This is a genomic window from Inquilinus sp. KBS0705 (assembly GCA_005938025.2).
In the GTDB taxonomy this organism is placed as follows: domain Bacteria; phylum Bacteroidota; class Bacteroidia; order Sphingobacteriales; family Sphingobacteriaceae; genus Mucilaginibacter.
In genome coordinates this window covers 343,907-401,577 of the sequence record VCCI02000002.1, presented here as the reverse complement: position 1 = coordinate 401,577, position 57,671 = coordinate 343,907, and the positions used below count along the sequence as shown (strand labels likewise).

The 57,671-nt window shown below is 43.0% G+C and carries 51 protein-coding genes and 1 pseudogene (2 of these 52 running past the window's edge); 20 read left to right on the top strand and 32 right to left on the bottom strand.

From position 1 onward, the window contains the following. Together FFF34_013205 and FFF34_013200 are read right to left on the bottom strand one after the other, a co-directional pair. On the bottom strand, positions 1-172 hold the start of the coding sequence (locus tag FFF34_013205; GenBank protein TSD64851.1) for an alkaline phosphatase family protein. It extends 1,490 nt beyond the left edge of the window; only the first 172 of its 1,662 coding nucleotides appear in the window; the start codon lies at positions 170-172; the stop codon falls past the left edge of the window. Positions 173-244: 72 nt separating this feature from the next. Beyond that, positions 245-2,644 carry a TonB-dependent receptor gene (locus FFF34_013200; GenBank protein TSD65070.1) on the bottom strand — a complete coding sequence of 800 codons (2,400 nt, stop codon included), beginning with the start codon at positions 2,642-2,644 and terminating at the stop codon, positions 245-247. Between the two features lie 463 nt (positions 2,645-3,107). On the opposite strand from FFF34_013200, the gene aspS reads away from it, so the two are divergent. Together aspS and FFF34_013190 are read left to right on the top strand one after the other, a co-directional pair. Further along, entirely contained in the window at positions 3,108-4,856 is a 1,749-nt protein-coding gene (gene aspS, locus FFF34_013195; GenBank protein ID TSD64850.1) for an aspartate--tRNA ligase, read from the top strand. Continuing rightward, a complete protein-coding gene (locus tag FFF34_013190; GenBank protein ID TSD64849.1) occupies positions 4,856-5,374 on the top strand; it encodes a peptidylprolyl isomerase in 519 nt (172 codons plus the stop codon). The genes aspS and FFF34_013190 overlap by 1 nt, the downstream gene beginning before the upstream one ends. Positions 5,375-5,421: 47 nt before the next feature. On the opposite strand, the gene FFF34_013185 is transcribed toward FFF34_013190, so the two are convergent. Genes FFF34_013185 through FFF34_013175 form a run of 3 tightly spaced genes read right to left on the bottom strand, consistent with a single transcriptional unit; the run spans position 5,422 to position 9,091 of the window. Next, positions 5,422-6,111, bottom strand: a complete 690-nt coding sequence (locus FFF34_013185; protein ID TSD64848.1) for a response regulator transcription factor — start codon at positions 6,109-6,111, stop codon at positions 5,422-5,424. Next, positions 6,111-7,604: a TlpA family protein disulfide reductase gene (locus FFF34_013180; protein TSD64847.1), complete on the bottom strand. Its 1,494-nt coding sequence runs from the start codon at positions 7,602-7,604 to the stop codon at positions 6,111-6,113. Before FFF34_013180 ends, FFF34_013185 begins: the two co-directional genes overlap by 1 nt. After that, positions 7,601-9,091 carry a histidine kinase gene (locus tag FFF34_013175; GenBank protein ID TSD64846.1) on the bottom strand — a complete coding sequence of 497 codons (1,491 nt, stop codon included), beginning with the start codon at positions 9,089-9,091 and terminating at the stop codon, positions 7,601-7,603. Before FFF34_013175 ends, FFF34_013180 begins: the two co-directional genes overlap by 4 nt. 126 nt (positions 9,092-9,217) lie before the next feature. Between FFF34_013175 and FFF34_013170 the strand changes: the two genes are divergently transcribed. Together FFF34_013170 and FFF34_013165 are read left to right on the top strand one after the other, a co-directional pair. Continuing rightward, the gene (locus tag FFF34_013170) at positions 9,218-10,522 is read left to right on the top strand and encodes an amidohydrolase (GenBank protein TSD64845.1); all 1,305 of its coding nucleotides are present in this window, start codon (positions 9,218-9,220) and stop codon (positions 10,520-10,522) included. Then, positions 10,522-10,836: a protein tyrosine phosphatase gene (locus tag FFF34_013165; protein ID TSD64844.1), complete on the top strand. Its 315-nt coding sequence runs from the start codon at positions 10,522-10,524 to the stop codon at positions 10,834-10,836. Before FFF34_013170 ends, FFF34_013165 begins: the two co-directional genes overlap by 1 nt. A gap of 657 nt (positions 10,837-11,493) precedes the next feature. Here the strand turns inward: FFF34_013165 and FFF34_013160 are convergent. After that, the gene (locus tag FFF34_013160) at positions 11,494-13,026 is read right to left on the bottom strand and encodes a serine hydrolase (GenBank protein TSD64843.1); all 1,533 of its coding nucleotides are present in this window, start codon (positions 13,024-13,026) and stop codon (positions 11,494-11,496) included. 91 nt (positions 13,027-13,117) lie between these two features. Here FFF34_013160 and FFF34_013155 point away from each other — a divergent pair, with 91 nt between their 5' ends. Then, complete coding sequence (locus FFF34_013155) at positions 13,118-15,298, top strand: S9 family peptidase (protein ID TSD64842.1); 2,181 nt, start codon at positions 13,118-13,120, stop codon at positions 15,296-15,298. Between the two features lie 282 nt (positions 15,299-15,580). On the opposite strand, the pseudogene FFF34_013150 reads toward FFF34_013155, so the two are convergent. Both FFF34_013150 and mutY read right to left on the bottom strand, forming a co-directional pair. After that, a pseudogene (locus FFF34_013150) lies at positions 15,581-15,919 on the bottom strand (single-stranded DNA-binding protein). 23 nt (positions 15,920-15,942) lie between these two features. After that, positions 15,943-16,986: an A/G-specific adenine glycosylase gene (gene mutY / locus FFF34_013145; protein TSD64841.1), complete on the bottom strand. Its 1,044-nt coding sequence runs from the start codon at positions 16,984-16,986 to the stop codon at positions 15,943-15,945. A gap of 173 nt (positions 16,987-17,159) precedes the next feature. Here mutY and FFF34_013140 point away from each other — a divergent pair, with 173 nt between their 5' ends. The 3 genes from FFF34_013140 to FFF34_013130 all read left to right on the top strand — a co-directional run bounded on the left by FFF34_013140 (position 17,160) and on the right by FFF34_013130 (position 20,086). Further along, entirely contained in the window at positions 17,160-17,462 is a 303-nt protein-coding gene (locus tag FFF34_013140) for an integration host factor subunit beta (GenBank protein ID TSD64840.1), read from the top strand. A 5-nt stretch (positions 17,463-17,467) separates the two neighbouring features. Then, a complete protein-coding gene (locus tag FFF34_013135) occupies positions 17,468-18,313 on the top strand; it encodes a tetratricopeptide repeat protein (protein TSD64839.1) in 846 nt (281 codons plus the stop codon). A 222-nt stretch (positions 18,314-18,535) separates the two neighbouring features. After that, the gene (locus FFF34_013130; GenBank protein ID TSD64838.1) at positions 18,536-20,086 is read left to right on the top strand and encodes an Rne/Rng family ribonuclease; all 1,551 of its coding nucleotides are present in this window, start codon (positions 18,536-18,538) and stop codon (positions 20,084-20,086) included. A 66-nt stretch (positions 20,087-20,152) separates the two neighbouring features. On the opposite strand, the gene FFF34_013125 is transcribed toward FFF34_013130, so the two are convergent. Beyond that, positions 20,153-21,250, bottom strand: coding sequence for a hypothetical protein (locus FFF34_013125; protein ID TSD64837.1), 1,098 nt, complete (start codon positions 21,248-21,250; stop codon positions 20,153-20,155). A 123-nt stretch (positions 21,251-21,373) separates the two neighbouring features. Between FFF34_013125 and radA the strand changes: the two genes are divergently transcribed. Further along, positions 21,374-22,807: a DNA repair protein RadA gene (radA, locus tag FFF34_013120; GenBank protein ID TSD64836.1), complete on the top strand. Its 1,434-nt coding sequence runs from the start codon at positions 21,374-21,376 to the stop codon at positions 22,805-22,807. Between the two features lie 13 nt (positions 22,808-22,820). Here the strand turns inward: radA and FFF34_013115 are convergent, their stop codons facing one another. From FFF34_013115 to FFF34_013090, 6 genes are all read right to left on the bottom strand, one after another. Further along, positions 22,821-24,059 (bottom strand): serine/threonine-protein phosphatase, encoded by a 1,239-nt coding sequence (locus FFF34_013115; protein ID TSD64835.1) that lies wholly within the window; start codon positions 24,057-24,059, stop codon positions 22,821-22,823. Positions 24,060-24,142: 83 nt separating this feature from the next. Beyond that, a complete protein-coding gene (locus tag FFF34_013110) occupies positions 24,143-25,273 on the bottom strand; it encodes a glycosyltransferase (protein TSD64834.1) in 1,131 nt (376 codons plus the stop codon). After that, on the bottom strand, positions 25,257-26,228 hold the full coding sequence (locus tag FFF34_013105) for a hypothetical protein (GenBank protein TSD64833.1): 972 nt from the start codon (positions 26,226-26,228) through the stop codon (positions 25,257-25,259). The genes FFF34_013110 and FFF34_013105 overlap by 17 nt, the downstream gene beginning before the upstream one ends. Positions 26,229-26,292: 64 nt before the next feature. Beyond that, entirely contained in the window at positions 26,293-29,187 is a 2,895-nt protein-coding gene (locus tag FFF34_013100; GenBank protein ID TSD64832.1) for a DEAD/DEAH box helicase, read from the bottom strand. Between the two features lie 138 nt (positions 29,188-29,325). Continuing rightward, entirely contained in the window at positions 29,326-29,898 is a 573-nt protein-coding gene (locus tag FFF34_013095; GenBank protein TSD64831.1) for a hypothetical protein, read from the bottom strand. 3 nt (positions 29,899-29,901) lie between these two features. Beyond that, on the bottom strand, positions 29,902-30,702 hold the full coding sequence (locus FFF34_013090; GenBank protein ID TSD64830.1) for a diaminopimelate epimerase: 801 nt from the start codon (positions 30,700-30,702) through the stop codon (positions 29,902-29,904). A gap of 168 nt (positions 30,703-30,870) precedes the next feature. Between FFF34_013090 and FFF34_013085 the strand changes: the two genes are divergently transcribed. From FFF34_013085 to FFF34_013065, 5 genes are all read left to right on the top strand, one after another. After that, entirely contained in the window at positions 30,871-32,412 is a 1,542-nt protein-coding gene (locus tag FFF34_013085) for a Do family serine endopeptidase (protein ID TSD64829.1), read from the top strand. A 90-nt stretch (positions 32,413-32,502) separates the two neighbouring features. Further along, complete coding sequence (pdeM, locus tag FFF34_013080; GenBank protein TSD64828.1) at positions 32,503-33,162, top strand: ligase-associated DNA damage response endonuclease PdeM; 660 nt, start codon at positions 32,503-32,505, stop codon at positions 33,160-33,162. A gap of 202 nt (positions 33,163-33,364) precedes the next feature. After that, positions 33,365-34,144 carry a succinate dehydrogenase cytochrome b subunit gene (locus FFF34_013075; protein TSD64827.1) on the top strand — a complete coding sequence of 260 codons (780 nt, stop codon included), beginning with the start codon at positions 33,365-33,367 and terminating at the stop codon, positions 34,142-34,144. A 24-nt stretch (positions 34,145-34,168) separates the two neighbouring features. Next, complete coding sequence (locus tag FFF34_013070; GenBank protein TSD64826.1) at positions 34,169-36,103, top strand: fumarate reductase/succinate dehydrogenase flavoprotein subunit; 1,935 nt, start codon at positions 34,169-34,171, stop codon at positions 36,101-36,103. A gap of 69 nt (positions 36,104-36,172) precedes the next feature. Further along, positions 36,173-36,964, top strand: a complete 792-nt coding sequence (locus tag FFF34_013065; GenBank protein ID TSD64825.1) for a succinate dehydrogenase/fumarate reductase iron-sulfur subunit — start codon at positions 36,173-36,175, stop codon at positions 36,962-36,964. A 402-nt stretch (positions 36,965-37,366) separates the two neighbouring features. On the opposite strand, the gene FFF34_013060 is transcribed toward FFF34_013065, so the two are convergent. The 3 genes from FFF34_013060 to FFF34_013050 form a co-directional block, all read right to left on the bottom strand. Then, the gene (locus FFF34_013060; GenBank protein TSD64824.1) at positions 37,367-37,870 is read right to left on the bottom strand and encodes a thioredoxin family protein; all 504 of its coding nucleotides are present in this window, start codon (positions 37,868-37,870) and stop codon (positions 37,367-37,369) included. Between the two features lie 11 nt (positions 37,871-37,881). Beyond that, positions 37,882-38,898: an oxidoreductase gene (locus FFF34_013055; GenBank protein ID TSD64823.1), complete on the bottom strand. Its 1,017-nt coding sequence runs from the start codon at positions 38,896-38,898 to the stop codon at positions 37,882-37,884. 103 nt (positions 38,899-39,001) lie between these two features. Further along, positions 39,002-39,583, bottom strand: coding sequence for a DUF4142 domain-containing protein (locus FFF34_013050; protein TSD64822.1), 582 nt, complete (start codon positions 39,581-39,583; stop codon positions 39,002-39,004). 141 nt (positions 39,584-39,724) lie between these two features. On the opposite strand from FFF34_013050, the gene gcvH reads away from it, so the two are divergent. The 5 genes from gcvH (at position 39,725) to FFF34_013025 (ending at position 43,824) form a co-directional block, all read left to right on the top strand. Beyond that, the gene (gcvH, locus tag FFF34_013045; GenBank protein TSD64821.1) at positions 39,725-40,105 is read left to right on the top strand and encodes a glycine cleavage system protein GcvH; all 381 of its coding nucleotides are present in this window, start codon (positions 39,725-39,727) and stop codon (positions 40,103-40,105) included. Between the two features lie 3 nt (positions 40,106-40,108). Further along, the gene (locus tag FFF34_013040) at positions 40,109-40,501 is read left to right on the top strand and encodes a glycine cleavage system protein H (protein TSD64820.1); all 393 of its coding nucleotides are present in this window, start codon (positions 40,109-40,111) and stop codon (positions 40,499-40,501) included. Positions 40,502-40,775: 274 nt separating this feature from the next. Further along, on the top strand, positions 40,776-40,997 hold the full coding sequence (locus FFF34_013035) for a ferrous iron transport protein A (protein ID TSD64819.1): 222 nt from the start codon (positions 40,776-40,778) through the stop codon (positions 40,995-40,997). A gap of 11 nt (positions 40,998-41,008) precedes the next feature. Then, on the top strand, positions 41,009-43,123 hold the full coding sequence (feoB, locus tag FFF34_013030) for a ferrous iron transport protein B (protein TSD64818.1): 2,115 nt from the start codon (positions 41,009-41,011) through the stop codon (positions 43,121-43,123). A gap of 89 nt (positions 43,124-43,212) precedes the next feature. Next, positions 43,213-43,824, top strand: coding sequence for a SprT family zinc-dependent metalloprotease (locus tag FFF34_013025; protein ID TSD64817.1), 612 nt, complete (start codon positions 43,213-43,215; stop codon positions 43,822-43,824). On the opposite strand, the gene FFF34_013020 is transcribed toward FFF34_013025, so the two are convergent. Next, positions 43,821-45,797 carry a dehydrogenase gene (locus tag FFF34_013020; GenBank protein TSD64816.1) on the bottom strand — a complete coding sequence of 659 codons (1,977 nt, stop codon included), beginning with the start codon at positions 45,795-45,797 and terminating at the stop codon, positions 43,821-43,823. The genes FFF34_013025 and FFF34_013020 overlap by 4 nt on opposite strands. Before the next feature lie 58 nt (positions 45,798-45,855). On the opposite strand from FFF34_013020, the gene FFF34_013015 reads away from it, so the two are divergent. Further along, on the top strand, positions 45,856-46,707 hold the full coding sequence (locus FFF34_013015) for a DUF4198 domain-containing protein (GenBank protein ID TSD64815.1): 852 nt from the start codon (positions 45,856-45,858) through the stop codon (positions 46,705-46,707). Between the two features lie 4 nt (positions 46,708-46,711). Here the strand turns inward: FFF34_013015 and FFF34_013010 are convergent, their stop codons facing one another. The 13 genes from FFF34_013010 to FFF34_012950 form a co-directional block, all read right to left on the bottom strand. After that, positions 46,712-47,257, bottom strand: a complete 546-nt coding sequence (locus FFF34_013010; GenBank protein ID TSD64814.1) for a dihydrofolate reductase — start codon at positions 47,255-47,257, stop codon at positions 46,712-46,714. A gap of 2 nt (positions 47,258-47,259) precedes the next feature. Beyond that, positions 47,260-47,637: a nuclear transport factor 2 family protein gene (locus tag FFF34_013005; GenBank protein ID TSD64813.1), complete on the bottom strand. Its 378-nt coding sequence runs from the start codon at positions 47,635-47,637 to the stop codon at positions 47,260-47,262. Between the two features lie 6 nt (positions 47,638-47,643). Beyond that, positions 47,644-49,038, bottom strand: a complete 1,395-nt coding sequence (locus FFF34_013000; GenBank protein TSD64812.1) for an iron-sulfur cluster-binding protein — start codon at positions 49,036-49,038, stop codon at positions 47,644-47,646. A gap of 102 nt (positions 49,039-49,140) precedes the next feature. Then, positions 49,141-50,709, bottom strand: coding sequence for a M28 family peptidase (locus tag FFF34_012995; GenBank protein TSD64811.1), 1,569 nt, complete (start codon positions 50,707-50,709; stop codon positions 49,141-49,143). A 17-nt stretch (positions 50,710-50,726) separates the two neighbouring features. After that, entirely contained in the window at positions 50,727-51,164 is a 438-nt protein-coding gene (locus FFF34_012990) for an RpiB/LacA/LacB family sugar-phosphate isomerase (GenBank protein TSD64810.1), read from the bottom strand. Positions 51,165-51,235: 71 nt separating this feature from the next. After that, positions 51,236-52,093, bottom strand: coding sequence for a twin-arginine translocase subunit TatC (gene tatC / locus FFF34_012985; protein TSD64809.1), 858 nt, complete (start codon positions 52,091-52,093; stop codon positions 51,236-51,238). A 75-nt stretch (positions 52,094-52,168) separates the two neighbouring features. Further along, positions 52,169-53,503, bottom strand: coding sequence for an acetyl-CoA carboxylase biotin carboxylase subunit (gene accC, locus FFF34_012980; protein ID TSD64808.1), 1,335 nt, complete (start codon positions 53,501-53,503; stop codon positions 52,169-52,171). 88 nt (positions 53,504-53,591) lie between these two features. Further along, positions 53,592-54,068: an acetyl-CoA carboxylase biotin carboxyl carrier protein gene (accB, locus tag FFF34_012975; protein ID TSD64807.1), complete on the bottom strand. Its 477-nt coding sequence runs from the start codon at positions 54,066-54,068 to the stop codon at positions 53,592-53,594. Positions 54,069-54,143: 75 nt separating this feature from the next. Then, positions 54,144-55,133, bottom strand: a complete 990-nt coding sequence (locus FFF34_012970) for a ketoacyl-ACP synthase III (protein ID TSD64806.1) — start codon at positions 55,131-55,133, stop codon at positions 54,144-54,146. Positions 55,134-55,144: 11 nt separating this feature from the next. Beyond that, positions 55,145-56,083, bottom strand: a complete 939-nt coding sequence (gene plsX, locus FFF34_012965; GenBank protein TSD64805.1) for a phosphate acyltransferase PlsX — start codon at positions 56,081-56,083, stop codon at positions 55,145-55,147. Between the two features lie 15 nt (positions 56,084-56,098). Further along, the gene (rpmF, locus tag FFF34_012960) at positions 56,099-56,290 is read right to left on the bottom strand and encodes a 50S ribosomal protein L32 (GenBank protein ID TSD64804.1); all 192 of its coding nucleotides are present in this window, start codon (positions 56,288-56,290) and stop codon (positions 56,099-56,101) included. A gap of 14 nt (positions 56,291-56,304) precedes the next feature. Then, positions 56,305-56,826 (bottom strand): DUF177 domain-containing protein, encoded by a 522-nt coding sequence (locus FFF34_012955; protein ID TSD64803.1) that lies wholly within the window; start codon positions 56,824-56,826, stop codon positions 56,305-56,307. Between the two features lie 153 nt (positions 56,827-56,979). Continuing rightward, positions 56,980-57,671, bottom strand: the 3' portion of a protein-coding gene (locus FFF34_012950; protein TSD64802.1) for a DUF5009 domain-containing protein. Its footprint extends 490 nt past the window's final position; 692 of the gene's 1,182 nt are visible here — the last part of the coding sequence; the start codon falls outside the window, past its right edge; the stop codon is at positions 56,980-56,982.

Below are 57,671 nucleotides of genomic sequence, written 5' to 3'. Positions count from 1 at the left end.
GGTCGTAATAACGGTACAGGTAATCCCAGCGCATTTGGTCAACTACGATGCCAACAACCAGCTTTGGGCGGGATAAAGTAGCAGCAGTTGCGGTGACAGTCCGTTTATTTTGGGCTGATAGATTTAATACAGTAGCAGCAAAGCTTAGCGTAAGCAGCAATTTTATTCTCATGGCAGCATATTTAAGTAGGCAAATATCACACTTGCAATATATAAACAATGTGATATTTGCGTTACTTTAAAATTAAAAGCTCAAACTAACCGATGCCAAAAAGTTGCGCGTAGCTTGCGGGAAATAGTAATTGTAATTTACCACCTGCCCGCCTTCAATATCGGGGTAGGTTGCGCCGTTGGCTTCGTATTGTTTATTAAACAGGTTATTAACCAATAGCCCAAGCCCAATGTTTTTAACAGATCGTACACTAAAGTTATAGCGCATCCTGATGTCGCTTACAAAATAGCTGTTCAATTTACGGTCCATAATGTACCGGTTGCTTGCCGCTACCGGGAAAGCTGCCGGGTTGGTATTCATGGTATTATCTAAATACTGGCTGCTGATGTATTTACCCAGCAGCGATATTTCGCCGCCCTTTATTGGGCTGTAACTTATCTCGCCCGATGCAATGAAAGAGGGCGAATAGGCAATATCCGTTTTTGGCAAAAATATTTCTACCTGGGTATTATTATCATAGTTGTTTAAAAACTGGCTGTAGTTTTTAATTTTATTGGTACTAATGGTAGCTGTTGCTGCGGCGCTTAGCTGGTTGGCTATTTTAACACGGCCATCAAACTCAATGCCCGCGCGGTAGCTTTTATCTACGTTGTTGCGTATTTGCGAGCCTACATCATTTAAGGCTCCGGTTAGTATCAGCTGGTTTTTATACAACATGTAAAAGCCGTTAATGCCTCCTTTAAATATGCTGCCGTTGGTGCGGTAACCCAATTCAAAATCTTTTAAGTTCTCGGGCTTGGGCCTGCTTAGCGGGGTCGAGTTGGTGTAATCGTCGCGGTTGGGCTCGTGGTTGCCCACAGCGAATGACGCGTAAATGTTATTGCGCTCGTCCAGCTCGTAGGTTATACCCGCTTTGGGGTTAAAAAAGTTAAGCGTTGCACTTTGCTGCACATTATTCAGGTTTTGGTCGAAGCCCAAAAACGAGTAATAAATACGGCGATATTGCATATCTGCAAAAAGTGTTGCATTACCCAATTTGTATTCGCCACGGGCAAAAATGTTAAAGTCGTTCTTTTTGGCATCATCGCGGTAATACTCGTAGTTAGGTGCAATGCCGGCACTTTGCTTAGTATAAATAATATTGCCATAATGCGCGCCGGTGTAGCGGTTATAAGCGCCCCCTAAAGTAAAGTTAAGATTGGTTTGTGGCTGATATTTTAGAGCATAGGTAACACCATAAAAATCGTTATCCAGCCAGCGGCGGCGGGCCAGGTCGGTATTGGCAATGATACTATCACCAATAACTACAGGTGTAAGTCCATAATCAGCCACGGCCGCGTTTGCTTTATACTCTTCGTAATAGCCTTTACCTTTGGTATAGTGTAGGGCACCGCTAAAACTTACCTTGTCCGATAGTTTTTGATCGTATAGTAACTGGTAGTGGTTTTGCAAATAATCATCAACCTGATCTTTATAAAAGCTGCCGTCGGGCAATATGCCCAGTTCGTTATATGTGCGGTGGTTTGGCAGCGTATTATCACTTATAATATAATCGGCCACGCCGTTCCAGGCCTGGTAGGTGCGCTCGTAGCCCGAAAATATATTGGCCCTTAATGTGCTGCTTTTACCGTAGTAAGCGCCGCTCACAAAAAACGACTTCAGGTCAGACGCCCCCCTGTCTATGTATCCGTCAGACTTTATTCGCGACAGCCTGCCATCTACACTAAACTTGCCGCCCAACAAACCCGTACCCAGGTTAAGGGTGTTTTTTAAGGTGCCAAACGAGCCTGCCGAGGTGCTGATATCGGCATAGCCGGTATCGCGGCGCGTGGTGGTTGATATATTGATGCTGCCACCAAATGCGCCAGCGCCATTGGTTGATGTGCCCACACCGCGCTGTATTTGTATGTTATTGATGGATGATGCAATATCGGGCAGATCGACAAAGTACGAACCCTGGCTTTCCGAATCGTTGTAGGGGATGCCGTTTATAGTAACATTTACCCGTGTAGCATCCGAGCCGCGAATACGTATACCAGTGTAGCCAATACCTGTGCCCGCATCCGCACTTACCACAACCGATGGTGTTTGGTTAAGCAGGTAAGGTAAATCTTGGCCAAAATTGTTTTTTTCCAGGTCTTTTTTGCTTAAGTTGGTAAAGGCCGTTGGCGAGTTTTTACCCGCCCGTGTAGCAGTAACTGTCACTTCCTCCGCACTAAAGGCAGCGCTTGTAAGCAAAAGATCAACCACCTGATTATTATTAAGCCGAATGGTTTTGGTGATGGTTTGATAGCCTACAAAGCTGGCTTTTATAGTATAGTTGCCGCTTTGTAAATTGCTAAGGGTGTAATTTCCGTTAGCGCCGGCAACGGTGTTTACAGCCGGGCTGTTAATGCTGATGGTTGCGCCGGGCAGTTCATCGCCGGCCTGGTTTGTGATTTTTCCGCTGATGGAAAATTGAGCCGATGCCACAACAGGCAGCAGCAGGGCGAAGAGCGCCGCAAATAAGTTTTTCAAAATTGTTGAACAATAAATTAGTTAAACCATCTGCTCGCCGGGATAAAACGGCAGTACACTTAACTTGTTACCTCTCCCTACGCCGGCATTACCCGGATCAGGTGCAGACCCCCCGGCCCCCTGAAGGAGGAGCAGGGGGCCCTAAAAGATCTTTAAGGCTTTATTGCTCCCCTTTAGGGGGTCGGGGGATCATGGGTTTGATCTCAGCCTGTCTTTCAGTTTGGTAAAATAACCTGCAGATTATTTTTATTACACCAAAGCAAGGCACCCCTTGAGAATTATAGGGCAAATATAGATGTTATTTCGAATTTTGAATGTTTCATTTTGGATTTGTGTTATTCATACACCAACGTTTCTGCTTTAGGCTTTCAGCTTTCGACCCAAAAACGTAGTTTTGCAAACTTTTAAAATACCAACTATGCTTAGAACTCACACCTGCGGACAATTAAATATCAGCAATTTAGGTGAAACGGTAACCCTTTGCGGATGGGTGCAAAAATCGCGTGACCTTGGCGGTACAACATTTATTGATGTGCGCGACCGATATGGTTTAACACAACTGGTTTTAAATACCGATACCGATGCTGACCTGCGCGAAGCAGGCCGCCAGCTGGGCCGCGAGTTTGTTATTAAAGTAACGGGCAAAGTGCTGGAGCGTTCAAATAAAAATACTAAAATACCTACCGGCGAAATTGAGATAGCGATTACCGAACTGGAAATACTGAACGCCGCCAAAATACCGCCATTTTTAATTGAAGACGAAACTGACGGCGGTGAAGAGTTAAGGGCCAAATACCGCTACCTTGACCTGCGCCGCAACCCTATACGCAACAACCTGGTTTTGCGCCATAAAATGGCACAAGAGATACGCAAATATTTAGACGGATTAGATTTCATCGAGGTAGAAACGCCGGTGCTCATTAAATCGACACCCGAAGGTGCACGCGATTTTGTGGTGCCAAGCCGTATGAACCTCGGTGAATTTTACGCCCTGCCGCAATCGCCGCAAACCTTTAAGCAATTACTGATGGTGAGCGGTTTCGACCGTTATTTTCAGATAGTAAAGTGCTTTAGGGATGAGGATCTGCGCGCCGACAGGCAGCCGGAATTTACACAGATAGACTGCGAAATGTCGTTTATTACCCAGGAAGATATCCTGAATATTTTTGAGGGCTTAACACGCCACCTGTTTAAAACGGTAAAGGGACTTGACCTTGGCGATTTCCCACGTATGCAGTATGCCGACGCGATGCGCCTGTACGGATCTGACAAACCCGACACCCGTTTTGGGATGCAGTTTGTTGAGCTGAATGATGTAGTTAAAGGTAAAGGTTTCAGCATTTTTGATAATGCCGAACTGGTTGTTGGCATCAATGCAAAAGGCTGCGCAAGTTATACCCGCAAGCAAATAGATGAACTAACCGAGTGGATGAAACGCCCGCAAATTGGCGCTACCGGTTTAATATATTGCCGCCATAATGATGATGGTACATTAAAATCATCGGTAGATAAATTTTACAACGAAGAAGAACTGGCCAAATGGAGCGCCGCGTTTGAAACAGAACCGGGCGATTTGATATTTATATTAGCCGGCGAAACCGACAAGGTGCGTAAACAATTGAACGAGCTGCGTTTAGAAGTTGGCGGCCGTTTAGGCCTGCGCGATAAAAATAAATTTTCGCCGCTTTGGGTGTTAGATTTTCCTTTATTGGAGTGGGACGAGGAAACAGAGCGTTACCATGCTATGCACCACCCGTTTACCTCGCCCAAGCCCGAGGATATCACACTATTAGATACCGACCCTAAAAACGTACGCGCTAATGCTTACGATTTAGTTATAAACGGTACCGAAATTGGCGGTGGCTCTATCCGTATACACGATAGGGCTTTGCAATCGTTAATGTTTAAGCATTTAGGCTTTTCGCCCGAGGAGGCACAGAAACAGTTTGGCTTTTTAATGGATGCCTTTGAATACGGCGCACCACCGCACGGTGGTATCGCTTTCGGGTTCGACAGGTTAACCTCTATCTTCGCCGGATTAGATTCTATTCGCGATGTTATCGCCTTCCCTAAAAATAATTCGGGCCGCGATGTAATGATAGATTCGCCATCAACAATTGCCGATGCGCAACTAAATGAACTAAAAATTAAAACTACTGTATCGTAATGGGACTTATTGACGTATATAACAATATGAAAAATTATTTATTGATGATATTAGGAGTGGTGATAGTTGGTTTATCATCATGTTCAAAAAAAGCGGATGATGTGGTGATTCCACCTTTCGACTCGGTTGCACAGGCAAAAGCAGATAGCGTAACCATTCAAGCATATTTAACTGCACACCCCGAAATTACTGCTACAAAAGGGCCTAAAGGTCTTTATTACCAGATAACAACAGCTGGTACGGGAGCTCATCCAACCGAAAACTCAATAGTATCGGTAGATTACGTAGGTACGTTACCTAAAGGCACCGTGTTTGACTCTGGTAGTTATACTACACCGCTTAACTTTAGGGCCAATATTATTGAAGGCTGGAAATTGGGTATCCCGTTAATGAGAAAAGGCGGAAAGATGATACTTATTTTACCATCTGCCCTGGCGTATGGTAACTCGTCGCCAAGCCCTTCGGTAGGTGCCAACGCAGTTATGATATTCAATATAACTTTAAAGGACTTCCAATAGTCATCTATTATTTAAAAAAGAGGCGCGTTAAATAACGCGCCTCTTTTTTAGTTTTTACCGGTTAGTAATTCGGTATTAAAACTATTGCCAAGCGGCACAACCCGGCCGCTAAGGTGCAGCTGGTGCCGTTCGGCCCTATCAACTTTATTTTTGTTTACAATATATGACCGGTGAACCCTTATAAATTGCTGCGGAGGCAGTAAAGCCAGCGCATCTGTAATGGTCAATCGCGATAGAATGCTTTTACCGTTTGCTAATACAAAGCTCATGTAATTACCCCCGCTTTCCAGGTAAAGTATATCGCTATAGGTAATTTTAACCTGCTCGTAACCGGCTTTAATAAAAATACTATCGGCAGGTGCCGGTTTATGGTTTTGCCTGGCCTGCAATAGATCGTTGGCCTTGTGGCATGCCTTTAAAAAGCGGGTAAACGGGAATGGCTTTAGCAGATAATCTACCGCGTTTAGCTCGTAGCTTTGTACCGCATGCTCGGTGTATGCGGTGGTAAATACCACCATGGGCTTTTGCTGCAAGCTTTCAAATAGCTCTATGCCCGATATGTCGGGCATTTTGATATCTAAAAACAGCAGGTCGGCAGGGTGGGATGCCATATATTCAATGGCTTTGAGCGCATCTGTAAAATAAGCCAAAACCTCTAAAAAAGGCACTTTAGCCGCATGCGACTTTATTACCTCAAGGGCCAGGGGTTCATCATCTATAGCAATGGCTCTTATCATTATAAATACTGCGCTATCTGTTTATACAATTCTTCTTTGTCGCTGGGGCGTTTGGCGTTGGGTTGTACCAATTTGCCGGTTTTATCAAATATAAAATACATTGGGTAATAACGGGTATCATCGCCCTTAGGCATCAACTCATCCCAAAACGGCTGAATATCACTTCGGCTTTTGCGCAAATGTAAGCCTGTCATGCCGTTTACTTTTATAAAATCGCGCCATTTACCATCTTTTTCATCGTCGTCCATGTCAAGGTAAACAAAAGCTACGTCTTTGCCTTTAAAATATTGCTTTAGGGCGGGGTTATACTTTATTTCCTGCTTGCATGGGCCGCACCATGTGCCCCAAATATCCAGATAAACCACTTTGCCTTTAAACTTACTTATCGCCTGGTAAATAGATGTCATTTTGTTATATCCATCGGCAATTTGTATCTCTTTGTTATCGGCATTTTTAGCCAGCAGGGTTTCAAGCTGTTTTACTTTAACCGTTAACATGAGCAGATATTCGCTTTTTGGGTAGTAGTTTTTAAGCTCGCTAAGCAAGGGTTTTGCCTCTGCTATGTCTTTGCTTAAACATTTGGTATCAATAGCCTGTGCCAGCCAATTTTCGGCTATACGCTTGTCAAATTGATTATGTACCACTATCCAGTTTACAAACAGTTTGCCTTTTTCTTTAGCCACCCGGTTGCCGCTGTCAAGCCTTATATTAAAGTATTTGATATAGGTTTTAGGGTCTTTCATTTGCTCGTCAGATAGCCCCTGAAATGCCAACGTTTCGTAATAGCCAATGTAGCTGTTGGCAAAGTTATAGTAGCGCGGACCTGCCGGTAAAGCAGATGCCATCAGCGGAGCATCCTGGTAAACACTTAGTACAAATTCAAAGATCTGTTTACGGCCGGTCTCTAAAATGCCACGTGCAAAATCGTTTAGTTGGGTTAGGGCAAATGCCCTAACTTCCTGCTCTATCAGGTTTTTATAAGCCTGTGATAAGGCCGAAGACCGTATCAGCTTTATATTTTCATCGCGCATGGCCATCCACGGTTGTACAACTTGCTGCTGCAATTGCGGCAGTGTTAGTTTCACATAAGGATTATTACCCCCTTTTGAAAAAAACGGAATATCGTCTAGGTGTAATTTGGCCAGCAGGCTATTCTCGGCTGCTGATGTACCTTTAAAGTTGCTGATAGTTGTATCGGCAGTATTAACCCTAATATCTAAAGATTTGCCGGGCGTTAATAATAAACTACTGTGTTTGCCTTCGATATTTAGGGTGGCAAACTTTTGCTTGGGTAAATAAATGGTTTTACTAAAGTTTCCTTTACTATCTACCGCTATGGCAATATCGTTATCATGATAAAAGCCATAAATAAACGGGATATTTAAATAAACGCTATCGGTTTTTACGCCGCCGGTGTTACCGCTCAGTCTAAACTGGGCATAAGTGTTTAGGGCCGTGCTAAGGCACAGCAATAGTGTAATTAGTTTTTTCATGACAGGTGCAGGGTTAGATGTATAAAAAATTCGTTGGTGTTTTGGCGTATAACCAATTCGTGGCGGTTTGGGTAAAGCAGTTGCAGGCGCTGCTTAACATTCTCCAGCCCAATGCCCGATCGTTGCCTTTCGGGGTCGTTATCTTTTTCGGGATGCAGGCTGTTATATACATCAAGCTGTAATACATTGCCGGCCACCTGCAGGCTTACGGTTATCCACGATGCCTGTTTAAAACTTATACCATGCTTGTAGGCATTCTCTATAAATGGGATAAGCAGCATGGGGGCAATATTAAAATCGCTGTACTCGTCAGTTATATCCGCCTTGATCTTTATATTGTCTGATAATGCTATGCGCAGGTTTTGCAGGTCGATATAATTGTGCAGGTACTCAATATCTCGGCTTAGGGGTATGCTGTCCTGGTTGTTTTCATGCAGCATAAAGCGCATCATATCCCCCAGCTTTTGTATGCCCTCGCCGGTTTTTTCGGCTTGCTCGGTAAGGGCTGTACCGTAAAGGGTGTTAAGGGCATTAAACAAAAAGTGCGGGTTTATTTGCGATCGTAAAAATTGCAGGTTAGCGTTTGATGCCCCAAGCTTGCTTTGCAGGCTGACCAGCTGCCGGTAAGTATCCTCATTGGCTTGGTAAACGCGCCATGATAACCCGATTGTCAACACCGCCGGAATAGCCCATACGTAAACCAAATACCCCATGTACGAAAACCGCCAGGCAAAGGCCATCAAAAACATGATCTCGAGGAAGCCGGCACCAATTACCAGCAGCATTAACAGGCCAAAGTAAACTAATCCGCTTACCTTTTTTTCGCTTTTATAATATGGGATAAGCGCGTATAAATTTACAAAATAAATGATGAAACAAAAGGGCAGGCCGACAACATAAATTACACTAAGCCCCGGATTGGTCGCCATTAAAAACCCCCAAACGGGTATAAACAAAACCCCCCAAATGGACAGCGTGATAATAACCTCGCGTATAACCTTCGACCGCAGGGTTTGGCGGGCTTGTTGTAATTTGTACTGGTATATCAACGCTTCGCGGATAAGTACATACACCCCATACGCTATATAAAAGGTAATAGCCATGCTAAAGCCCCGGCTTAAAAATGTAAGGTTTGATGCCAGTCCGTTGCCGTACTGCTGGTATATCCAGCTGGCTAAATAGCTTTGGGCTACGGTGAAAATCAAGCCCATTGCTTTTAAAACAAGTATGATCACAACAACAGCCTTTACGCGTTTACCACGGGCCCAAAGTTTGGGTATGGCGTAAAAGTTAACAGTCATGAAAGCGCCGTACGATGCTAAAACAATGGCAACCTGTGGCAGCAGCACGTTAAATATAAAGTTAGGCACTGCATGTTCCCGGCTTACTATATAACCGTACTGCTCAAGGCCGTGGTTAAGCAATATCAACAGGCTAATGATAAATAAGGCATTCGCTGCCCAAAACTCTATTTTGCTGTATTTCATTATGGTTTTTTAATATGATACAAGCTTAAGGCAGCCGCCTTGCTTAATAAAATAAATGTGACCAACCCTGCCAAAAATGTGATGAATGGTATTTTTATTATATTTAGCAAGCTAACCTATACGTGCATGAAAAAACTATTACTGATATCCCTGTCATTTATAACCCTATCGGCAGGTGCGCAAACCGCCTTAAAAACACAGGTAAGCAAAAAAGCCGATGCCTTGAAAGATAAGGTGATTGCCTGGCGTCGCGATTTTCATGAACACCCTGAGCTGGGCAACCACGAGGTACGCACCAGCGGCATTATAGCCAAACATTTGCAGGCCCTGGGCTTACAGGTGCAAACAGGCGTTGCCACTACCGGTGTGGTCGGCATATTAAAAGGCGGCAAGCCCGGTCCGGTAGTTGCCCTGCGTGCCGATATGGACGGCCTACCCGTGGTAGAGCGTGTTAAACTGCCCTTTGCATCAAAAGACCGGGCCATTTACAACAAACAGGAGGTTGGCACCATGCATGCCTGCGGCCACGATTCGCACATGGCCATTTTGATGGGGGTTGCTGAGGTGCTATCGTCAATGAAGAACGATTTGCACGGTACGGTTAAATTCATTTTTCAGCCAGCCGAAGAAGGTGTTGAACCCGGCGAAAAAGGCGGTGCCGAAGAAATGGTAAAACAGGGTGTTTTAGAAAACCCAAAGGTTGATGTAATATTTGGCCTGCACATTAACTCGCAAACTGAAGTGGGCAAGATCACTTACCGCCCGGGCGGTACCATGGCGGCGGTAAACGATATGCAGATCATTGTAAAAGGGCGCTCGGCACATGGGGCCTACCCATGGTCGAGTATCGACCCGATAGTGACCGCGGCCGAGATCATTAATAACCTGCAAACTATTGTAAGCCGCAACATCAACGTTACCGAAAACCCCGCCGTGGTTACCATTGGCGCAATTAAAGGCGGCAATCGGTCTAACATTATCCCTGAAACCGTAGAAATGCTGGGCACCATTCGCGCCCTGTCTGAAAGCGACGAGCGCCTGCTAATAGACAAAGTAAAGCTGATAGCCACCAAAACCGCCGAGGCGCAGGGTGCGACTGTCGAAATAAAGATACCCTACAGCAATCATTACCCGGTTACTTATAACGACCCTAAACTAACCGCGCAAATGCTGCCTTCCTTGCAGGCTACCGCCGGCACCGAAAATGTATTACTGCGCCCGCCGGTTACCGGTGCCGAAGATTTTAGCTTTTTTCAGCAAAAGGTACCCGGCTTGTTCATCTTTTTAGGCGGCATGCCAAAAGGCGGCAACGCCATAACCGCGCCATCGCACCACACGCCCGATTTCTATATCGACGAAAGCGGCTTTACCCTTGGTGTTAAAGCATTGTGCAATTTAACGCTGGATTATATGAATGCTAAGGGGAAATAATGTCCAACCTCCTATTCATTTGTAGTAAAAACCAATGGCGCAGCCCAACGGCCGAACTTTTATTTAAAGGGCATGTCTACCATAACGCACGCTCGGCAGGTACCAGCGATAAGTCACGCATTAAGGTCAATCAAAAAGCCCTCGATTGGGCCGATGTTGTTTTTGTGATGGAAAACAAACACCGCGATATTATAAAGCGCTATTATCAACCAAATGATGTCCCTATCATCGTGCTGGATATTGAAGACAACTACGCGTTTAACGACCCGGAATTGGTGCAACTATTGAAGGATAGTTTGCAGGAGTATTTGTAATTGCCTTGCTGTCATTTCGAGTGATAACGAGAAATCTTGTTCAACTGGTAGGTGGCGAGCTTTGCATAATGAACAAGATCTCTCGTCGCTGCGCTCGCTCGAGATGACATGGTGGATTAAGTTACTGGTGGGGGTGGGTCGCCGTTGTTGGAGTTTTCTCCAACAACCTTTAGGACGGTAATGATACTACAGTTTAAGTGCATGGCGGCTTGTTGGTGACAACACCAACAAGGGCAAATAGTGGGGGGATGTGCGATTCCTTCCCCTGGGAAGGAGGAGGAAGGGGTTAATAGGTGTTCAAGTCGATTGTACCCACACTCATATAAACCCCTCCCTGCCTTTACGCTCATTTTCTAAACGCATCCCTCCCCGAGGAGGGATTTAATTCCCGCCGTTGTTGGTGTTGTCACCATAGGTGCTCGGAAGATTAAAAATCAGTCATCCTGAACTTGTTTCAGGATCTCACAGGACGGTAATTAGCATGCTGTCCACCTTTCTAATCTACACTTTGCATGTGGGATGCCGATCCGCCAGCCGGCGGACGGCATGACGGGTTGTTTCGTTTCTTCCTAACAGTTGTGGTGTTGTCACCAACAACAAATAATTAGGCCGACAAATTCATCTGCATATCTGCACATTTAAAATCTGCACATCTATCTACTCCACCTTCTTAAAATCATACGGGTTATACTCTACAAAATCGGCTACTTTAACACGCACGCCGGTTACTTTGCCGTCTTTTACCGTAAAAGGGAAAATAGCCTTTCCAAGCACAGGGTCTGAAAAGGTTACGTAAAAACGGTTGCCGCCCAGGGGCTGTAGCTTGGCATACATTTTTGGATGGTGCTCAAAGCGAATCTCCAGGTCGTTGCCGCTTTCGCCGCGGGTTATTTCCAGGCTGCCATAAAGGTCGTTCACATACTTGCCGGTGTATTTATTGGCAGATAGTTGAGGCTTAAGGTTAAGTAAGGTACTGTCGCGCATTTTCTTATCAATAGCCTGAAACTGGGCCATGTTAGTCTTGTTGTACTCTAAATACACATCGTTGTAATGATAATTTTTGTTTTTAAAATAGGCATCTATAATATCCCATTTTAAAGCTTCATAAAGCTCATTCTGGTCGCTGTTGGTGAGTATCACAATACCCAGGTTTTCTTTTGGCACCAGCGTTACCGATGATACATAGCCATTAACGCCGCCTGTATGCATTACCAGCCGCCGCCCGCAATAATCTTGTATTGACCAGCCCAAGCCATATAACTCAAATCCAATATCGCCATTTAAATAGTTGGCTGTTGATACATAATCCTGTGGCTGGCGGGTGGCTGCTATTGCCGCCTCGGGTATAATTTGCTTGCCGCCAACTTTACCGTTATCCAGCAAAGCCATTACCCATTTGCTCATATCGCTAACAGACGAACTAATGGCACCCGCGGGTGCCAGACCATCAATATTGCAATAGGGTATAGCGGTAAGGCGGCCATCAACCAGGGTGTGCGGTACGGTACAGTTAAGGGCCTTGGGCATATCGGCTGTTAGGGCAAGGGTGCTGCTCATGCCAAGCGGGGCAAAAATATTTTCTTTTAAATATACCTCCCATGGTTTGCCGGTAACACGCGGTATAATTTCGCCAGCGGTTAAAAATGCCGCGTTGGTATAACCCCATTTTGTGCGAAAGGGGTACTCCGCTTTCATTTTACCCAGCTTTTCAATAACATCGTGGCGGGCCAGGTTAGTGTTGTAAAAAGTAAAATCGCCCTGAAAAGTTTTGAAACCCAAGCGGTGGCAAAGCAAATCTTTTACTATGGCCATTTCGCCTGCCGCTTTATTTTCCAGCTTAAACTCAGGTATATACTTGGTCACCTTTTCATCAAGCGATAGCTTATTATCGGCCTGTAACATGGCCAAAGCGGTTGCGGTAAATGCCTTGGTGTTGCTGCCTATCATAAACAGGGTATTCTCGTCTACCTTGTTTTGCATGCCCAGTTCTTTAATGCCATAGCCCTTCATCAACACTATTTTGCCATCTTTTACAATACAAACCGCAGCACCGGGTATACGCCAACTGGTAAGTGCCTTGTTAATGTAAACATCAAGGCTGTCCTTAATAAATTTACTTCTGTCGATGTTTTGGGCGGTGGCCGATAGCAAGATAAAAAAGCTTAAAAACAACAGCGATATTTTTTTCATAGGGATAATATATTCAAAGGCTTTAAAATACTAATTTAACGCCGAATTTACTGAGTCATTATTTATTATTAACAACATCCAAACTAAGATTATGAAAATATATCGATGGGGGGCATTCTCCCTTGTGTTTTTATCGCTGTTGCTTTTGCAGCTTACTGCCAATGCCCAGCGAAGCACCAACTGGACCAAAGACGGTTACCAGTACTACAAGGTACAGGGCGGCGAGGTTTTTATGGTTGATGTGCGCGACAATACCAAAAAATCGGCATGGATAACCAAGGCCATGCTAACACCCGAAGGCGGGCAACCTATCAGCATCAGAAGGTTCACTATATCTGACGATGGGCAAAAAGCACTGATAAACAATAACACCAAGCGCGTATGGCGTTATGATACCCGCGGCGATTACTGGGTGTATGATTTTGCCGCTAAAAAGCTGGTGCAGTTGGGCAAAGGCTTGCCTGCATCGTCATTAATGTTTGCCAAATTCTCTCCGGATGGAAGCAAAGTGGGCTATGTAAGCGAGCATAATATATATGTAGAAAACCTTGCAGATAACAGCATTAAGCAATTAACTACCGACGGCACTAAAAAGCTGATAAACGGCACGTTCGACTGGGTTTACGAAGAAGAGCTGGATTGCCGGGATGGTTTCCGCTGGTCGCCTGATAGCCGGTCGATAGCCTACTGGCAGATAGATGCTACCAAAATAAAGAATTACCTGATGCTGAACACCACCGACTCTACCTACTCGTTTACGGTACCGGTAGAGTACCCGGTATCCGGCGAAGACCCAAGCTCGGCCAGGATAGGTATTTTGGATGTAGCCAGCGGCAAAAACAGCTGGATGAATATCCCCGGCGACCCCATACAGCATTACCTGCCCCGTATGGAGTGGACCACCAACCCTAACGAGATCATTGTTGAGCAGCTAAACCGCGCACAAACCCAAAGCCGCATTTTAATTGGCAACATATCAAACGGAAGCACCCGTGTGATACACGAAGAAAATGATAAGGCCTGGATAGACGGAAAATCGCGTTGGAACGATGGAGACCCGGTTGGCTGGGAATGGCTTAACAAGGGCAAAGAGTTTTTATGGGTGAGCGAAAAAGACGGCTGGAGGCACATATCGCGTATAGACAGGGATGGCAAAGAGAAGTTGATAACCACCGGTAATTACGATATTATTAACCTGAGCCGTATTGACGAGGCCGGCGGTTATATTTACTTTACCGCGTCGCCTGATAATGCTACCCAGGAGTACCTGTACCGCATTAAATTAAGCGGCGGCAAAGCCGAGCGCCTAACCCCTGCCAACCAAACCGGTACCAATAGTTACCAGGTATCGCCAAATGGCAAAATAGCTTTGCACAACTTTACCAATGCCTATACGCCTTACATCAGCGAGGTAGTAAGCCTGCCCGATCATAAGCACTTAAGCGGCGACGAGGTAAAACTGGCCACAGATGCCAAAAACAAAACCGAGTTTTTTAAAGTAAAAACAGTTGATGGTGTTGAAATAGATGGCTGGATGAAAAAGCCAACCAACTTTGACCCAACCAAAAAATACCCGGTTGTATTTTATGTATACGGCGAGCCTGCTGCGCAAACCGTTACCGATACCTGGGGAGCGGGGCAAAACAATATGTACAACGGCAACATGGCCGACGACGGGTACATTTATATATCTGTTGAAAATCGTGGCGCACCGGCACCCAAGGGTACAGCATGGCGCAAATCTATCTATAAAAACATAGGCGTTATCAACGTGCGCGACCAGGCAATGGCTGCTAAGGAGATTTTGAAATGGCCTTATGTAGATAGCACCCGCGTTGCTGTATGGGGATGGAGCGGTGGCGGATCATCAACCCTTAACCTGATGTTCCAATATCCCGATATCTATAAAACCGGCATAGCCGTAGCTGCCGTAGGCGACCAGTTTACTTACGACAATGTTTACCAGGAGCGTTACATGGGTGTACCTATTAACGAAGAAGGCCGGGCTGCCTTTATAAAGGGATCGCCAATTACCTATGCCAAAAACCTGCGCGGTAACCTGCTGTACATACACGGTACCGGCGATGATAACGTACACTACAAAAATGCCGAGGAGCTGATAAACGAGTTGGTGAAATACAACAAGCAGTTCCAGCTGATGTCGTACCCTAACCGTACCCATGGTATATTTGAGGGGCCGGGCACTACGGCGCATTTACATACTTTGTACACTAATTATTTGAAACAATACTGCCCGCCGGGTGGCAGATAAAAATCAGTAGAACAGCGTTTACCTATTGTTTATATCAAAAATAATTTTATATTAGTTAGCAACAGCAAACGAATTAAAACGAAAAATCCGCAATAAAAACGAAAAATAAAGAATTATTTATAGGTAACCCAACAAAAAAACGAAGCCCTTTTGATAGAAACATCAAAAGGGCTTTTTCGTATTAGTTAAGTTTGTAATTGGTTAATATGGAAAGTCGTCGGAATCACTATTCCGATAGTTACCGTTTTCGCTAACTTTTACGGCCCTGTTATTGGTTTCGGGTTCAAAATCGGTTTTGCGGCCAAGCATGGTAAAGTTTTCGGCCACTACTTCGGTAGTGTACTTCTTAATGCCCTCTTTATCCTCAAAAGAGCGCGTTCTAAGCTTGCCTTCTATATATACCAGTTTGCCTTTTTGTAGGTATTTAGAGGCCACATCGGCCAATCCGCGCCACATTACAATGTTATGCCACTCGGTTTGCTCTACTTTACGGCCATCCTTATTAAATGTTTCTGATGTTGCTAACGGAAAGCTTGCTACGGCCACGCCGCCTTCTAAATGCCGCACCTCGGGGTCCTTTCCTAAATGCCCCACAAGTATCACTTTATTAATTCCAGACATGCCATAAAATAACGAAGAATTATTTAGAAATTAAAAAAATTTTTTATAAATATAAAAATACTCTTCGGAAGCGCTAAATTCTTCAGGTCGGAAATGTCGGCATAAAACCATCCGGGTGCCAGTTTTTGGGGCAGGTTATCAATTTGTATAAACTGTATATATAGTTGCTGATGGGTTAATATGTGCTTGGTTAAAGGGTATTTGTGCTTAATAACTATGTTTTCGCCAAAAATTTTCATTTCGGGCAATGTTACCAACTCCTCGGGGCTAACAAGTGCGGGGGTTTCTATCATTGGCAAATCGTACATATTTGCCCAGATGTCGCTTTCGTCGCGCTTGTTCATTAGAATTTTTTCGCCGTCAATTATTAACGTATAGTTAAAAAACCTGTTCCGCACTTTAACCTTTTTAAGTTTTACGGGTAAATAGGTAGTGGCGTTAGTCTTAAATGCCTCACAACCAATACGTAATGGGCAGATACCACAGGCCGGGTTCTTTGGCTTGCAAAGCATTGCGCCAAATTCCATTATGGCCTGGTTATGCAGTGCGGGCCGCCGCCTGTCGAGCATATCATCCGCAATACCTTGAAACAACTTCTTCCCCTTTGGCGAGTTTATGGGCTCGTTTATCCCAAAATACCGGGCCAAAACACGGTAAACATTCCCATCCACTACAGCCCGGGGCTCGTTAGCGGCAAAAGAAGATATGGCCGCGGCAGTATATTCGCCTATCCCTTTAAGTTTTATCAGCTCTGTATAATTATCCGGAAACACACCATTATATTGCTCCTGAACAAGCCTGGCTGTCTTTAACATGTTCCTGCCTCTTGAGTAATAGCCCAGCCCCTGCCATAGCTTTAAAATATCATCCTCGTGTGCTGCGGCAAAGGCGCTTACCGTTGGGTATTTTTCTGCAAAGCGGTGAAAATAAGGCAGTCCCTGCTCTACACGGGTTTGTTGAAGTATAATTTCGGATAACCAAATAACGTATGCATCGGTAGTATTGCGCCAGGGCAGATCGCGCTTATTATCTATATACCAGCCGATCAGTTCTTGAGAAAAATTCATTCGTTGCAAAGTAACACATATCATTATTGTATCATAATTTACGGTAAAAAATGCCCGTTTGGGGGCTCTACAAAAAAAATCTTCTATTTATTTTAATCTTTAATTTTAAAGCGATACTTTTGCAACCCCAAAACAGTTAAGTATTTATACATTTAAATAAAAGAAAACAGGATATGACCAAGGCAGAAATTATAGCTGAAATCTCATCTAAGACAGGAATAGAAAAAGTTGATGTACAGGAAACTGTTGAGGCGTTTTTCAAAGTAGTTAAAAGTTCAATGGTAGGCGGCGAAAACGTTTATGTAAGAGGTTTTGGTAGCTTTGTGGTAAAAAAGAGAGCTAAGAAAACAGCACGTAACATTTCAAAAAACACTGCTATAATTATCCCTGAGCATTTTGTACCAAGCTTTAAACCGGCTAAAACTTTTGTTGAGAAAGTTCGCACAGGTAACAAAACTGCTAAAGCAAGTAAATAATCAGCATGAAGAAGAATCAAATAGTTGTAAGTGTAATAGTAGTTGCTATTATGGGCTATTTGTATTCGTTACCTGTTAAAGGTTTAGTTAAGCCAAAAGAAAACCGTGCTGGTGCCGCAGGTATGGCGCAAGCCGCAAAGCCAGCAGCAAACGTTACTGTAGCTACGGTATCTGCAAGTGCAAAAGCGCTTTTAGAGCCAACGCAGTCGCAACAGATATCAGCGTTAGAAGACAGGCTTAGAAACGCCGGCGATGCAGATAAGCTGATCATACAAAAACAGCTTGCCACTGCATGGGACAACGTTAACCAACCGGCCCCTGCAGCATTTTACTATCAGCAAATGGCTAAAAAAAGTAATTTGTTTGCCGATTGGTTAAATACCGGTAACAGGTTTAATACAGCTATTAAAGTATCGCAGGATTCTTCGGCACAAGGGGCTTTTATTGCAAACGCTGTTGAGGCATTTGAACATGCAACCCAACTAAAGCCGACCAGCCTTGAAGCTAAAACCGGTTTAGGTGTTGCTTATGTAAATGGCGGCGGAACCCCAATGCAAGGTATAGCATTATTGCTTGATGTAGTTAAGCAAGACCCTACAAACCACGATGCAAACCTAAATTTAGGTATGTTTTCGATGCGGTCGGGCCAGTACGAAAAGGCTGTGCAGCGGTTTAAAACCCTTATTGCACAAAAAGAAGAGATTGAGCCTTACTTTTACCTGGCCGAGAGCTATAAACAGCTTGGCCAAAAACAAGAAGCGATTGCTGCATACGAAAAATGCAAGCAGTTAATGGGCGACCCTGCAGCAGGGCAGCGCATAGATGAGTATATAAAGGAATTAAAAAAATAAAGTACACTTAAAAATTATTATCATGCCAAGCGGTAAAAAACGTAAGAGACATAAAATGGCTACCCACAAACGCAAAAAGCGTTTAAGAAAAAACAGACATAAGAAAAAATAAGCTACATAAGTAGTTTATTACCCCGATTTATCGGGGTTTTTGTGTGTGGTTTTTACCCACTTATTAACACACGGTATAATGTTATACCGTTTTAAGAAATGGAGTAGCAGTTGATAAAAGAATTAATTATCGATTCATCCCCGGGCGGGGCTACTATTGCATTATTACAGGACAAACAACTTGTAGAACTACATAAAGAGCAAATCACCAACAATTATACTGTTGGCGATATCTATTTAGGCCGCATAAAAAAAATTATGCCCAGCTTAAATGCTGCCTTTGTGGATGTTGGTTACGAGAAAGATGCCTTTTTGCATTACCTTGATTTGGGGCCGCAGGTACAAAGCCTGCTTAAGCTTACCAAACAAGTACGTAGCGGGGGATACCAATCAAAGCTTTTAGATAATTTTAAGCTTGAGGCTGATATAAACAAAGGAGGCAAAATCTCGGATGTTTTATCAAAGAGCCTGCTTGTGCCCGTACAAATTGCAAAGGAGCCTATATCTACCAAAGGGCCCCGCTTAAGTTCCGATCTTTCTATTGCAGGCAGGTATGTAGTGCTGGTGCCTTTTTCTGAGGTAATATCTATCTCAAAAAAGATAAAAAGCAATACAGAGCGTAACCGCCTGCGTAAGGTGGTTGAAAGTATTAAGCCCAAGCATTTCGGCGTAATTATACGTACCGTATCTGAAGGTAAGGGCGTGCAGGAATTACAAAAGGACCTGTTGGATCTTATATCCAAATGGGAAACTTTCGTAACTAAACTACACGGTACCGAGCCATCTAAAAAGATATTGGGCGAAATTGGGCGCACCTCAACTATCCTTAGGGATATTTTGAACCCTGACTTCCACAATATTTATGTGAATGATCAAAGTATGTACGACGAAGTCCGCTCTTACATACGCGAAATATCACCTGATATGGAGGGAATTGTTAGGTTACATAAGCACCGTGAACCGTTATTTGAACATCATGGGGTAGATAAACAGATCAAATCTACCTTTGGCAAAACGGTTAATTTAGCTGGTGGCGCCTATTTAGTTATTGAGCATACCGAAGCTTTGCACGTAATTGATGTAAACAGCGGTAACCGCACAGCTAATAAAGAGAACCAGGAAGAAAATGCTTACCAGGTAAATAAAGAAGCCGCTAAGGAAATCGCGCGCCAATTGCGCCTGCGCGATATGGGCGGCATTGTAGTTGTCGATTTTATTGACATGCACAAGCCAACCAACCGCAAAGAGCTTTTTGATTACCTGAAAGCACAAATGGCTGATGACCGTGCCAAGCATACCATTTTGCCACCGAGCAAATTTGGCTTGATACAAATTACCCGTCAGCGTGTAAGGCCCGAAATGAATATTGTTACAAGCGAGGTTTGCCCTGCTTGTGGCGGTACAGGTACTATAAGGCCAACCGTATTGCTTATAGATGATATCGAAACTAATTTCAATTACATTTTAACCGAGCAAAACGAGAAAAATATTACACTTTGTGTACACCCGTATATCGAGGCTTACATACGCAAAGGCTTGTATAACCGCCAAATGAAATGGTACTTTAAATATGGCCAGTGGATAAAGGTTAAAAGCAACCCGGCCTACCAAATTACCGAATTTAAATTCTTCTCATCTAAGGACGAAGAGATTAAGCTTTAAGATAGCTATATGCGGATTAAAGAGCGGATGCCAAAACAGCATTCGCTCTTTTTATTTATATTGCTGTTACTTATAAGCTTGTAATAACCCGTCATTATTTATAGTCCACATTGCAGCTTTACCATCAGTTATACCGGCCGAAAAAAAGGTTGCCGAACCTGCCATGATAAGTGTATTACTTGTTCCATTAACAACTATAGAAGTTGATAAAATATTTAGATCGCTTAAGCTGGCGGCAAACGCCTTATGCTGTTTATAATATTCTTTTTGCTTGTAATAAACCAGCCACAAGTATTCTTTTTGCAGGTCGATATACGGTATATTAAAATCCTGTTTAGGTGCATCTTTACCGCTTACAAATTGTAAATAGCCCCAGCGCTCGGGGGCATGCATGTTAACTATACCCTGCGGCGACCACACCCAATTACGCTCGGGCAAATTCTTTCCTTTACTATCGGTAAGTTTAACATACTTGCCGTTTTTTATTTGAGTATCCCACTCCACCCTCGAAAAATTGATGCGCCATACTTTGCCATCGGTAGGCACGCCACCGTCAAAACCGATATTGATAGCACTAAAGGGAATTTTAAACTCAACGGTCCAGCCGGTATCAGTATCTGTTGGGTTATTAAGCGTGCCCTGTAACTGTACTGCAGTTTGCATGCCGGGTGTGTCCCAACTAATTAATGCGTCTCCCTTATCGCGATACGGCTTAGGCATAAACAGGTCGAATATAGCGTTGCGTTGGTTTACCTCTACTTCAAAATAATCGCGGGCATCGTTATTGGGGTCTATAAAAAGCTCAAAGTCGTTATCCTTATAAATAGTTTGATCGTGTCTGGTTAAGTTGGCCCATAAGTGAGGCTCCTGCATTTTTACTGCAACATAAAGATTACTGCTATCCCAAAGCATTTTTACCTGCGTTGAAAACGCAGGCTTGGGGTTTAAATCACCTTCAATATCTACAAAACTATCTGTCCATGCCGCCTGTTGCCATGGCGCATCATTAATGTCACCATCAATTTTAGGGGCGTTTGTAGTATAAGTTACTATATAACTTTTAGGTGTGGTAAATAGATGGCTCATTGTTTTAAGCAAATCCTGAGCACTGGCGATTTGACCTGTTATTAATAAACCGATAGATAGAAAGCTTTTTTTAACCATGCACTAATATAGCAATTGCATTTATAGCCAACTTGTATCGCGACTGATTTATGGCTGTATAAATTGCTAATTATATTGGCAAAATAATTAGCATATTTGTATCTATAATCTGCACATCTAACAATGGCTAAAACCAAGATCGCATACTTTTGCCAAAGCTGTGGCTACGAATCGGCTAAGTGGCTGGGCAAATGCCCAAGCTGCCAGCAATGGAACACTTTTGTAGAAGAAATTCTGGAAAAGCCAAACGCATCTGTACCTACGTGGAAAGCAAGCCCTACAACCTCGCAACGCTCTAACAAACCTGTGCAGGTTACCGATATAGTTTTTAAAGAAGAGCATCGCCTGTTAACGCCGGATAGCGAATTTAACCGTGTGTTAGGGGGGGGTATTGTTGCAGGCTCGCTGGTACTAATAGGCGGGGAGCCGGGCATTGGCAAATCTACATTAATGCTGCAGCTGGCTTTAAATATGCCCAACATTAAGGTACTATATGTATCGGGCGAAGAGAGCGACCATCAAATAAAAATGCGCGCAGAGCGGTTAGCAACTGTTGGAGGTACTCCATCATTACCCACAAAATCGGAAATTGGGAAAGCTTGTTATATACTTACTGAAACATCCACCCAAAATATATTCAAGCAGATAGAAGAACTGGAACCTGACCTGGTGGTGATAGACTCTATTCAAACGTTACATTCATCACATATCGAATCGACACCGGGCAGCGTATCGCAGGTGCGCGAGTGTACGGCAGAGTTGCTTCGTTTTGCTAAAGAAACAGCTACCCCTGTGTTTTTGATAGGGCATATTACTAAAGATGGTATGATAGCCGGCCCTAAAATATTGGAGCACATGGTTGATACCGTTCTGCAATTTGAAGGCGACCGTCATCATGTATACCGTATATTACGTACTATAAAAAACAGGTTTGGATCAGCCTCCGAGTTGGGGATATATGAAATGCTGGGCGAAGGATTAAGGGAGGTGTCTAACCCATCAGAGATATTGCTATCTCAACGAGACGAACCACTAAGTGGGATAACTATATCAGCCACTTTAGAGGGCATGAGGCCGATGCTGATTGAAACCCAGGCATTGGTAAGCACATCTGCTTATGGCACGCCACAGCGCACCGCAACTGGCTTTGATACCAAACGAATGAGCATGCTACTGGCCGTATTAGAAAAGCGCTGCGGCTTTCGGTTAGGCGCGCAGGATGTATTTTTAAATATTACCGGCGGTATACGGGTAGAAGACCCTGCTATAGACCTTGGATTGGCTGCTGCTATTATATCATCGTTGGAAGATATCCCTATTCCATTTAAAACTTGTTTTGCCGGAGAAATAGGCCTATCGGGCGAGATACGGGCGGTTAACCGGATCGAACAACGCATTGCCGAAGCTCAGAAATTGGGGTTTGAGCAGATATTTATATCAAAATATAACATGCCATCGGCCAATAAGGATAAAAAAGCCTGGGATCTATCGCGTTATAAAATTGATGTAAAGCCTGTGGGAAGAATAGAAGAGGTATTTGGGCTACTTTTTGGATAAGCGCAAACTCCATTTAAGTGATACGGATAGATAATAGGGTAATGTCATCAATAGGTGTACCCTTAACTACAACGTTTACATGGTTCATTAAGGCATCGTTGAAATTATCGGGTGGCATTTCGCCATGCTTTATAACAAACTCAAGCAATTTTTCTTCGCTCCAAGTTTTAAAGTTTGGCATTTCATGATCCATCAGGCCATCCGTATAGTTAAATAACAAGCTGCCCGGGTCAACATCTACTTCCCCCTCATTTAAAAAAGGTAATTCGTCAAACACGCCAATCATAGTTGTACCTAACTTTAAAGGAACAGCTTCCCCATTAGCATATAAAATAGATGGATTATGGCCCGCATTAACATAATTAAGCTTACGTGTTTTTTCGTTATAACGCGCTAAAAACAAAGTGATAAACTTCTCGCCTTTAGTATTGCGAATCACTATTTTGTTTAACCGTTCTACAATGTTAGCCAAGTCATCTTCTATGGCCGCCAACCCTTGCAAACTTGCCTGAAAATTTGCCATTAGCAATGCGGCCGATATCCCTTTGCCCGATACATCGGCAATACACCACATAAACTCATTTTCGTTTAAGCGGAAAAAATCAAAATAATCGCCTCCTATATCCTGGTGTGGTAAATATTTTGCACCAACTTCAACAGCTGTTTCTTTATACACCCTAACCGGGATAAGCATGTTTTGTACCTCTGCGGCAAGCTCCATCTCGCGCTGAAAACGTTCGGCCAGCAGGCGCTCCCTAAAAAGCCTTTTATTCTCCAAGGCTACAACAATAACGTTAATTAAAGTTTGTATAAAATTAAGGTCGTTATCCAGCATTTCGCCACTGGTATTAAAGTTACCTATAAGGGCAAATGCAAGGGCCCTATTTTTATGATAAATAGGAATAAAGTATTCGTACCCGTTTAAAACCTGGTTGGGATTGCCCTTTAACAAAGCGGGCGATTTGAATTTATTTAAATGCTTCCATGTTTGATTAAGCACTGTGGGGGGTTCAATAGTTCCGCCGTATTTAGATATACAGGTATAAACGCCCTCCTTTAGTATCAGGAAACGGAACTTTCCTACTTGCAAATAGCTTTGCAAAATAGTCTCCAGCATCTGTATAAGTATCTGGGTAGATGTGTTTTTATTTATAGCCCGGGTTATCTCCAATAACGAGTTTAATTCCGACTGCCTTTTTAACAGTAGCCGAATCAACTCATCTTCACCGGAACCATCGTTATTATTTTGCATTATTTACTTTAGGCAGCCTAAAATAAATAATAATTCTGTTTATAAATTGCAGCCGGGCGCATTTATTTTAAACCACGAATACACTATCGTACCACGCGCCCCTTCCAGGCATATTTGCGGGTATTACCCATTAAGCCGACATACACAAAATATATGATGTGCAAGGGTGCAAGCAGTATTAGCAAACCCAACAATGCGGGGCGCTTGAAAAATGACATGATGGGGTATAAAAAAACGGCCTCGAATGCAAATTTAAGCCAAAACTGAACCAAAAAAAGTTTAAAGAAATGGATGTCATAAAAGCTTAACCCGGCGTTTATCAGTAGCGAAAGGTTAAACAACCAGATGCAAACAGCAAGCGCTACGACGCTTTTATCTTTATACCGTGTTGATTTTGATGCCCACCTGCGCCTTTGCTGTAAAAAATCGCTAAGGGTTGGTTTTGCATGGGTATAAACAATGGCTTCACTTCTCTTAAAAAAGCCTATGCGGCTAGGGTAAGTTACGGCCACCTTTTGAAGCAACAGTTCGTCATCGCCCGATGCCAGGTCGTCTATGCCCTTAAACCCGCCTACTTCATAAAAAACATCTTTACGATAAGCCAGGTTGGCGCCGTTACATGTTGAGGCACGCCCGTTGCCTATAAAAGAAGCGCCAATACCTATCAGGTACGAGAATTCAAGTGTTTGCATGCGCTCAAACAACGACTTTTCTTCAAAGTAAGTCACCGGCGATGATATCATTACCGGCTGGTGCGTTTCGTAATATCCCACTATTGATGAGAGCCACTTTGTGCCCATGCGGCAATCGGCATCGGTAGCTACCATTAAATCGCCGGTCGAAAGCCCTATGGCTTCTGCAATTGCTTTCTTTTTATAGGAATTTAGTGCCGCATCTTCCTTTAGCTGTAGCAATTTAACGCCCTGGCCTGCGTAACTGCGAATAATGTCTGCAGTACGATCGGTGGAATGATCGTCAACTATTATAACTTCTGTTAAATGTTTTGGATAGTCTTGCGCTATAATATCATTAATGGTAAGGTGTATAAGCTCTTCCTCGTTGCGTGCGGCAATTAGTATGGTAACTTTTGTGGTAAAGGTAGCACCAGTAATATCGGGGCGTTTTAATGCCGCCCATCCTTTAATTAGATAGACTACTACCAGCAGGTAAAGGCCGGCAAGAAATAACGAGATAATACTATGCAGTGCGATCAAAAAATTTAAGTTTAAATACAAATGCCGAACCTATTATTGCCGGAATAATAAGGTTAATTAGCCATATGGATGATACAGCTGCAATTATAGCTATTTGCTGGTTGGTAATATATAAAAATAAGTGTGCCGCGGTAAAACTGCGAACTCCGATATCAAGCAGATCCAGCGATGGCAGCGCTGATTGTATAAATATGAATACAAACACGGTAATTATCATGTATATAAACGGTACTTGCGGCAATAGCAGATGTATAACTAAATAATACTGAAATGAGAATACAAAAAACCGGGCAAGGCTGTAACCTATAACTACCAAAAGTTCTTTGGTTTTGTATCTACCCATAATATCAAAAAAACGATGATACTTTTTAAGAAATGATACCCGGTTTAGCCCGTTAACCAACCATTGTATGTTAAAATAAAAAACCAAGAATAACCCCAGATATATAGCTGATACAGTTACGAGCAACACATATAGCCAGGTGTTAAGCTCAAAGAAAAAGTAAATAAACCATAGCGATGCCAACACACCTACCACATTGGTTATAACATTTTGCGCGAAAGCACCAACCGCCATAGCAAATACCCCATGCACCCGTTTCCGGTTTGGTAAAAACATTACCCGGCCCCCATATTCACCAATGCGGTTAGGCGTAAATATGGCCCAGGTAAGCCCACAAAAAACAGCCTCGACAGCTACCCACAACGATATAGGACTTAAACGCTTGGAAAGATATTGCCATTTAAAACTTTCGAGCAACCAGTTTATCAGCATTAGTACTACCATCGCAGATAGTGTAATTATTACCTGCTGCTGTTTTATTTGAGCTATTAAATGCTCAAACTGTTTAAGGCTATCGTTTTTGTTTAAAAACTGATGATAAATAAATAAATAGGCTAAAACAAGTATAGCCGCCTTAAGTAAATAGGATAGGACTTTTTTAGATGCTGCCAAGTACTGGAAAGTTTCTGCAATGTTACAAAAAACGCAACAAGGTTAAGGTGCGGATGTTTAATTGTTATCCTAATATTTCTTTAATATCATCAGCCGATAACGATTTGATAAAACTATCCTCAGTAGTAATCAACGCTCTTGCTACACTTAACTTACGGTGCTGTAGGGCCAGTATCTTTTCTTCTACCGTATCTTTTGTGATAAACTTGTAAATAAACACATTTTTAGTTTGCCCAATACGGTGTGTTCTGTCAATGGCTTGCTGCTCAACAGCCGGGTTCCACCATGGGTCTAAAATAAATACATAATCGGCTTCGGTTAAGTTTAAACCAACGCCTCCGGCTTTTATTGATATTAAAAACACCCTCGTCTTAGCATCTTCCTGAAACTTTTTAACTACATCGCCGCGGTTTTGGGTACTGCCATCCAAATAAACATACGGTATGCCTTCCTTTTCAAAATGCTCGCGGTAAATAGTTAACTGCTTCACAAATTGCGAAAATACCAGTACTTTATGCCCCCCATCCAACACGTTTGATAAGGTATGCACCACGTCTTCAAACTTGCCCGAGTCTCCCTCATAGTCCTGGTCTATCATTAATGGGTGGTTAGCTATTTGCCTTAGTTTTATTAAGCCCTGTAAAACCTGTATCTGGGTTTTAGCATAGGTACCGTCCTCCAAACTTTTCAATAACTCGTTTCGGTATTCAGACTTTACCTTATCATACACCTCGGCCTGTTCTTCGCTCATTTTACAATAAAACAGGTTCTCGGTTTTAGGCGGCAACTCTGTTGCTACCTGTTCCTTAGTTCGGCGTAATACAAAAGGCTTTATTATTGCCTGCAACTTGCGGGCCTTATCTTCATCCTTCTTCTTTTCAATAGGGGTTACAAATTCATTTTGGAAGAATTGCTGCGTGCCTAGTAGGCCGGGGTTTATAAACGACATTTGTGTCCACAAGTCGTTAACTGAATTTTCTACGGGTGTACCGCTTAGTATGAGTTTGAACCGCGATTTTAATTGTCTTACCGATTGGAAAGATTTTGATGAGGGGTTCTTAATATTCTGACTTTCGTCTAATATCACGTAGTCAAAATAATAAGCTTTAAACATTTCAATATCAATACGGCTAATACCATAGGTTGTAATTACCACATCATAGTTTTTAAATACCTCTGCCGACTTGTAACGAAACGCACCGGTATGTACCATCAGCTTTAATTGCGGTGCAAACTTTTTAGCCTCGTTTAGCCAATTATATATAAGCGAGGTTGGCATTATTACCAACGATGTACCCTTACTTCCCTGTGCTTCGGTATCCTCTTTATGTTTTTGCAGCAAGGCAAGGGTTTGTATGGTTTTCCCCAAGCCCATATCATCTGCAAGGCAACCCCCAAAATGGTATTCCTTTAAAAAGTGGAACCAATTATACCCTGCTTTTTGGTAAGGGCGTAAACTTCCCGCAAAATTTAAGGGCATTGGTACATCTTCCGTCGCTTCAAAGTCGCTTAGTTTTTGCAGCTTTTTATTCATGGCTACTTCGGCCATTTCGCCTTCCTGCAACTCATTTACCAAACCTATATGGTGCCGGCGCAGTTTAATATTATCCCCACCCTCGCTAAAGTGTAATAAATTGCCGTATTGCGAGAACCATAGTTCGGGTATAACAGCAATCTCGCCTGATGGTAGTACAAATTCTTTTTTATGGCTGAGTATATGATTTTTTAACTGAATGAAAGGAATGCGATAGGGCCCAAAGTAAACCACCGCGTTAATATCAAACCAATCATTATTCTCACTTATTTCTAAGTCTATTTTAGTGTTACCGAAAACATATCGCTTTTGCCCATCGGGTTGTTCAATTTCAAACCCATTGTTTACTAAATCATCGTGGTGCTGGTTTAGCCATTCAAATACCGGAAAAGAGCGATCCGAGTCTTCATCTCCGACTGCAACTTCCAAATTTTGAAATAATGAAGAAACAGTTTTTAAACCCATCGCTTCCAGTTGTTGCAGCTTCCCTTTCTCCCAGCTTACCGATCGTTTAATACGGTGGAATACATATTCGTCGCCTGTGCGCTCCATTCTTACAGATACATGCCGCCCATCCCCATACGGGAAAACGTACCCTGCATATTTAAAATATAGCTGTAATTGCGAAGTGCCGCCCTCAACATAAATAGGTTTTAACACAGGGATGGCTTCGTGTTTTTCTGTGTTGATGGTAAACCCTTCGGCATATACGCTATGCTTTTCTATCAACGGAGCCACAAATTTTTCGAAATAAGATTGCTCCGATGATTTTGGGATAGCTATGTACCGCTTATTTAAAAAAGGCAACAGCTTTTTACCCTCTATTTCCTTATCAAAATAATACAAGGTGTCATCCAACAGCATCCAGGCCGGGTGGTTACTAATGATCTCGGCATTTTTAAACATAAATTCGATACGCATACCCTGGTACTTAATGGTAGGGAAATAGCGTATCTCTTCCTCGTTGCGCCTAAAATGGAAAAGTACCGATGCCGGCTCGCTTGCTATATGCACTTTACGGCCTGCTGGATACCCCTCTTTACTCATTACATATATCTCTTTTTTACCTAACAATGCCAGTGCTTCGGCTATTTTTTTCTCCATCTTGGGGCGGATGGTATCAAAAAGCTGATCGTTAAATATTTTGGCAAAAAATTCGAAGGGACGTATGGGTTTTTTGTAGAACTTTTTAATAATGTTGCCTTGCTCTATATCCTCCAGTATCTTGATAAGTTTACGGTCGGTATCGTCAATACACTGCGAAAACTCTTCGGCAGTATTTGAAAACAGGCGCTGATGGGTAAAGGAAAATTCGCCGTTGGGGTTTAGCTGAACAATGTGCGGCTCAATAACGTACGACAAGTAATCGTGCCGGGCAATGGCATAAATGATCTGGCAAGGCTTACTGCTGTCTACGCGTAACATTAATTTCTGATAAAAAATTAATGAAAGCTACAACAACAAAAAATTCAAACGTAGGTTAAAAAATTTGCACTAGAAAATTTTGATTAGAAAATTTATTAACACATTGTGCTGTACTAAGTACAACGGGAAGTCAAAAATTTAATGCAATTCCAAAACAGTTGGTTGTTCCTCAATTTTAGGAATATAAGTAGCTTGTTTTTCAGAAGAAAGTATTTGCCTTGCTAAGCCAGGATTTATGATTGTTTTGCCTTTGTATTTTATTTTAGAAGGATTAATACCCAAGTACTCTAACGCTTCGTTAAATTCGTTATTCATAAACGGACTGACTATTGTAAGATGGTCCTCACCTCCAAGGTTATTAGTATACACGACATATTCAAGTGGCCCCGCAAAATGCTCATTCTCGGGGAGCTTGGTACTTTCCATAAAGCTTTTTAATGGTTTGGCACCATTAAAAACTCTGTTAAGTTGTTTTAGTTTACTCTCCGTTAATTGGTAGGTTGTATCAGCAATACCGTTATACCATACCGACCGGCAACGTGCTTTGCCATCCTCACTAATCTCAACAATATCTTTTATAACTGCTTTTTTGCCAGCTATCTCATAAGTTACGTATGTTAAAGACCGGAATTTTGCAATTACTTGCTGTGCATTAACAGTAGCAGCCCGCCCAATAACCAATAAGGTTAAAAATATTTTAAATTGTTTCATTTTTTATGATAACACTATCTCACCCGCAAAAACCAGCTCGGCAGGTCCTTCTAAAAAGATATTGCTAAACTTTTCGCCATCACTGTCAAAGCGGATGTTTAGGTTTCCGCCTAACACTTTTATGGGGGTGTTGATGGTTCCGTGTTGATGATTGTGTTTAGCCATAGCCAATGCCACTGCAGTAACGCCAGTGCCGCATGCATAGGTTTCATTTTCAACGCCCCGCTCAAAGGTACGTACAAAATATCCCTCGCCCTCTTTTGCTTTTTCTACAAAGTTTACGTTAATGCCGTCTGTTTTATATGTGGCATTATTACGTATAGCATAACCTTCATTATAAACATCTTTTATCTCCAGGTCGGTAGTTTGTTTAACATAATGTGGCGATCCGGTATTTAAAACATATGCATCGCCATCCTTATTAATATCGGCTACATCAATCATCTGCAAACTAACCCATTTGCCATCTTCTGAAATTTTGGCATGGTGTACGCCGTCAGTAGCCAGAAATTTTGTCGCGTCTTTTACAATGCCTAAATGTTTGGCAAATGCTACAATACAGCGGCCGCCGTTACCACACATACTGCCCTCGTTCCCATCAGCATTATAGTAAACCATTTTAAAGTCGAAACTTTCTTCGTTCTCCAATAACATCAGCCCATCGCCCCCTACACCGAAACGTCTGTCGCATAATTTTGCAACCGCCTGTTTATCAAGCATATTTACAAGTTTTTGCCTGTTGTCAATCAAAACAAAATCGTTGCCGGCGCCCTGGTATTTGTAAAATTTTACTTGCACTGTAATATGTTATGTGGCTTAGTTGTCTATGTATATAGGTATGAGGTAACAAATATAACAGACAACGTGTGGTTATTTAACAATTTTTAACAATATTACACATACCTTATTATTGATTATATCGTCTATATGGTATTAAATTTGAATCCCTTATATAAACAAAGCAAAAGATAAGTGAAAAATAATATGAAAAAATTTGGTTTAACATTATTAACCGCCTTTGTTGGCGGTGCCATGGCGTTAGGCGTATATAAGCTTGCCGAAAACAAGTATGCCGACAACATGAGTATTGAAGATAAGCAAAAAGTATATTTTGCTAATAATCCGGCACCTGCGCGTGTGGAGTCGTCTGCAGGCTCCGTTGATTTTACACAGGCAGCAGCCGAAGTTACACCGGCAGTAGTTTACATACGCACTACTTATGCGGCAAAAGGAAGTGGCAGCCAAGACCAGTTTGAGCAAATGTTTGGACAGATGTTTGGCCAGCGCATGCGCCCTCAAGGCCCTCAAATGGCATCAGGTTCGGGCGTTATCATTTCTCCTGATGGTTACATTGTAACCAATAACCATGTGGTTGCCAAGGCCGAAAAAATCACTATCGTAACCAACGACCACCGTAGCTTTGAAGCAAAGGTGATAGGTACCGACCCGAATACAGACCTTGCTTTAATTAAAATTAATGCAACTAACCTGCCCATTGTAAAATTAGGCAATTCGGATGCTGTACGTGTTGGCGAGTGGGTTTTAGCGGTTGGTAACCCTTTTAAATTAAACTCAACCGTTACTGCAGGTATCGTAAGCGCTAAGGGTCGTAATATTGGTATTATCGACCGTGGTGACGATGATGATGAGAACCCATTCCCTGTTAGGCAGCAAGAGCCTTCTTTAAAGAAAGGTATAGAATCTTTTATTCAAACTGATGCTGCGATTAACCCTGGTAACAGTGGTGGCGCTTTGGTAAACTCAGCCGGCGAACTAATTGGCATTAACGCAGCTATCGCATCGCACACCGGCTCATACGAAGGATATGGCTTTGCCATCCCTATTAACCTTGCAAAAAAGGTATTAAATGATATTAAAAAATTCGGCGCGGTTAAACGCGGCTATGTAGGTATAAGCTTCGCAGATCTGAGCGACCCTGACGCAGCAAAAAGCGTAAACAGCGATCAAACAAACGGTTTATATGTAAACTCACTTGTACCGGGCGGCGGTGCCGAACAAGCCGGTTTAAAAACTGGTGATATTATAACCAAAGTGGAAGGGAATACTGTTTACGAATCATCTGATCTGCAAGAACGTGTTGCACGTTTACAGCCAGGCGATAAAATAAGCATTACCGTTTTACGTAACGGCAGCGAAAAGAATTTTGAAGTAACGTTAAAAGCAGAAGCTCCGGCTGCGAAAACTGCTGCTGTGTCAAAATCAGCATCTGAATTGTTTAACAAAATGGGCGCAAGCTTCCAACCGTTAAATGCAACACAAAAGGCTAAATTCCATGTAAATTCAGGTGTATTGGTTACCCAGGTTCGTCCGGGTGGAATTTTTGATGACACTGAAATTCCAGTTGGCTCGGTTATAACATCTATAAATAAGCAGCCTATTAATAGTGTTGCCGATATGGATAGGGTTATTACCAACTTAAAAAATGGCCGCTTAATTATTACAGGTGTTTATCCTGATGGGGGCAATTTTAGTAACGTATTTGAAATACAGTAATTATAATAAGTGATTGTTTATTAAGAAGCCCGGCTTATGCCGGGTTTCTTGTTTTAAGCCTATGCATTATCTTTGACCCCGAATATGACCATGAGTGCCGGCACCCCTTTCCATTTTTTAGATCAAGACCTATTATTACTACCGCAAAAGGCTATTTACTGGCAGCAGCAAAAAGCACTGATAGCAGCAGATGTTCATTTAGGCAAAGTTGGCCATTTTCGAAAGGCTGGTATTGCTATACCCCGCGATATGGAGCAAGACGACCTTGCAGTGTTATCAGACCTAATTCATGAATATCGCCCTGAGACAATTGTTTTTTTAGGCGACCTTTTTCATAGCGATTTGAATAACGATTGGGATTGGTTTGTAATGTGGCGCAGGCAGTTTCCTAAATTAAAGATCGTTTTGGTAAAGGGGAACCATGATATTATACACGATAAACACTATACCGATATTGACATAGTAGTGCAGGATGAATTATTAATAAGCCCTTTTTTGATGCTGCACCACCCGCTAACAGCCCCTGATGATATGCGACAAGAGGGATATGTTTTGTGCGGGCATATACACCCGGGCATTAATTTAGCCGGCAAGGGCCGACAAAGTATAACACTGCCTTGCTTTTCATTTGGTAAAGCCCAGGCCATTTTACCATCGTTTGGTAAGTTTACCGGTAAGGTAGCCATACTAAGCCGCAAAACAGATAAAGTTTTCGGCGTACTAAAAGATAAAGTTATAGCAATTAATTAATGCTTTTTTAGATACTCGTGTACCTCAGTATGCTTATGATTCTATCTGTCGATCAAACTACTAATACTTAATCATTGTTACGTATAAAGATGTGTAATTCCTTAGACTGTTTCTAAATAGTGGATTGTAGCGCTTTAAGCCGAAACCATTTATATCTTTTGGCTTTTAATAAATACTTTTGCCTAAATAAATCTGATCAATAATGAGCGAATTTAAACAAACCTTTAACTCATCACTGGGAAAAAAGCTGATAATGGCTTTAACAGGCTTGTTTTTGTGTACTTTTTTAATTGTACACCTGGGGGGTAACCTGTTACTGTTTAATAACGATAATGGCTACTCTTTTAATGCCTATGCTAATTTCTTAACGCATTTCCCGCCTATAGAGGTTATAGCTTACCTTTTATACCTGGCTATAATAGTACATTCTATTTATGCGCTGGTATTAACTATTAAAAACCGCAGGGCAAGGCCTGTAGGCTATGCTGTTGCAACAAAATCGCCGGCTTCATGGTCTTCAAAAAACATGGGCCTTTTAGGTTCTATTCTGTTTTTGTTCATCGTTATACACATGGGCGATTTTTGGTATAACTATAAATATAGCAACACCATAGGTTTTAAAGAATACCGCACTAACCTGCTAAACGGCGAAACGGTAGTATCCGACTTTAAGCCCGAGAACCCTGACTTTGAGCGTTCTTTAACAACAGAAAAGGATGTTGAGATAATGCGCGTAAAAGATTTGCATGCACGTATTACATCAAGCTTTAGCCACTTATGGTATGTTGCTTTTTATGTTATTGCAATGGGTGCGGTATCTTTTCACTTATTGCATGGTTTTCAAAGCGCGTTTCATACACTGGGCTGGGTACACAAAAAGTACAAGCCTATCATTTACTTCTTTGGCACATGGTTATTTGCGGTTATTATTCCCGTAGGTTTCGCGTTAATGCCAATAGTATATTACATAAAAAGTTTATAAAGTTTACGCTAAATAATAGTTAAAATGAGTTTAGATGCTAAAATTCCGCAAGGCCCATTAGCCGAAAAATGGAGCAAGCATAAATTTAATTTAAAGCTGGTTAACCCTTCCAATAAGCGTAAGTACGATATTATTGTTGTAGGTACTGGTTTAGCGGGCGCTTCGGCGGCTGCTTCATTAGCCGCATTAGGTTATAATGTTAAAGCATTTTGTTTTCAGGATAGCCCGCGCCGTGCACACTCTATTGCTGCACAAGGCGGTATTAATGCTGCAAAAAACTACCAAAACGATGGCGATAGTGTTTATCGCTTATTTTATGATACCATTAAAGGTGGCGATTACCGCGCCCGCGAAGGCAACGTTTATCGCCTAGCCGAAGTGTCAGTAAATATCATTGACCAGTGTGTTGCACAAGGTGTTCCTTTTGCCCGCGAGTATGGCGGTTTATTAGATAACCGTTCTTTCGGTGGTTCGCAGGTTTCGCGTACATTTTATGCACGTGGCCAAACAGGGCAGCAACTTTTGTTAGGTGCTTATTCGGCTTTAAACCGCCAAATAAACCTGGGTAAGGTAAAAATGTACACCCGTACCGAAATGCTCGACGTTGTTATTGTTGACGGCCAGGCCAAAGGTATTGTTACCCGTAACATGATGACCGGCGAAATTGAAACCCATGCAGGCCATGCGGTTTTATTAGCCACAGGCGGTTACGGAAACGTGTTTTACCTGTCAACAAACGCAATTGGATCAAACGTAACGGCAGCATGGCGCGCGCACAAACGCGGCGCATACTTTGCCAACCCATGCTATACACAAATACACCCAACCTGTATACCGGTAACCGGCGACCATCAAAGTAAGCTTACGCTGATGTCAGAATCGTTGCGTAACGATGGCCGTGTTTGGGCACCAAAAACTAAGGAAGTTGCAGAGAAGCTCCGCAAAAAGGAGATCACAGCCGCCCAGGTAAAAGAAGACGAGCGCGATTACTTCTTAGAACGTAAATACCCATCATTCGGAAACCTTGTGCCTCGCGACGTTGCTTCACGTAACGCCAAAGAGATGGTAGACGAAGGTAAGGGTGTTGGGGGTTCGGGGTTTGCGGTATTCCTTGATTTTGCTGAAGCGATTGAGCGCTTAGGCGAAGATACCGTTAGAGCTAAGTACGGCAACCTGTTTGATATGTATTATCAAATAACTGATGAAAACCCGTATAAACAGCCAATGCGTATCTATCCTGCAGTACACTATACAATGGGTGGCCTTTGGGTTGATTATAACTTAAGTACTAACGTACCGGGTTTATATGCCATGGGCGAATGTAATTTTAGCGACCACGGTGCAAACCGCTTAGGTGCATCAGCATTAATGCAGGGTTTAGCCGATGGATACTTTGTTATCCCTTATACTTTAGGAGACTACCTCGCTACCATTGGTCCAAAACCGGTTGATAAGAACCACCCTGCATTTGAGCAAACCAAGCAGGATGTTATTGCATACGTTAATAAATTGCTTGCTTTAAAGGGCACCAAAACCGTTAACGAATATCACCGCGAATTAGGCCATATCATTTGGGAGTATTGCGGTATGGCACGTACCGAAGAAGGATTGACCAAAGCAAAAGGCTTGATACAAGCGTTAAAGGCCGATTTTTGGAAAAATGCACTGGTAACCGGCGGGAACGAGGAAATAAACGCATCGCTTGAAAGAGCGGGCCGGGTTGCCGATTTTATAGAGCTTGGCGAACTAATGATAGACGACGCCTTAATGCGCCGCGAATCGTGTGGTGGCCACTTCCGCCTTGAGTCGCAAACCGAAGAGGGTGAGGCATTGCGCGACGACGAGAACTTTGCTTTTGTTGCGGCATGGGAGTTTAAAGGTGAAAACCAACCCGAAGTGTTGCACAAAGAAGAGCTTGTATTTGAAAATGTTAAGTTAACACAACGTAGTTATAAATAGTAGTGTGCTTTGATAATGAGCAATGTGTAACATACTCATTATCAAAGCCTGCAACTCAAAAACGCAAAGATAATGAGCGGAAATATGAACCTGACGCTGAAAGTATGGCGCCAAAAAAACACACAAACATCAGGCAAGTTTGTGACTTATAAGGCCGAAAACATTTCGCCTGATATGTCTTTTCTTGAAATGCTGGACGTTGTGAATGAAAGCCTGGCTATTAACGGTGATGAGCCTATTTACTTTGACCACGATTGCCGCGAAGGTATCTGCGGGTCGTGCTCATTATACATCAATGGCAGGCCGCACGGGCCTAAAAGGGCTATTACCACATGCCAGTTGCACATGCGTAGCTTTAGCGATGGCCAAACCATTACTATCGAGCCATGGCGCTCGGCGGCTTTCCCGGTAGTGAAGGATCTGGCTACCGATCGTTCTGCTTTCGACCGTATACAACAGGCGGGTGGATTTATATCTATTAACACCGGCGGTGTACCCGATGCCAACGTAATACCCATACCCAAAGTTATTGCTGATGAGGCATTTAACTCGGCTACCTGTATAGGTTGCGGGGCTTGTGTTGCTGCTTGTAAAAACGCATCGGCAATGCTGTTTACCTCGGCTAAGATAACCCAGCTAAGCTTGTTACCACAAGGCCAGCCCGAGCGTTATAGCCGTGTACAGGCCATGGTTGCCCAAATGGATAAGGAAGGCTTTGGTAACTGTACCAATACCGGCGCCTGCGAAGCAGAATGCCCTAAAGAGATAACTTTAAACAACATTGCCCGCATGAACAACGACTTTTTTAGTGCGAAACTATTTAGAGAAGAGCATGCGCACGACCATACCGGCGGCGAATAATTATAAAATTTAGTATTACAAAATATGATCAGAAAGGGCCGGATGACGGCCCTTTTTTGTTATCCATCCGAGTGGTGATGGGCTCATTTCACACCTAAGGTAAATTTTTGCAGATTTTTGCGAAATATTGCAGCTCCCTGTGTAGGATTTTCTTTTTTTTTCGTTGGGTGGTCATCACTAATATAAAATAATCTGGCATATAAATGGAATTTATTTTGCATTTGCCATGGCCGGCGCATTTTTAACTTAGTGACAAAACAGTGTCACAACAATATTAAAATTTGTTGCCGACTTTTGTATATGCCGGGTGATAGAGTGCGGTCGAGCAGGCAGCAAATTTATGAGCACAAAAAACCCGATGACTCTTGGCCATCGGGCAGGTTAAATGCTAACCGCATATCTTTAAACTTTTTTAACCGTGGCTACCAGTTCAGGTATCTTAGGTACCTTTTCAAAGGCCTTTACCAGGTTGCCCTTTTTGTCGTATATGGCAATGTAGGGGGTGGTTTGTAAGTTGTAGTACCTTTGTACTTTGTAAGTATATCCTTCGGTGCCTAAAGTAAAATTGGGATAATCAGATAGTTTGTAGTCATCGTTAAAAGTTTTTACCATTCTTATATCGGCAAAGGTTATCATCACTACCTGTATATCTTTAAAGCTGTTCATTACCGGCTTCATATCGTATATCAGCTTTTGGCAATGGCTGCAATCGGGTGCAAAGTATATCAGCATTACGGGCTTATCCTTCTTAAGATCTGCCGGCGTAGTGTAGGTATTATCCAGTTTCAGCATTTTATAGGGTGCAATAACCGGTGGTGGGGTGTATGTCTGCGCTCTTGAGCAGCTTGCAAAAATGATAAGGCCAAGGGCAAATACTAATCTTTTCATATGTTTTAAAGTAACCATTACGGTAATTGTTAAGCCTCCAGCATTTCAAGCTGCCAGGCAATATGTTCTTCTGTTACAGGGAATAACGCATTATTCCGGATTGTATGATAAACGGCATCAAATATTTCCGAGTAATCACCCTTGCTTGATGGCACTAACTCGGTTTGTTTTTGATTATCGGCACCAACGGTTATTAACGTACCCTCGTTGCCGGCAGGCTCTACGCCATAGCCATTATCAGTAGGCATCATCCCTTTGTCTAATTGGCCCTCCTGTACATCTGTGCGGTTTTTTATAAAGCTGCCCAGTGTACCGTTTACTATAAAGCCGGGATATTCACCTGCTATTTGCAAGCCCGATGTTAAAAACACGTTCAGTTGGTTAGGATACGTTAAATGAAAATGGAAATAATCGGGCACCTCCGATCCCTCGCGGTATATGCCAGTAGTTTTTGTGAAAGACAGCGGCCTGCCAAACAAGCTAATGGCATTATCTATTAAATGCGGGCCAAGGTCGTACACCAGGCCGTTTGCGGGGATATCTTTCGACTCCTTAAAGCCTTTCGGGCCTATCGCGGCTTTATACCGGTCCATTCTAAATATCACCTCTATTGGTGTACCCAGGCGGCCGCTTTCAATTACAGCTTTGGTTGATAAAAAACCGCTATCGTACCGGCGGTTTTGGTATATCATTACGTGCTTTTTCAGCTGCCGGCCCACATCAAATAGCTGCTTTACTTCGGCACTGGTTGCAGCAGCCGGTTTTTCGAGCAGTACATGTTTGCCGGCCTGCATAGCCCTGATGGCATAATCAAGGTGGGTGTTGTTTGGCGTGTTAACAATTATCAGCTCTATCGTTTCGTCGTTAAGCAAATCGTCGATGCTGTTGTAGCTGATAATATCCGGATAAACCTTGCCTGCCTTTTTCTCGTTCCGCTCCACCACAGCCTTAAGCTGGAATGCCGGGTTACTATGTATAAATGGCGCGTGAAAAATACGGCCCGACATTCCGTAGGCCATTAAGCCGGTTATAATAGGTGCTGACATATTGGTAAAATTATCATAATAATAAACATCGCCATAAATTTAAAAAAATAAAAAAGGGACAAGCCGCAGCCCTTCCCTTTTAAATATCAAATGCAGGCCAGGCTTATTTCATGCCGGCTTGTATAGCCTCAATTTTTGCAAGGTGCGCTTTAACGGTAGGCAATGTTTTGGTAGCAAAAGCCATCAGCTCGCTATCTTTACATTTTTTAGATGCATCTTCTAACATCGATGCTACTTTTTTGTGACCGTTAACCATTGCATCAACATATGCTTTATCAAACTCGGCACCTGATTTTGCAGAAAGATCTGTCAACATTTTTTGATGATCGGCATCGGGCGCGGTTGGCAGGGTAATATTTTTGGTCTTGGCTATAGCCATTAATTCTTCATTTGCTTTGGTATGGTCCATCACCATCATATTAGCAAAATCTTTAACCTGTGCATTGGTTGCTTTTTCTGAAGCTAATTTACCGGCAGCAACTTCGGCCATACCTGCGTTAGCAGCATCGGTTGCAAACTTGGCGTCCATTTCATCAACAGCAATACCTGTCGATCCGTTGGTAGTGGTGTCTTTTACAGCGTTTACGCTATCGGCTGTTTCTTTACTGTCTTTTGAGGCGTTGTTACATGCCTGGAATGAACACGCTGCAAGCGCTATCATTGCCATTAAACTAAATTTTTTCATTTTATAGGTTTTTTTGTTCTTATAGTTAACATAATTTCGTACACAAGGTTTGCATCGGGCCGTATTATAGGCCGGTTTAAATTTTTATGCATATTGTTATACCTTAAATTTTATTATTTTTGGGCACATAAAATTTACATCATGACATTTCCTGCAGAATTAAAATATACAAAAGACCACGAATGGATTCGTGTTGAAGGCAACGAAGCCTTTATTGGCATTACCGAGTTTGCACAAGGCGAGTTAGGTGATATTGTTTATATAGACATTAACACCGTTGGGCAGGATGTAGCTAAAGAAGAAGTTTTTGGAACTGTTGAAGCTGTGAAAACCGTATCGGACCTGTTTATGCCGCTTGATGGCACCATCTTAGAAATTAACTCGTTGTTGGATAGCCAACCCGAGCTGGTAAACTCTGACCCATATGGCGATGGATGGATGGTAAAAATAAGCCTTAAAGACGCTGCTGATGCAGAAGCCCTATTATCTGCTGATGATTACAAAGCTGTAATTGGCCAATAAAAAATGAAGATGACTTTTAAATATTACGGGCCTGCATTTTTGTGGGCCTGCTTTATTTTAATAATATGTGTAATTCCGCTGGGAGGGGTTGATAAAGGCCCTCTGTTTTTTGCGGGTTTTGATAAGCTGGTACATTGCGGGCTGTTTTTTGTTTTAGCTGTTTTGTATTGCGCCGGCAGTATACGTAAATGGCATACCCGAACCATACGTATAGAGATAGCCGTTAAAAACACTATTGTACTTATTAGCTTTGGTGCTTTAATAGAGGCTATACAAAATTATTTGCCCTGGCGAAGCGCGGATGGGGCCGACCTTTTTGCCGATACCATAGGTGCCTGTATGGGAATTTTTAGTGTAATAGTTACCGCTTATGCTGTTAACCATGAAAAAAGTTAAACTTTTCCTCTTTTGCGTATCAGTCGCCATAGCTGCGTCATCATGCGGTTTATTTAAAAAAGATTGTAATTGCCCCCATTTTAGCAAAACGGTTTCTACCCATGCCTTTTCGGGAGCAAAATAGCGTTAGATTTTAGTGGAACTATGCAGGGTAAAAAGCCCTTGTTACCAGCTTTTTACGGCTAATTAGCTGCATTAAAATTTTTAGACAAAAAATTTACAAAACTGCGCTACTTCTTATTTGGATTTAATACAAATAACCATACATTTGTATATGCAAACAACGCTTTCACAACTCGAAGTAGGAGAAACTGGTATTGTTAAGGAATTTTCTGACCTGGAAATGTCTGTTAAGTTAATGGAAATGGGTTGCCTTCCGGGCGAGCAAATTAAAGTTTCGCGTATAGCGCCCATGGGCGATCCTATTGCCATTCATGTTTCGGGTTATCAGTTAAGCCTTCGTAAATTCGAAGCTTCGACTATAATTTTGCAGTAGTTTACTAAACATTGAAAGCTGACATCAGAGTAGCGCTTGTAGGCAATCCCAACACCGGTAAATCAACGCTCTTTAATGCACTAACCGGTTTAAACCAAAAAATAGGAAATTTTCCGGGGGTTACTGTTGATAAAAAAATAGGCTACACCCAACTGCCCGATGGCCGCGGTGCCGAAATAATAGATCTTCCGGGTACTTACAGCTTATACCCAAAAAGTAAAGACGAATCCATCGTGTTTTCGGTACTGGCCGAAAAAGGCGGCGAACTTAAGCCCGACCTGGTGGTGGTAATTTTAGATGCCACCAATTTAAAACGTAACCTTTTATTATATACCCAGGTTGCCGATTTAAAGATACCGGTAGTTGTGGCCCTAAACATGATAGACCTATCAAAAAAGGCGGGCATAAAAATAGACATCAACCTATTGGCCGAAAAATTGGGTGTACCCATTGTACCTATTGCCGCCCGTAAGCTACAGGGCATAGCCGAATTGAAAACGGCCATATCATACGCCAACAAATTTGCCCTGCAACAAGAAAGCATTGACGTGCGTGCCATAGCGCCCGAAATGGTTGATGCCATAAGCAAGGAAAATAATATTGATGTCCCTTACCTGGCCCTGCAACTGGCCCACCAGCACGAAACTTTAAAGTTTTTAACCCCTGCAGAAAGCGACCGTATAGAGGATTTGGAACAACAATTCTCCTTCCATTCGCAAAAAGCACAAGGGGCCGAAACCATAGCCCGCTATAATTATATAAACGACCTTTTATACGACACCGTTAAAACCCCCCAAACCGCTTATGACGAAAGCCACAGCAATAAGATAGATAAGATACTTACCCACCGGGTATTTGGCTTTATCATTTTTATGGGTATCCTATTGTTTATGTTCCAGTCAATATTTGCCTGGTCGGCTTACCCTATGTCGCTTATCGAAGATCTGTTTGTTTGGGCGGAAGGTGGCTTAAGGCATATATTGCCTGCCGGCCCATTGGCCGACCTGCTGATAGACGGCGTTGTTGCGGGCCTTAGCGGGGTAATGGTATTTATCCCGCAAATAGCCATCCTGTTTGCGTTTATATCCATCCTGGAAGATACCGGCTACATGTCGCGCGTAACGTTTATGATGGATAAGATAATGCGCAAGGTTGGGCTTAACGGCAAATCTGTGGTGCCTTTAATAGGCGGCTTTGCCTGTGCCGTACCATCAATTATGAGTACCCGCACCATCGAGAACTGGAAGGACAGGATGATAACCATTATGGTTACCCCGCTGGTTACCTGCTCGGCCCGTTTACCTGTTTATACCTTGTTGATTGCCCTGGTAGTGCCCAACAAAAATGTATGGTTTATTTTTAATTTGCAGGGCCTGGCATTAACAGGCATGTACGTGTTAAGCTTAGTATCGGCAGTACTGGTGGCCTACGTAATGAAGTTTGTTTTAAAAGCGCGCGAACGAGGCTATTTTATAATGGAGCTGCCGGTTTACCGCATGCCCCGCTGGAACAATGTGCTATTTTCGATGTACGATAGGGCCAAAACATTTGTGTTAGAGGCTGGCAAGGTTATCATAGCAGTATCGGTAATACTTTGGGTGCTGTCATCATACGGGCCGGGTAACCGTTTCCAAAAAATAGACCAAAAATACAGCCAGCCGCAATACGCGCAAAGCATGAAACCCGATAGCCTTAAACGGGTGATATCGTCCGAAAAATTAGAGAATTCATATGCCGGTGTATTAGGGCACGTAATTGAGCCGGTGATAAAACCAATCGGTTTCGACTGGAAAATAGGTATAGCATTGATCACCTCTTTTGCCGCCCGCGAGGTATTTGTAGGCACCATGGCTACCATTTACAGCGTAGAGGGCGATGCTGATAAAATAGACTCGGTGCAAGACAAAATGCGCCATGCTAAAAATCCTGATACCGGGCAGCCTGTGTTTACGTTAGCCGTGGCCTTTTCGCTAATGATGTTTTATGCCTTTGCCATGCAATGCGCCAGCACCGTTGCCGTGGTATACCGCGAAACCAAAGACTGGCGCTGGCCTGCAGCCCAGTTTGCTTACATGACGGTTCTGGCCTACGGCGCATCATTTTTGGTATATCACCTGTTGAAGTAGTTAAACCTTTTACTTGTTACTGACCAAGCATACTGCCGTGTTCTTTAGCATTCGGCTCAAAACTCCTATCTTTGATACAGAGGTAAAAATTGGATAAAGTAAAAGTTCTCGAAAAATATCTTCCGCCTGGTGCGGCCCCGCTTATTGGCCGCTGGATAGATTACTTTAAGTGCGAGTTTAAAATATCGCGCAACCGCGGCACCAAGTTTGGCGACTACCGCGCACCATATGATGGCAAAGGGCACCGCATATCTGTAAACTTCGACCTTAACCCCTATGCTTTTTTAGTAACCACCGTACACGAGTTTGCACACCTGCATACCTGGAACGAGCATAAGCAAAAAGCCAAGCCGCATGGCACCGAGTGGAAGACGAATTTTAAAAAGATGATGCAACCTTTTTTTGAAAAAGATGTTTTTCCGCCGGATGTAAAGCAAGCCATTACCAATTACCTGAACAACCCCGCCGCCTCCAGCTGCTCAGACCTCACCCTGTACCGCTCACTGCGTAAATATGACGCGCCGAAGGAATCTGTGCACACGGTAGAGAAGCTGCCGCTAAAGGCCCTATTTAAGCTTAAGGACGGCCGCGTTTTTCGTAAAGAGGAAAAGCTGCGCAAACGCTATAAATGTATTGAGGTAAGCAGCAAAAGGGTATACCTGTTTAGCCCCGTTGCAGAGGTGGAGTTGTTGCAGGATTAAAATTTTAGCAGTTTGGCCATAGTTTCCTCTAAACGGGCTTTGGCTAAAAACTGGTCCTCCAGTGCTTTATTCATGGGGATAGCGGTATCTAAACTGGCGCAGCGCATTACCGGGGCATCCAGGTGTTTAAAGCAATGCTCGCCTATGTAAGCGGCTATCTCGCCGCCAAAGCCGCTGGTCATGGTATCTTCGTGCAGCACCAATACTTTCGATGTTTTCTTTACCGTATTTACCACCGCTTCCTTATCCCATGGCTGCAGACTGCGCAGGTCTAATATTTCGATAGACTGATCGGGGTGGTTATCGGCATACTCTATAGCCCAATGTACGCCCAGACCAAAGGTAATGATACTGGCCTTAGTACCCTCGCGAACTATTTTTGCCTTGCCAATTTCTACGTAATGGTCACCCTCGGGTACATTGCCCGCTATGCTGCGGTACAAATATTTATGCTCAAAAAATATAACCGGGTTAGGGTCATCCGCGGCGGCCATCATTAAGCCCTTAGCATCATCAGGGAAAGCAGGATAAACTACTTTTAACCCCGGTGTTTTAGTAAACCAGGCCTCGTTGCTTTGCGAGTGGAATGGCCCTGCACCGGTACCGGCACCTGTTGGCATCCGTATAACAACATCTACCGTTTGCCCCCATCGGTAGTAGGTTTTGGCCAGGTTATTTACCACCTGATTAAAGCCGCAGGTTACAAAATCGGCAAACTGCATTTCAACTATGGCTTTGTAACCGTTAAGGGCAAGGCCCATGGCCGCACCTATAACCCCCGATTCGCAAATGGGGGTGTTGCGTACCCTGTCTTTACCAAACTCCTCTAAAAAGCCTTGCGTTATTTTAAATGCGCCGCCATATTCGGCAATATCCTGGCCCATTATTACAAGGTTATCGTACTTGCGCATGCTTTGGCGCAAGCCATCGCTTATGGCATCTATGTATCTTTTATCGGTGCTTTGCTCTGACGGGATATAAGCCGGTAAACTATGCAGCCTGTACATGCTGTTTACCTCGGTAGCCACATGCGGAACTATATCAGGCTCTTTAAAAACCTTTTCTATTTCTACATCTATCAGGCTGGTAAACTCGTTCTTTAAATAGGGCACCCACTCGGGGCGCAGCACTTGCTGTTCTAATAAAAACCTTTCAAAGTTATCAAGCGGGTCTTTGTTTTTCCACTCCTCAAACAAGTGCGGGGGTACATACTTTGTGCCCGATGCTTCTTCGTGCCCGCGCATCCTAAAAGTCATGCACTCTATTAACACCGGCCTCGGCCTTTGGCGCATATCCTTTGCCAATAAGCTGATGGTATTGTAAACATCTAATATATTATTACCGTCGATCTTTCGACCTTCAATGCCATAACCAATGGCCTTGTCAACTAACGATGCGCAACGGTATTGTTCGTTTGTTGGGGTAGATAAGCCGTAGCCATTATTTTCTATTAAAAAGATAACCGGCAGGTCCCATACCGCTGCAATATTAAGCGCTTCATGAAAATCGCCCTCGCTTGTAGCGCCTTCGCCTGTAAATACAAGGGTTACCTTTTTATCGCCGCGTAATTTATCGGCAAGGGCAATGCCATCGGCAAGGGCCAATTGCGGGCCAAGGTGAGATATCATCCCTATTATCTTATAATCCTGGGTGCCAAAATGGAAGGACCGATCTCTGCCGCGGGTAAAACCCGATGCCTTACCCTGCCATTGGGCCATTAAACGCGATATAGGGATGTTGCGCGCGGTAAATACACCAAGGTTGCGGTGCATGGGTAAAATATACTCATCTGCGGCCATGGCCATGGTGCTGCCAACGGCAATTGCCTCTTGCCCAATACCCGAAAACCACTTGCCAATACGGCCCTGGCGCAGCAGTATCAGCATTTTTTCTTCGACAAGGCGGGGTAGGAGCAATTTCTTATAGAAATTCACCAAACCGTCATTATCAATACTTTTCCTGTCGAAAATCACGTTGTAAAGCTAAGAAGTTTTTAAAACTTTGTATGTTTGAACATTACTGTTATTTACTATGAGAAACCCGTACGTTAAAACTTTTCTTACGCTTGTAATAATTGCTACCCTTGCCTTTACGCCCGATTATTACCTGTTGCCAGGCAGCTTTTACCTACATAAAGGCGGTAAGCTAAACGTACATTTATTAGAAGGAGACAAAATTACTTCCGGCGAAGAAAGCGGTTACAATTTAGCACAAACTTCTGTATTCAACTTATACGAAGGTTCAAAGAAAGCGGATTTAAGTAAAATAACAAAAGACAATACTAGCCCGGTTGTAAATTACAATATGCTTAACAAGGGTTTAGCTTTGGTAGAAATGAATACCAAAGAACTGAACGATATACCCGGCGAAGATTTTATCACTTACCTTACCGAGCAGGGTTATGATGATATTGCCGAGCCCTTAAAAAACTCGAACAGGTTAAAGTACACCGAAAAGTACACGAAATTTTTAAAAACCCTGGTTACCGTTGATGACCCTACAGGTAATCTTTACGAAAAGGTTTTAAATAACGAGCTGGAGATAACGCTTAAACAGAACCCATACAAGCAAAGCTACGGCGGCGATATTACCGCCCTTGTAAATTTTAAGGGTAAGCCATTACCAAACGCGCCGATGTACCTTTATATTAAAACAGAGGCCGGGAATGTTTATCCTCAAAAACTGACCACAGACGCTTTAGGAAAAATATATTTTAACTTAAGCCGCGATGGTATTTATATGCTGCGCGTTGCGCGGATACAACCATCAACCGACAAGGCGGCCGATTACGAAACATGGTGTGCTACCTACACCTTTGCTTTTACCAACAGTAACGATGAGCCAAATACCTACAAAGAGTTTGGTTTTGGCGATAAGCACTAACATGCTATAGCTTAGCCAGCATATCCATATCAAACTTAGGCTTAAGGGCATATTTAGCCTGTAGTAAGCCGCTCGAATAAGTTTGCTGGCTGATAAATATCAGCTCGACCCGGTCATTTAAGTTTTTAAACAGGTTTTTGCCGGCACCTAAAAGTATGGGGTGGATAGACAGGATCATTTCGCCTATTAAATTCTTATTTAAAAAAGCCGATAGCAATTCTGCGCCGCCAAAAAGCCATATGTTTTTGCCGGGTTCGTTCATCACCCGCTCAACCGTGTCGTCAAACTCGTATGATTTTACTACCGATACATTCATGCCTTGCTCTTCGGGCAGCGTATCCGAAAAAACATATATCTGCTCAACAGGGAATATGCTGGTATCAGTACTTATCAGCTCATAACTTTTACGGCCAATAAATATGGTGTCGCAATTTTCAAAAAAAGCATCCATGCCATAATCCTGGTCGGTAAGGCACCAATCATACTCGCCGTTTGGCCCCTCAATAAAGCCGTCAAGGCTTACCGCCAGGTTTAAAATAATTTTACGCATGTTTAGCTTATATCTGTTATAGCAGTAATGGTTTCGCCCTCAAACACGAAAACCGACTTCCCGGTCAGGTTAAGTTCATCTCCTTTTTTCATTCCGTTTGGCAGGTCAACAGCCAATACACCGTAGTAATCTATATCAACTTCCACTTGCTGCGCATTATAATGCAACGCGGTTATGGTTTGCTTACGGGTACTAAACAAGTTTTTAGCCTGTTCGGCCTGCGCCTTAAATTCTGGTAAGCCCAAAAGGGTCATGTTAACTTTACCGCCCGCTATGTTTTCAAACTTTACAAGCGGCCCCAGGTTAATAAGCATCCCATCTATGTCAAAGTTGTTGTAAGCCTCTATATATTCCCTTACAATCTGTTCTTTTATATCCATCGCTTGCTATAAACTGTCTTTGGGTTGCGTGTGCTGCTCTTTCCACTTTTGGCTAAACGATTTTTCGGCAACTTCGGGCATATCGCGCAAGTTGCCCCACGATCTTTTAAAGAACATCCGCATAAAGGTATTCTTCATCTTGCCGCCAAAAAAGTCTGTCATGTTTCGTTTCAACATGCCTTTTTTCCACAGTGCCCAGCCCCATTTTTCTTTGGTGGTAACTACATTTTCTGTAACCGCATCGCGGCGGTTTAGCAGCAGCATTTTGTGTATGTCAATTTTTACCGGGCAAACCTCGGTACATTTACCGCATAAGCTTGATGCATAGCTTAAGTGCTTAAACTCTTCCATACCGCGCATGTGCGGGGTAATTATTGAGCCTATAGGGCCGCTATAGGTAGTTTCGTAAGTATGGCCTCCAATGTTTTTATAAACCGGGCACACGTTTAAACAGGCCCCGCAACGTATGCAGTATAAACCTTGGCGCTGCTCTTTTTGGGCAAGCAGGTTGGTGCGGCCATTATCTAATAACACCACATACATTTCTTCCGGGCCGTCGGTTTCGTTTGTTTGCCTTGGGCCGCTTAATATGGTATTGTATACGGTTAGGTTTTGCCCTGTGCCATGGGTAGCCAGCATTGGCCAAAACAGGTCAAGGTCCATTAGCGATGGTATCACCTTTTCTATCCCCACAATAGATATCTGTATTTTAGGGAACGAGGTTGTAAGGCGCGCGTTGCCCTCGTTTTCGGTAATGGCAATGCTTCCGGTATCGGCAATAATAAAGTTGGCTCCTGTAATGCCTATGTCGGCCTGCAGGTATTTATCCCTTAGTATCTCGCGAGCTTTTTGAGTTAACTGTTCGGGAGTGGCATCTATCGGCGTTCCAAAGCGCTCATTAAACAGTTTGGCAATGTCTTCTTTAGACAGGTGCATTGCCGGGGTAACTATATGGTACGGCCTTTGGCCAAGTAACTGAACAATGTATTCGCCCAGGTCGCTCTCCAACGATTCGATATGGTGATTCTCTAAAAACTCGTTCAGGTGAATTTCTTCGGTTGCCATTGATTTTGATTTGATAACCGTTTTGGCACCTGCTTTATTAATGATATTCAGTATCTCACGGTTCGCCTCTTCTGCATCATTGGCCCAAATTACCTTCCCACCGCGTTTTTGAAAGTTGGCTTCAAACTCGGGTAAAAACTTATCCAGATTTTCCATCACCTTCCACTTAATGGCATGCCCGCGCTTTTTAGCATTGTCAAGATTGATCATCCTCGACAGGCCACGATCTACAGCCGTATCATACTTATCAATGTTATAATTGATAATATGGCGGTGGTCCATATCAAAGGCTTTAGCTTCTGAAGCTACCAGGAATTCTTCTGCTGTATTTCCCATTAATGCGAAATTAGTGTTTTAACAGATTGATGGTTAATATTAAAATGAAAATGTCACCCTGTTTTACACAAGGTGACATTTTACTATAGCTATTTGTTGAAATTAATTAGTTGGTGCAGGTGTTTTAACATCTACAACGGGGCGGGTGTCGCGGTTTGCCAAATCCCAGCCAGTGTAAAATGCCAGTTGCGCACGCTTGGCCAGTAACGGGAAGTTAATTTTACTTACCTCGTCGCCTGGTTGGTGATAATCTGCATGTACGCCGTTAAAATAGAATATAATCGGCACACCGTGCTTTGCAAAGTTGTAATGATCTGAACGATAGTAAAAACGATTTGGATCGTTAGGGTCATCGTACTTATAATCCAGTTTCATTTTAGTGTAGGTATTGTTGGCGTTTTCGCCGATCTTGTTCAGGTCGGTACTTAACATTGCCGAACCAATTGAGTACACGTAGTTGGCAGAATCGGGCTTGCCAATATACTCTTCGCCTACACGGCCTATCATGTCAATATTTAAATCGGCAATGGTGTTAGCTAAAGGATAGATAGGATGATCGGTATAATACTCTGATCCTAACAAGCCTTTTTCTTCGCCAACATTACCCAGAAAAAGCACGCTGCGGCGCGGGCCATGGCCATCTTTTTTAGCTTGCGAAAATGCGCGGGCTATTTCCAATATACCGGTAGTTCCCGATCCGTCATCATCGGCACCATTGTTTACCTTATCTGTTGCGCCGGGGCGGGTGTTTAAACCAATATGGTCGTAATGTGCAGAGAATACCAACACCTCGTTTTTCAATTTAGCGTCAGATCCGGGCATAAAGCCTACAACATCTACCGCTTTAACATCTTTCTTTTCAGTATTAAAAGTAATTGTAGTTGCAGCTTTAATAACCTGGGTTTGTTTTGCCGTAGCTGTAGCTGCCTTTAATTCATCGTAAGTTTTGCCGGTTTGTTTAACCAGGGCATCTGCAACCGCTGTAGTTACGTTAAATAACGGCGCTTGCGTATTTACAGCAACCTCCTTTTTAATAGATAAGCTTGCACCACCGGCACCGCCACCAAAACGTTTTAGCAAGTTGGTTAGTTCGCCATTAGCACCCAATACAATAGCCGGATTTTTCTCGCGGATGGCTTTTAAAATAGCAATGCGCGATGCTGTTGCGCGGTAGCTGGTATTAGTTGTTTTACCGGCTTCGGGCTTATCTTCATTTATCAGCAATACTATTTTACCGGTAATATCTACACCTTCTAATTCAGCTTCGGTGCCATAGCCTACATACACAACTTCGGTTGCATTTATATTTTTGTCAGGGAACGAGCCCGGCAGGAAAAAGTCTTTCCAGTTGCCAAATGATTGGCCATTTACGGTAAAGGCGCTTACGTTTAGTTTGTTTTCAACTAACGGCACATCAAAAAAGTAGGTGCCGTTAACAGGTGCCTGCAGCCCTAATCTTTTAAATTCGGCAGCAATATAGTTTGCTGCTTTATCGGCACCCGGCTTACCGGTTTCGCGGCCTTCAAACTCGTCTGATGCCAAAATGCTCAGGTGTTTTTTAGCATCCTCGGCGCTTATTAATTTAGCATACTTAACAGCAGTAGCGTTTTGCTGCGCGCATGCGCTTGATGCAAAGGCCAATGCCGTTATCCATAATGATAGTTTTTTCATTTATCTCGATTTTATTTTTAGCAACTAATTTTATTTACCCTGGTAGCATGCCTGCCACCCTCAAATTCTTCGGTTAAAAAAACCTCTATTGTTTTTTTGGCCTCATCAATGCTCATATGACGGGCGGGTAAGCAAAGCACATTGGCATTGTTATGGGTGCGTGCCGGTATTGCCAGCTCGTGTCTCCAGCATATGGCAGCGCGTATATTTTGGTGCTTATTAGCCGTCATGGCAACGCCGTTGGCACTACCGCATAGTAAAATGCCAAAATCAAACTCGCCATTTTCAACGCCCGAGGCAACCGGATGGGCAAAATCGGGGTAGTCGGCCGAATCGGCAGAGTAGGTACCGAAATCTTTAAAGTTGATATCGTCGGCAAAAATGGTTTTTAATGCTTCTTTATATTCAAAGCCGGCATGGTCGGCGCCAATAGCAATGTTTAACCCTTTTTTCATTGGTTCAAATTTATAATAATAAAGTATTCACGAAGGTAAAGATTTTGTTAGTATTGGCTGTAACTTGCTTATTAAGCGGCGTTTTCGCGGGCTAACTTTCTTTTTTCGACAACCCCTGCCACAAGGATACCAATTTCATACAAAATGAAAAGTGGGATACTCACAATGGTCATGGTTAGCATATCCGGGGTAGGCGTAACAACAGCTGCGATAATCAAGATCACTACTACCGCATACCTGCGTGTTTCACGCATGAATTTTTGCGTTAATACGCCTAATGACGATAATACATAAACGATGATAGGCAACTCGAACACTATGCCGGTTGCCAGCGTAAGTGTTGCTACTGAGGATAAGTAAGAGTCGACTGAGAATTTATTTTCAATTTGGGAGCTAACCGTAAAGCTTGATAAAAAGTTAATGGATTCTGGTGTAATAACAAAGTATCCAAACAATACGCCCAGTAAAAATAGAAACGTAGCATAAATTACAAAGCCTCTCGCCGCTTTGCGTTCTTTTTCATGCAAAGCAGGTTTTATAAAACGCCATAGCTCCCAAAGCAAATAAGGGAAGCCCGCTGTGATACCAATTAATAACGCAGAATTGATCTCTAAAGTGAACTGACCGGCCATCTCGGTATTAAGCAGGCTGATATTGATCTTAGTTATGCAAAAGCCATCGCGGTGCAACCAGGCGCCTAAATCGCAAAGCATCCGATAAGTCCAAAACTCGGGCTTTGAGGGGCCCATAATAATGGTATCGAATATAAAATCGTAAAAGTAAAATGCAAGGCAGGTAAAAACAACAATGGCTATTGCCGAGCGAACCAAATGCCATCTTAAAGCTTCCAGGTGATCGAAAAATGACATCTCGGCCTCCATGCTCTGGCCCTTTTCCTTAATCGCTTTTATTATTTTGTTGTCGCTCATTACCTTATGTTCGGCATATTAACGCCGGAATGCTATTTACGTTGTATTATCCCCTTAAGATTTTTGTTTTATTTTTTAGTATTCAAAGGTCTCCATAAACTTGGTGGTAAAATTACCCGCCCTAAAGTTAGGGTCCTGCAGTAATTTTAAATGGAATGGAATAGTTGTTTTAACACCTTCAATAACAAATTCGCTTAAGGCGCGCTCCATGGTGGCTAAAGCCTCATCGCGCGTTTGTGCCATGCAGATCACCTTGGCGATCATCGAATCGTAGTTTGGCGGGATAACGTAACCGCTGTAAACGTGCGTATCTACACGCACACCATGGCCACCCGGCGAATGGAAGTTTGTTATTTTACCCGGCGAAGGGCGGAAGTTGTTTGCAGGGTCTTCGGCATTGATACGGCATTCTATGGCATGCATAGTTGGCTCGTAGTTTTTACCTGAGATGGGGATACCAGCAGCTACCTTTATTTGTTCTTTTATCAGGTCAAAGTTAATTACCTCTTCGGTAACCGGGTGTTCTACCTGTATACGGGTATTCATTTCCATAAAGTAGAAGTTGCGGTCTTTGTCAACCAAAAACTCTACTGTACCGGCACCTTCGTATTTTACAGCTTTTGCACCTTTAATTGCTGCTTCGCCCATACGTTTTCGCAGCTTATCTGTCATAAACGGCGAGGGTGATTCTTCTACCAGTTTTTGGTGGCGGCGCTGTATCGAGCAGTCGCGCTCGGATAGGTGGCAAACTTTGCCGTATTGGTCGCCCACAACTTGTATCTCAATATGGCGTGGGTCTTGTACGTATTTTTCAAGGTAAAGGCCATCGTTACCAAATGCAGCACCCGATTCGGCACGTGCGCTATCCCAGGCGTTTTCAAATTCGCTGTCTTTCCACACAATACGCATACCACGGCCACCACCACCGGCGGTAGCTTTAAGTATAACAGGGTAGCCAATTTTATTTGCTATAGCTATGCCCGATTTTATATCAGAAAGCAAGCCCTCTGAACCAGGAACGATAGGTACACCGGCCTTTTTCATGGTTTCTTTTGCAGAAGCCTTATCACCCATCTTATTGATCTGGTCTGCCGTTGCACCTATAAACTTTATACCGTATTCGGCACAAATAGCGCTAAACTTTGCATTTTCTGATAAGAACCCGTATCCGGGGTGTATCGCGTCGGCGTTGGTTAATTCGGCAGCCGAAATTATATTGGGGATATTCAGGTAAGAGTCGCGGCTTGCAGGCGGGCCTATACATACAGCCTCATCGGCAAAACGTACATGCAAACTATCACGATCGGCGGTTGAGTATACAGCTATCGTTTTAATGCCCATTTCTTTACAGGTGCGAATAATTCGCAGGGCAATTTCTCCACGGTTAGCTATTAATATTTTTTTAAACATCGTTTTGATTTTAGGATTGCACCGATTATGGAGCGATTACACCGATAAAATCTGTGTAATCAAAACCAATCTGTGAAATCAACAAAAATTACTTAGGTTCTACTAAAAATAAAGGCTGATCGTATTCAACCGGCGATGCATTGTCTACCAGTACCTTCACAATAGTACCTGATACTTCTGATTCTATCTCGTTGAATAATTTCATCGCTTCGATGATACACACTACGCTTCCGCTGCTTATCTCGTCGCCAACGTTAACAAACAATGGCTTATCCGGCGATGCTGAACGGTAAAAAGTGCCAATCATTGGCGACTTAATGGTAATATAGTTTGAGGTATCGGCAACAGCGGTAACGGGCGCTGCAGGTGCCGCTGCCGGCAAACTTGCTGCCTGTGGCGCAGGCGCTGCTACAGCTGGCTGTGGTGCCGGTATTGTAGCATTAACATAGGTTGGCGCCTCGTTAGTTTTTATTGTGATCTTAAAATTTTCTTGTTCGATCGACACTTCATTTACGCCCGATTTGGACACAAAGCGTATAAGATCCTGAATTTGTTTAATATCCATAGTAGCGAATAATTGGTATTGGATAAAAGTTTAATGTGTAAGGTATAACAAATTAAATGAAAAAAGTTGGCAAAATTAATATGCCCATTTTAAATAAATAGAGCCCCATGTAAACCCGCCGCCAAAGGCAGCAAGCAGCAAATTATCTCCCTTTTTAAATTTACTTTCCCATTCCCACAAACATAATGGTATTGTACCATTAGTTGTATTGCCATAGCGCTCAATGTTAACAATTACCTTATCGGCGCTTACGCCGGTACGGGCTGCAGTAGCATCAATTATGCGCTTATTGGCCTGGTGTGGTACCAGCCATGCAATATCATCGGCAGTTAGGCTGTTACGCTCCATTACTTCGGCAGCAACATCGGCCATGTTGGTTACGGCAAATTTAAATACCGCCTGGCCTTCCTGGTAGGCGTAGTGTTCTTTAGCGTCAACGGTTTGGTGTGATGCCGGGTGTACAGATCCGCCCGCCTTTTGGTATAATAACTGCGAACCTGCGCCATCACTTTTTAGTACCGAATCAATAATTCCGTAACCTTCGGTGTTGGGTTCAAGCAGGGCACAACCGCAGCCATCGCCAAATATGATACAGGTAGCACGGTCTTCGTAGTTAATAATGGCCGACATTTTATCGCCGCCTACTACCAATACTTTGGTATGTTTGCCGCTTTCGATAAACTGAGCGCCGGTAGCCAGGCCAAATATAAAGCCCGAGCAAGCTGCTTGCAGGTCGTATCCCCAGGCGTTTTTTGCACCAATTTTATGTGCCAGTATATTTGCCGTAGCCGGGAAAGGAAGATCGGGGGTGGTAGTACAAAAAATGATCAGGTCGATCTCTTCGGCGCTTATGCCGCGTTTTTTAAGCAATCCTTCGACAGCAGGCACTGCCATATCTGATGTGCCAAGGCCTTCGCCCTTTAGTATCCTGCGTTCTTTAATCCCTGTACGACTGGTTATCCATTCGTCATTGGTCTCTACCATTGTTTCCAGTTCCTGGTTGGTTAAAACATACTCGGGTACGTAACCATTTACAGCGGTAATAGCAGCATGAATTTTGCTCATTCTATATTTTTTTACTGAAAAGCCAGTTTAATTTTATCTATCAGGTTGGTTTCGATCATGTTTTTTGACAGCAGCACCATGTTTTTTATCGCCTCGGGGCTTGATATGCCGTGCCCAACAACAACGGGGGCATTTACCCCTAATATTGGGCTGCCACCATATTGCTCGTAGTTAAAGCGGTCAAAAAATTCGTCTTTTAGTTTTTTCTTTAAGGTAATTACATAAAAGCTTTCGGCAAGCTTAAGTATAACGTTTCCGGTAAATCCGTCGCAAACAACAACGTCGTTATTATCTTCAAACAGGTCGCGGCCTTCTACATTACCTACAAAGTTAAAAAGCTTGGTATCTTTCATTAGCGGATAGGTAGCCTGGCTAAGCAGGTTGCCTTTTTCTTCCTCTTCGCCAATGTTCATCAGCGCTATGCGAGGGTTTGCGATACCATAAACAGATTCGGCAAGCAGGCTGCCTAAAACGCCAAATTGTAAAAGCACATCGGGCTTACAATCGGCATTGGCACCTACATCTAAAATAATACCCAAACCGCCTTTAAGTTTGGGTACAATGGTAGTCATGGCCGGGCGTATTACACCGGGGATGGTTTTTACGCTGAACATAGAGCCAACCAGCATTGCACCAGTGTTTCCGGCCGATGAGAATGCTTGTATCGCATTCTCTTTTAGCAACTGAAAACCAACACTTATGCTCGAATTGGGCTTTTGTACAATAGCCTTAGTGGGATGCTCGCCCATACCTATCACTTCGGTTGTATGCACAAACTCGAAATGATCGGGGCTAACATTATTTTCCTGAAGAATTGCAGTGGCAATATCTTTATCGCCAATAAGTACCAGCTGCTGCCCGGCAGATAAAACTTTATAAGCTTCAATTGCCCCTAAAACAGCCGCCTTGGGGGCGAAATCACCGCCCATAATGTCTAAGCCAATCTTCATTTTAGAAAATTAAACTTAAACTGCTACGGCCTTTTCAATAAGTATTTTTCCGTTGAAGTATACATTACCATCAACAGTATAAGCTCTGTGTGGCAAATGTACCGCACCAGTAGTTTGGCAAGTAGTTAAAGTAGGCGCTTCTGCTTTATAGTGCGTTCTGCGTTTATCTCTTCTTGATTTTGAAATTTTACGTTTTGGATGTGCCATAACTGTATTTTATATTATTTAAGTTTTTTGAGCGCTTCCCATCTCGGGTCAGTCTTCTCGGTTTGTTCATCATTTGCTGCAAGCTTGTTAAGGCTATCCAGCATTTCCCTGTCACAATATTCGGTGTTGCCCTCATCGCCACATGTGTTAATAAATGGCACGGCAACGTTTACATATTCGTATATCAGCCCGGATATATTGATCTCGTGATCGTTTTTACCCAGGGTTATAATCTCATCGTCCTCTCCCAATTCTTCATCGGTAAAACGGGCTATTTGCTGTTCGTGAATATCCAATGGTTGTGGATAGGCCGATAAGCATTTATCGCAAGTGGCATTTATGGTGCCCGATATATCAAAATTTAGGATAAGCATTGTTTCCTGTTTTTCTAACTCCAACTTGCAATTCAGATCGGCATTTTTTACAAGTGAATAATCAAATTCAGCAAAAAAAGCGTCTCCAATAGCATATTCAAAGTAATGCTTCCCCAGCTTTAAGCCTGTAAAAGGTATCGAATATGTTCTTAGCGATTTCAATGAGCAACAATTAGCCCGCAAATGTAGGTAAAAACATTAAAACTGGAAAGTGTTTTTTTATATTGATTTGTGGCCCGTTGTGGATAACGTTAATTATGTGGAAAACGCCGGCCGGCGGTGTTTAAACCGGGGCGCTTATCATTTGCCGGCATTTTAGATCTTAAGCTTTACGTTTATTTTTTCTAACAGGCCGGTTAACCACACAATTACAAAGGAAAACAACAGGCACCTGATAAGCCCGCCCATACCTTGCTCTAGGTATTCCGGATACCCCCAGTCGGTCATTTGATAAAGCGGGTAAAACAAAAACGGAAGCAAATAACAGGTAAATGTACTGGTACCTGCAGGTTCTATGGCTTTAAACCAATTGTATTTGTTTTTAAAGTCTACTAAAAAGGCAAACCCGGCATATACCACCAGGCTTATCCCGGTACATATTAATACCCACGACGGGGTATCCCTTGCTTTTGATATGCCACCGCTAAAATAACGCACAATAAAACCCAGGTTAAATAATATAACGGCCATCAACAACATAGCCCACCACAGCATTTTAACCTCGTTGTTTTGTTTAAGGCGCATATAAAGTACCGTTACAAATACCCCCGCCATTGTAAATGCCTGCATAGCGCCGTTGCCGGCTATCCAAACATATTTTTGTACCGGCGCCAAAAAATTGAGCATGCCAAAATGAACATCTATATTAAAAAACATAAAAAATATCCAGGCTGCGGCTTGTACCCAAAGCACCCCGTTTGAAAAATAGTAGATGAACGCGCAAAGTAAATAGGCCCAGCCTATAAGCCCTAATATGCCCCACCAGGTTAAATGCAGCCAGGGGTGCC

Excerpts from the sequence above, each read along its gene's own strand:
- aspS (TSD64850.1), top strand. The coding sequence starts at position 3,108 with ATGCTTAGAACTCACACCTGCGGACAATTAAATATCAGCAATTTAGGT.
- FFF34_013190 (TSD64849.1), top strand. The coding sequence starts at position 4,856 with ATGGGACTTATTGACGTATATAACAATATGAAAAATTATTTATTGATG.
- FFF34_013185 (TSD64848.1), bottom strand. The coding sequence starts at position 6,111 with ATGATAAGAGCCATTGCTATAGATGATGAACCCCTGGCCCTTGAGGTA.
- FFF34_013180 (TSD64847.1), bottom strand. The coding sequence starts at position 7,604 with ATGAAAAAACTAATTACACTATTGCTGTGCCTTAGCACGGCCCTAAAC.
- FFF34_013175 (TSD64846.1), bottom strand. The coding sequence starts at position 9,091 with ATGAAATACAGCAAAATAGAGTTTTGGGCAGCGAATGCCTTATTTATC.
- FFF34_013170 (TSD64845.1), top strand. The coding sequence starts at position 9,218 with ATGAAAAAACTATTACTGATATCCCTGTCATTTATAACCCTATCGGCA.
- FFF34_013165 (TSD64844.1), top strand. The coding sequence starts at position 10,522 with ATGTCCAACCTCCTATTCATTTGTAGTAAAAACCAATGGCGCAGCCCA.
- FFF34_013160 (TSD64843.1), bottom strand. The coding sequence starts at position 13,026 with ATGAAAAAAATATCGCTGTTGTTTTTAAGCTTTTTTATCTTGCTATCG.
- FFF34_013155 (TSD64842.1), top strand. The coding sequence starts at position 13,118 with ATGAAAATATATCGATGGGGGGCATTCTCCCTTGTGTTTTTATCGCTG.
- mutY (TSD64841.1), bottom strand. The coding sequence starts at position 16,986 with ATGAATTTTTCTCAAGAACTGATCGGCTGGTATATAGATAATAAGCGC.
- FFF34_013140 (TSD64840.1), top strand. The coding sequence starts at position 17,160 with ATGACCAAGGCAGAAATTATAGCTGAAATCTCATCTAAGACAGGAATA.
- FFF34_013135 (TSD64839.1), top strand. The coding sequence starts at position 17,468 with ATGAAGAAGAATCAAATAGTTGTAAGTGTAATAGTAGTTGCTATTATG.
- FFF34_013125 (TSD64837.1), bottom strand. The coding sequence starts at position 21,250 with ATGGTTAAAAAAAGCTTTCTATCTATCGGTTTATTAATAACAGGTCAA.
- radA (TSD64836.1), top strand. The coding sequence starts at position 21,374 with ATGGCTAAAACCAAGATCGCATACTTTTGCCAAAGCTGTGGCTACGAA.
- FFF34_013115 (TSD64835.1), bottom strand. The coding sequence starts at position 24,059 with ATGCAAAATAATAACGATGGTTCCGGTGAAGATGAGTTGATTCGGCTA.
- FFF34_013100 (TSD64832.1), bottom strand. The coding sequence starts at position 29,187 with ATGTTACGCGTAGACAGCAGTAAGCCTTGCCAGATCATTTATGCCATT.
- FFF34_013095 (TSD64831.1), bottom strand. The coding sequence starts at position 29,898 with ATGAAACAATTTAAAATATTTTTAACCTTATTGGTTATTGGGCGGGCT.
- pdeM (TSD64828.1), top strand. The coding sequence starts at position 32,503 with ATGAGTGCCGGCACCCCTTTCCATTTTTTAGATCAAGACCTATTATTA.
- FFF34_013075 (TSD64827.1), top strand. The coding sequence starts at position 33,365 with ATGAGCGAATTTAAACAAACCTTTAACTCATCACTGGGAAAAAAGCTG.
- FFF34_013070 (TSD64826.1), top strand. The coding sequence starts at position 34,169 with ATGAGTTTAGATGCTAAAATTCCGCAAGGCCCATTAGCCGAAAAATGG.
- FFF34_013060 (TSD64824.1), bottom strand. The coding sequence starts at position 37,870 with ATGGTTACTTTAAAACATATGAAAAGATTAGTATTTGCCCTTGGCCTT.
- FFF34_013055 (TSD64823.1), bottom strand. The coding sequence starts at position 38,898 with ATGTCAGCACCTATTATAACCGGCTTAATGGCCTACGGAATGTCGGGC.
- FFF34_013050 (TSD64822.1), bottom strand. The coding sequence starts at position 39,583 with ATGAAAAAATTTAGTTTAATGGCAATGATAGCGCTTGCAGCGTGTTCA.
- gcvH (TSD64821.1), top strand. The coding sequence starts at position 39,725 with ATGACATTTCCTGCAGAATTAAAATATACAAAAGACCACGAATGGATT.
- FFF34_013040 (TSD64820.1), top strand. The coding sequence starts at position 40,109 with ATGAAGATGACTTTTAAATATTACGGGCCTGCATTTTTGTGGGCCTGC.
- FFF34_013035 (TSD64819.1), top strand. The coding sequence starts at position 40,776 with ATGCAAACAACGCTTTCACAACTCGAAGTAGGAGAAACTGGTATTGTT.
- FFF34_013015 (TSD64815.1), top strand. The coding sequence starts at position 45,856 with ATGAGAAACCCGTACGTTAAAACTTTTCTTACGCTTGTAATAATTGCT.
- FFF34_013010 (TSD64814.1), bottom strand. The coding sequence starts at position 47,257 with ATGCGTAAAATTATTTTAAACCTGGCGGTAAGCCTTGACGGCTTTATT.
- FFF34_013005 (TSD64813.1), bottom strand. The coding sequence starts at position 47,637 with ATGGATATAAAAGAACAGATTGTAAGGGAATATATAGAGGCTTACAAC.
- FFF34_013000 (TSD64812.1), bottom strand. The coding sequence starts at position 49,038 with ATGGGAAATACAGCAGAAGAATTCCTGGTAGCTTCAGAAGCTAAAGCC.
- FFF34_012995 (TSD64811.1), bottom strand. The coding sequence starts at position 50,709 with ATGAAAAAACTATCATTATGGATAACGGCATTGGCCTTTGCATCAAGC.
- FFF34_012990 (TSD64810.1), bottom strand. The coding sequence starts at position 51,164 with ATGAAAAAAGGGTTAAACATTGCTATTGGCGCCGACCATGCCGGCTTT.
- tatC (TSD64809.1), bottom strand. The coding sequence starts at position 52,093 with ATGAGCGACAACAAAATAATAAAAGCGATTAAGGAAAAGGGCCAGAGC.
- accC (TSD64808.1), bottom strand. The coding sequence starts at position 53,503 with ATGTTTAAAAAAATATTAATAGCTAACCGTGGAGAAATTGCCCTGCGA.
- accB (TSD64807.1), bottom strand. The coding sequence starts at position 54,068 with ATGGATATTAAACAAATTCAGGATCTTATACGCTTTGTGTCCAAATCG.
- FFF34_012970 (TSD64806.1), bottom strand. The coding sequence starts at position 55,133 with ATGAGCAAAATTCATGCTGCTATTACCGCTGTAAATGGTTACGTACCC.
- plsX (TSD64805.1), bottom strand. The coding sequence starts at position 56,083 with ATGAAGATTGGCTTAGACATTATGGGCGGTGATTTCGCCCCCAAGGCG.
- rpmF (TSD64804.1), bottom strand. The coding sequence starts at position 56,290 with ATGGCACATCCAAAACGTAAAATTTCAAAATCAAGAAGAGATAAACGC.